Annotated in this window: 49 protein-coding genes, 1 other RNA gene and 1 pseudogene (1 of these 51 running past the window's edge); 15 read left to right on the forward strand and 36 right to left on the reverse strand. The window is 42.1% G+C overall.

Annotation, left to right across the window (positions count from 1 at the left end):
• Nucleotides 1-182: 182 nt before the first annotated feature.
• The 4 genes from D9603_RS12505 to prlC form a co-directional block, all read right to left on the reverse strand.
• Nucleotides 183-2102, reverse strand: coding sequence for a methyl-accepting chemotaxis protein (locus D9603_RS12505; RefSeq protein WP_128731568.1), 1920 nt, complete (start codon nucleotides 2100-2102; stop codon nucleotides 183-185).
• Nucleotides 2103-2261: 159 nt separating this feature from the next.
• The gene (locus tag D9603_RS12510; protein WP_128731598.1) at nucleotides 2262-3017 is read right to left on the reverse strand and encodes a class I SAM-dependent methyltransferase; all 756 of its coding nucleotides are present in this window, start codon (nucleotides 3015-3017) and stop codon (nucleotides 2262-2264) included.
• Nucleotides 3018-3094: 77 nt separating this feature from the next.
• On the reverse strand, nucleotides 3095-4246 hold the full coding sequence (locus D9603_RS12515; protein ID WP_128731569.1) for a response regulator: 1152 nt from the start codon (nucleotides 4244-4246) through the stop codon (nucleotides 3095-3097).
• 124 nt (nucleotides 4247-4370) lie between these two features.
• Complete coding sequence (prlC, locus tag D9603_RS12520; RefSeq protein ID WP_128731570.1) at nucleotides 4371-6410, reverse strand: oligopeptidase A; 2040 nt, start codon at nucleotides 6408-6410, stop codon at nucleotides 4371-4373.
• Nucleotides 6411-6587: 177 nt separating this feature from the next.
• Here prlC and gorA point away from each other — a divergent pair, with 177 nt between their 5' ends.
• Nucleotides 6588-7946 carry a glutathione-disulfide reductase gene (gene gorA, locus D9603_RS12525; protein ID WP_128731571.1) on the forward strand — a complete coding sequence of 453 codons (1359 nt, stop codon included), beginning with the start codon at nucleotides 6588-6590 and terminating at the stop codon, nucleotides 7944-7946.
• 156 nt (nucleotides 7947-8102) lie between these two features.
• On the opposite strand, the gene D9603_RS12530 is transcribed toward gorA, so the two are convergent.
• The gene (locus tag D9603_RS12530; protein WP_128726032.1) at nucleotides 8103-8306 is read right to left on the reverse strand and encodes a helix-turn-helix transcriptional regulator; all 204 of its coding nucleotides are present in this window, start codon (nucleotides 8304-8306) and stop codon (nucleotides 8103-8105) included.
• A 2-nt stretch (nucleotides 8307-8308) separates the two neighbouring features.
• On the reverse strand, nucleotides 8309-8824 hold the full coding sequence (locus D9603_RS12535; RefSeq protein WP_128731572.1) for a hypothetical protein: 516 nt from the start codon (nucleotides 8822-8824) through the stop codon (nucleotides 8309-8311).
• A gap of 136 nt (nucleotides 8825-8960) precedes the next feature.
• Here D9603_RS12535 and D9603_RS12540 point away from each other — a divergent pair, with 136 nt between their 5' ends.
• On the forward strand, nucleotides 8961-11021 hold the full coding sequence (locus D9603_RS12540) for an alpha/beta fold hydrolase (RefSeq protein WP_128731573.1): 2061 nt from the start codon (nucleotides 8961-8963) through the stop codon (nucleotides 11019-11021).
• A 446-nt stretch (nucleotides 11022-11467) separates the two neighbouring features.
• Here the strand turns inward: D9603_RS12540 and D9603_RS12545 are convergent, their stop codons facing one another.
• The gene (locus D9603_RS12545; RefSeq protein ID WP_128731574.1) at nucleotides 11468-13294 is read right to left on the reverse strand and encodes an alpha/beta hydrolase; all 1827 of its coding nucleotides are present in this window, start codon (nucleotides 13292-13294) and stop codon (nucleotides 11468-11470) included.
• Between the two features lie 134 nt (nucleotides 13295-13428).
• Here D9603_RS12545 and D9603_RS12550 point away from each other — a divergent pair, with 134 nt between their 5' ends.
• Nucleotides 13429-15405, forward strand: a complete 1977-nt coding sequence (locus tag D9603_RS12550) for a winged helix-turn-helix domain-containing protein (RefSeq protein WP_128731575.1) — start codon at nucleotides 13429-13431, stop codon at nucleotides 15403-15405.
• A 133-nt stretch (nucleotides 15406-15538) separates the two neighbouring features.
• Here D9603_RS12550 and rpmG read toward each other — a convergent pair whose 3' ends face one another.
• The 3 genes from rpmG to radC form a co-directional block, all read right to left on the reverse strand.
• A complete protein-coding gene (gene rpmG / locus D9603_RS12555) occupies nucleotides 15539-15694 on the reverse strand; it encodes a 50S ribosomal protein L33 (protein ID WP_010364212.1) in 156 nt (51 codons plus the stop codon).
• A 12-nt stretch (nucleotides 15695-15706) separates the two neighbouring features.
• Nucleotides 15707-15943 carry a 50S ribosomal protein L28 gene (rpmB, locus tag D9603_RS12560; protein WP_099643122.1) on the reverse strand — a complete coding sequence of 79 codons (237 nt, stop codon included), beginning with the start codon at nucleotides 15941-15943 and terminating at the stop codon, nucleotides 15707-15709.
• A gap of 433 nt (nucleotides 15944-16376) precedes the next feature.
• On the reverse strand, nucleotides 16377-17051 hold the full coding sequence (gene radC, locus D9603_RS12565; protein WP_125251127.1) for a DNA repair protein RadC: 675 nt from the start codon (nucleotides 17049-17051) through the stop codon (nucleotides 16377-16379).
• Between the two features lie 244 nt (nucleotides 17052-17295).
• On the opposite strand from radC, the gene coaBC reads away from it, so the two are divergent.
• The 4 genes from coaBC to D9603_RS12585 all read left to right on the forward strand — a co-directional run bounded on the left by coaBC (nucleotide 17296) and on the right by D9603_RS12585 (nucleotide 25316).
• The gene (gene coaBC, locus D9603_RS12570; RefSeq protein WP_128731599.1) at nucleotides 17296-18492 is read left to right on the forward strand and encodes a bifunctional phosphopantothenoylcysteine decarboxylase/phosphopantothenate--cysteine ligase CoaBC; all 1197 of its coding nucleotides are present in this window, start codon (nucleotides 17296-17298) and stop codon (nucleotides 18490-18492) included.
• A gap of 155 nt (nucleotides 18493-18647) precedes the next feature.
• Nucleotides 18648-19235 (forward strand): nucleoid occlusion factor SlmA, encoded by a 588-nt coding sequence (gene slmA, locus D9603_RS12575; RefSeq protein ID WP_125251128.1) that lies wholly within the window; start codon nucleotides 18648-18650, stop codon nucleotides 19233-19235.
• Nucleotides 19236-19333: 98 nt separating this feature from the next.
• On the forward strand, nucleotides 19334-22102 hold the full coding sequence (locus tag D9603_RS12580; RefSeq protein WP_128731576.1) for a prolyl oligopeptidase family serine peptidase: 2769 nt from the start codon (nucleotides 19334-19336) through the stop codon (nucleotides 22100-22102).
• Nucleotides 22103-22403: 301 nt separating this feature from the next.
• Entirely contained in the window at nucleotides 22404-25316 is a 2913-nt protein-coding gene (locus tag D9603_RS12585) for a TonB-dependent receptor (protein ID WP_128731577.1), read from the forward strand.
• A gap of 684 nt (nucleotides 25317-26000) precedes the next feature.
• On the opposite strand, the gene D9603_RS12590 is transcribed toward D9603_RS12585, so the two are convergent.
• Both D9603_RS12590 and D9603_RS12595 read right to left on the reverse strand, forming a co-directional pair.
• On the reverse strand, nucleotides 26001-26252 hold the full coding sequence (locus D9603_RS12590; RefSeq protein ID WP_128731578.1) for a hypothetical protein: 252 nt from the start codon (nucleotides 26250-26252) through the stop codon (nucleotides 26001-26003).
• 123 nt (nucleotides 26253-26375) lie between these two features.
• Nucleotides 26376-28565, reverse strand: a complete 2190-nt coding sequence (locus D9603_RS12595) for an EAL domain-containing protein (protein WP_128731579.1) — start codon at nucleotides 28563-28565, stop codon at nucleotides 26376-26378.
• A 220-nt stretch (nucleotides 28566-28785) separates the two neighbouring features.
• On the opposite strand from D9603_RS12595, the gene D9603_RS12600 reads away from it, so the two are divergent.
• Nucleotides 28786-29268: a hypothetical protein gene (locus tag D9603_RS12600; RefSeq protein ID WP_125251133.1), complete on the forward strand. Its 483-nt coding sequence runs from the start codon at nucleotides 28786-28788 to the stop codon at nucleotides 29266-29268.
• A gap of 1 nt (nucleotide 29269) precedes the next feature.
• Complete coding sequence (locus tag D9603_RS12605; protein WP_125251134.1) at nucleotides 29270-30148, forward strand: TIGR03899 family protein; 879 nt, start codon at nucleotides 29270-29272, stop codon at nucleotides 30146-30148.
• A 269-nt stretch (nucleotides 30149-30417) separates the two neighbouring features.
• Here the strand turns inward: D9603_RS12605 and D9603_RS12610 are convergent, their stop codons facing one another.
• From D9603_RS12610 to D9603_RS21650, 19 genes are all read right to left on the reverse strand, one after another.
• Entirely contained in the window at nucleotides 30418-31179 is a 762-nt protein-coding gene (locus D9603_RS12610) for a TIGR04219 family outer membrane beta-barrel protein (RefSeq protein WP_128731580.1), read from the reverse strand.
• 4 nt (nucleotides 31180-31183) lie between these two features.
• Nucleotides 31184-32170 carry a DUF2333 family protein gene (locus D9603_RS12615; protein ID WP_125251136.1) on the reverse strand — a complete coding sequence of 329 codons (987 nt, stop codon included), beginning with the start codon at nucleotides 32168-32170 and terminating at the stop codon, nucleotides 31184-31186.
• A 16-nt stretch (nucleotides 32171-32186) separates the two neighbouring features.
• On the reverse strand, nucleotides 32187-32711 hold the full coding sequence (locus tag D9603_RS12620; protein WP_128731581.1) for a copper chaperone PCu(A)C: 525 nt from the start codon (nucleotides 32709-32711) through the stop codon (nucleotides 32187-32189).
• A 92-nt stretch (nucleotides 32712-32803) separates the two neighbouring features.
• The gene (locus tag D9603_RS12625; RefSeq protein WP_125251138.1) at nucleotides 32804-33145 is read right to left on the reverse strand and encodes a hypothetical protein; all 342 of its coding nucleotides are present in this window, start codon (nucleotides 33143-33145) and stop codon (nucleotides 32804-32806) included.
• Nucleotides 33146-33168: 23 nt separating this feature from the next.
• Entirely contained in the window at nucleotides 33169-33378 is a 210-nt protein-coding gene (locus D9603_RS12630; RefSeq protein WP_128731582.1) for a PspC domain-containing protein, read from the reverse strand.
• A 47-nt stretch (nucleotides 33379-33425) separates the two neighbouring features.
• On the reverse strand, nucleotides 33426-34082 hold the full coding sequence (locus D9603_RS12635) for a PspA/IM30 family protein (RefSeq protein WP_128731583.1): 657 nt from the start codon (nucleotides 34080-34082) through the stop codon (nucleotides 33426-33428).
• A 179-nt stretch (nucleotides 34083-34261) separates the two neighbouring features.
• Nucleotides 34262-35281 (reverse strand): tRNA dihydrouridine(20/20a) synthase DusA, encoded by a 1020-nt coding sequence (dusA, locus tag D9603_RS12640; protein ID WP_128731584.1) that lies wholly within the window; start codon nucleotides 35279-35281, stop codon nucleotides 34262-34264.
• A 189-nt stretch (nucleotides 35282-35470) separates the two neighbouring features.
• Nucleotides 35471-36946 (reverse strand): serine hydrolase domain-containing protein, encoded by a 1476-nt coding sequence (locus tag D9603_RS12645; protein ID WP_128731585.1) that lies wholly within the window; start codon nucleotides 36944-36946, stop codon nucleotides 35471-35473.
• Between the two features lie 227 nt (nucleotides 36947-37173).
• Nucleotides 37174-37544, reverse strand: an RNA gene (gene rnpB / locus D9603_RS12650) — RNase P RNA component class A.
• A gap of 44 nt (nucleotides 37545-37588) precedes the next feature.
• On the reverse strand, nucleotides 37589-38770 hold the full coding sequence (locus D9603_RS12655) for an ABC transporter permease (protein ID WP_128731586.1): 1182 nt from the start codon (nucleotides 38768-38770) through the stop codon (nucleotides 37589-37591).
• A 3-nt stretch (nucleotides 38771-38773) separates the two neighbouring features.
• On the reverse strand, nucleotides 38774-40063 hold the full coding sequence (locus D9603_RS12660; RefSeq protein WP_128731587.1) for an ABC transporter permease: 1290 nt from the start codon (nucleotides 40061-40063) through the stop codon (nucleotides 38774-38776).
• Nucleotides 40054-40758 carry an ABC transporter ATP-binding protein gene (locus D9603_RS12665; protein ID WP_125251145.1) on the reverse strand — a complete coding sequence of 235 codons (705 nt, stop codon included), beginning with the start codon at nucleotides 40756-40758 and terminating at the stop codon, nucleotides 40054-40056. The genes D9603_RS12660 and D9603_RS12665 overlap by 10 nt, the downstream gene beginning before the upstream one ends.
• 17 nt (nucleotides 40759-40775) lie before the next feature.
• Nucleotides 40776-41558 (reverse strand): ABC-2 family transporter protein, encoded by a 783-nt coding sequence (locus tag D9603_RS12670; protein ID WP_128731588.1) that lies wholly within the window; start codon nucleotides 41556-41558, stop codon nucleotides 40776-40778.
• Between the two features lies 1 nt (nucleotide 41559).
• The gene (locus tag D9603_RS12675) at nucleotides 41560-42348 is read right to left on the reverse strand and encodes an ABC-2 family transporter protein (RefSeq protein WP_125251147.1); all 789 of its coding nucleotides are present in this window, start codon (nucleotides 42346-42348) and stop codon (nucleotides 41560-41562) included.
• The gene (locus D9603_RS12680; RefSeq protein ID WP_128731589.1) at nucleotides 42345-43331 is read right to left on the reverse strand and encodes an ATP-binding cassette domain-containing protein; all 987 of its coding nucleotides are present in this window, start codon (nucleotides 43329-43331) and stop codon (nucleotides 42345-42347) included. The genes D9603_RS12675 and D9603_RS12680 overlap by 4 nt, the downstream gene beginning before the upstream one ends.
• Before the next feature lie 10 nt (nucleotides 43332-43341).
• Nucleotides 43342-44733 carry a radical SAM protein gene (locus D9603_RS12685; protein ID WP_128731590.1) on the reverse strand — a complete coding sequence of 464 codons (1392 nt, stop codon included), beginning with the start codon at nucleotides 44731-44733 and terminating at the stop codon, nucleotides 43342-43344.
• Nucleotides 44723-46135 carry a radical SAM protein gene (locus D9603_RS12690; protein ID WP_161972739.1) on the reverse strand — a complete coding sequence of 471 codons (1413 nt, stop codon included), beginning with the start codon at nucleotides 46133-46135 and terminating at the stop codon, nucleotides 44723-44725. Before D9603_RS12690 ends, D9603_RS12685 begins: the two co-directional genes overlap by 11 nt.
• Before the next feature lie 11 nt (nucleotides 46136-46146).
• The gene (locus D9603_RS12695) at nucleotides 46147-47547 is read right to left on the reverse strand and encodes a radical SAM protein (protein ID WP_128731592.1); all 1401 of its coding nucleotides are present in this window, start codon (nucleotides 47545-47547) and stop codon (nucleotides 46147-46149) included.
• Between the two features lie 474 nt (nucleotides 47548-48021).
• A complete protein-coding gene (locus D9603_RS21650; protein ID WP_161972740.1) occupies nucleotides 48022-48171 on the reverse strand; it encodes a hypothetical protein in 150 nt (49 codons plus the stop codon).
• Between the two features lie 422 nt (nucleotides 48172-48593).
• Between D9603_RS21650 and D9603_RS12700 the strand changes: the two genes are divergently transcribed.
• Both D9603_RS12700 and D9603_RS21655 read left to right on the forward strand, forming a co-directional pair.
• Complete coding sequence (locus tag D9603_RS12700; protein WP_161972741.1) at nucleotides 48594-50654, forward strand: winged helix-turn-helix domain-containing protein; 2061 nt, start codon at nucleotides 48594-48596, stop codon at nucleotides 50652-50654.
• Nucleotides 50655-50688: 34 nt separating this feature from the next.
• Nucleotides 50689-50862 (forward strand): hypothetical protein, encoded by a 174-nt coding sequence (locus D9603_RS21655; protein ID WP_161972742.1) that lies wholly within the window; start codon nucleotides 50689-50691, stop codon nucleotides 50860-50862.
• Nucleotides 50863-50983: 121 nt separating this feature from the next.
• Here D9603_RS21655 and rsmI read toward each other — a convergent pair whose 3' ends face one another.
• On the reverse strand, nucleotides 50984-51841 hold the full coding sequence (gene rsmI / locus D9603_RS12705) for a 16S rRNA (cytidine(1402)-2'-O)-methyltransferase (protein ID WP_128731594.1): 858 nt from the start codon (nucleotides 51839-51841) through the stop codon (nucleotides 50984-50986).
• Nucleotides 51842-51901: 60 nt separating this feature from the next.
• Here rsmI and D9603_RS12710 point away from each other — a divergent pair.
• The 4 genes and pseudogenes from D9603_RS12710 to dolP all read left to right on the forward strand — a co-directional run bounded on the left by D9603_RS12710 (nucleotide 51902) and on the right by dolP (nucleotide 55315).
• Nucleotides 51902-53789, forward strand: a pseudogene (locus tag D9603_RS12710) (penicillin-binding protein activator).
• 8 nt (nucleotides 53790-53797) lie between these two features.
• Entirely contained in the window at nucleotides 53798-54163 is a 366-nt protein-coding gene (locus tag D9603_RS12715; RefSeq protein WP_125251155.1) for a YraN family protein, read from the forward strand.
• Between the two features lies 1 nt (nucleotide 54164).
• The gene (locus D9603_RS12720) at nucleotides 54165-54752 is read left to right on the forward strand and encodes an SIS domain-containing protein (protein ID WP_128731595.1); all 588 of its coding nucleotides are present in this window, start codon (nucleotides 54165-54167) and stop codon (nucleotides 54750-54752) included.
• On the forward strand, nucleotides 54752-55315 hold the full coding sequence (dolP, locus tag D9603_RS12725) for a division/outer membrane stress-associated lipid-binding lipoprotein (RefSeq protein ID WP_170178648.1): 564 nt from the start codon (nucleotides 54752-54754) through the stop codon (nucleotides 55313-55315). Before D9603_RS12720 ends, dolP begins: the two co-directional genes overlap by 1 nt.
• Nucleotides 55316-55675: 360 nt before the next feature.
• On the opposite strand, the gene D9603_RS12730 is transcribed toward dolP, so the two are convergent.
• From D9603_RS12730 to D9603_RS12745, 4 genes are all read right to left on the reverse strand, one after another.
• A complete protein-coding gene (locus D9603_RS12730) occupies nucleotides 55676-56101 on the reverse strand; it encodes a ClpXP protease specificity-enhancing factor (RefSeq protein ID WP_125251158.1) in 426 nt (141 codons plus the stop codon).
• On the reverse strand, nucleotides 56101-56727 hold the full coding sequence (gene sspA / locus D9603_RS12735; RefSeq protein ID WP_125251159.1) for a stringent starvation protein SspA: 627 nt from the start codon (nucleotides 56725-56727) through the stop codon (nucleotides 56101-56103). Before sspA ends, D9603_RS12730 begins: the two co-directional genes overlap by 1 nt.
• 96 nt (nucleotides 56728-56823) lie before the next feature.
• Complete coding sequence (locus D9603_RS12740) at nucleotides 56824-57561, reverse strand: cytochrome c1 (protein ID WP_125251160.1); 738 nt, start codon at nucleotides 57559-57561, stop codon at nucleotides 56824-56826.
• Nucleotides 57558-57671: the 3' end of a cytochrome bc complex cytochrome b subunit gene (locus D9603_RS12745; RefSeq protein WP_125251161.1), read on the reverse strand. It continues 1188 nt past the right edge of the window; only the last 114 of its 1302 coding nucleotides appear in the window; its start codon lies beyond the right edge, outside the window — the gene reads right to left on this strand; the stop codon is at nucleotides 57558-57560. The genes D9603_RS12740 and D9603_RS12745 overlap by 4 nt, the downstream gene beginning before the upstream one ends.

Raw genomic sequence — 57671 nt, forward strand, 5'->3', positions numbered from 1 at the left:
TATTAAGTCAATTGGTATAATACCTTTCTAGCAGCCAGTTTTAGCGCTAACTGCGTTGAATTCACTTCCAATAGCCAGTTATTGATACACAGACTTGCCTTGTATCAAGAGATCACTTCTGGCTAGACAAGGTAAAAAATCAAGCTCTGCTTTAACAACAATGAGTTAGCACAATCTACCTGTTACAACCCTAAGGTACTGCGAATTTCCTGCATCTTTTCTTTTAGGCTTTGTTGGATTTGCTGTACTTGCTGATGAGAGCTATTAACTTGGCCTTTCATGTTATCCATAGCCTTACCGAAAGTGTCTAATAAATCAGATTGTTGGTTAGCAAGCTCCATCGCATGTGCAGCCACCTGATTGGCACTTTGTGCACTGTGCGCCACACCTTCTGAATTTCGCTTTAATTCTTGAGCATGGTTAGTTTGTTGCTGTGCCTCATCGGCCAATGCTGAAATTTGGGTAGAAACTTTATTCGAGTTATCGCTAAGGGCGTTGAGTTGCTGATGAATATCCGTTAACGAAGCTTGTGTTTGCTGAGCAAGCTTGCGCACTTCATCCGCAACTACCGCAAATCCACGTCCATGCTCTCCTGCACGAGCAGATTCAATAGCAGCATTAAGCGCTAGCAAGTTGGTTTGTTCTGCAATTGAGCTAATCATATCAATGACTTTACTGACATCAGACACGCCAGTTAGCAACTCATTCAAACTTTCTAAGCCTTGTTCAACGCGCTTTTGTGTAGTCGATGACGCACTCAGCATCGATTCAGCATAAGCCACGCTTTGCGTCATCGCCTCAAATGTATTATTTGCGTTATCAGCAACTTGTGCATTAATGTGATTGGCCTCTGCACCTAATTGCCTCACCGAATCGAGTTGCGCTTGATTTTTCTCCACTTGCTCAAAAGTCCCTCCTGCTTGAGTCGATATTTTTGCCAAGTTGGTATTCATTTCTTCCATAAAAGTATTAATAACGCCAAGCATTGCTGAACGTTCATCAGCCTCTGCTCGCTGTCTATCGATTAATTGGTTGAAGTAGCTCGCTATTTCGCCAATTTCAGTATCTTGATTCTTACTTTTAATATTACTGAGTTCATTACTCTCTATCAGTTGCGCAAAGCCATCTCGTAGTTGCCTTAATGGTGTAAGGACTTGTTTAAATTGAACAAGGTATACAGTACCTGCCAGTATCACGAGTAAACCAATTGCACCACCAAATAGCATAAATACGTTGGCTTTTACCGCAGCCTGATCAGCAATCAGCTGCGCCTCAGCTTGTAAGATATTTTCTGAGATTGATTTAATATCGCCACGTAATGCCAACATACCTGCTTGACGCTCTTTAGATTGCTGTAGTGTGTTGTTAAGATCTCGGCCATAACGTTTTGGCCAACTTACAAGCTCAGCTTTAATTTCAAGTGCTAGGTCTTCGGCTTCGGCCCCCAAAAATAACTCGTCTTCATCTACCTCACTCATCACGCCTAAATTTTCAAGTTTCTCAATTTGCTGTGCAATATCTGTTAGTCGACGTAGACTTGCCATTAAACTCTGCTCTGTTTGCGGCTCATAAGACATCACTAACTGATAGGTATATAGACTGAGATTGGAGACTTCACTAAAGTAATCAGAGGCAAGTTCAAAGTAGGCCGCTTTTAGGTCGCTTTCTTGCGCTTTAATCGCATATTTTACCAGGCTGGATGCCGAGCCTGACATCTGCCTTAAGGCGTTATCTAATAGTGCTAGCTCGTTGCCGGATAGCTTGCCAAGTGCCCGGTATTTTTCAGAGATGTCTTGCTGTAATTGCTGTAACTTTTGCCTTATCTGCGCACTTAGCGCTTCAGGTAGGTTATTGACATCTTGTTGGAGTGTATTGATTTGCGCATCAGCCTTACTTAAATACTGGCTATCACCCGCGCTCAAGTAATCCTCTATCGTCCCTTCAAGCTCAATAATCACGGTGTTTTTAACCTGATTATATGCCGCACCTTGAACATCAAGTTCGGTTAGTACTTTGCTTGCCCACAATAGGCTAGCGCCAAGTAAAATACTCGCAGTCGTCAACAGTATTGCTAGCAACCGAGTAAAAGTAGATACGCGCATATAATCACAACCCCTCTATAAACATGCCCTGCAAGAGTATTAAGGATTTATGACAACTTGATTAAATCTGGAACCATTTTGTGTACAAATACGCAAAACCATACTTTTTACGTATATCCATCCAGACACCCGCTGATTAAAAAACAAACTATTTTATGATTATTTCATTGCTGCGTTAACATAAACATCAAAGCGATTTTTTTTAGTCTTAATCTGCATACTTGGTGTTTTATTATCTAAAAAGCCAGCATAATCAGGCCGTTTAACTACAACTCGCTTGCTTGCTAATTGCAACGCGAATGGTAGTAACGCATCAGCATCAAGATCGTTACCGACCAAGTCTTGAAACACTCGCATTTCTTTTTTTACCTGTGCCGACTTGTCACGGTGTGGAAACATGGGATCAAGATATACTACATCAGGGCGCCAATCAGCCTGCTCCAATAGCGCATGGCTAGAGCCAAACTCTAACTTCATACTCGCTTGCACCCACTCGCCAATTTCGCCATCCTGATAGGCACGTTGCAATCCATCATATAGTAGCGCCGCAACTATGGGGTTTCGTTCATGTAGTACTACCTTACAACCCATTGAAGCCAGTACAAAGGCATCACGCCCAAGCCCTGCGGTTGCGTCTAGTACAGTTGGGACTACACCTTTATTCAACCCTACAGCTTTAGCAATAGCCTGCCCTTTGCCACCACCAAATTTACGCCTATGTGCAACAGCGCCGGTAACAAAATCAACGCGGATAGCACCAAGCTTGGGCTCATCTTTTTTTACCAGCTGTAAGCCTAATTCATCATAATGCAGTTGAAACGTTGACTCATCCATACCAAGAGTTGGAAGGTCAAATAGCTTTGTAAGCGTATCTAGGTAGGGTCTGTTCTCTTCGAATGGGGTATGAATATACAAGCTTAACTCCCAAGGGTTATCAACCCGAGCAGTATACGCTTTTCCCACAATACTGTCTTTGAATATCCCACAAGCGTTCAAAACAATTCAATATCTACCTGCGATGCAACCTCCCCTTCATCCCAGGGTTTCGCAATTTTATTTAGGCTTTCAATAAGCTGTTGGCGCATTTCAGTAACTTCACCCAACTTATACTTGATAATGGTGAGTTCATCGCTTAGGTAGGTAAAGTGTTTATAAAGCTCTTGTAAGCGCTCGTGTTCCTGTGGCTGTAAAACCGAGAGCTGTTCACTTTGAATCAATGATTGAAACTCAGCCACTTTACCACTGTAGTGATTACCCACGCCGCTAAGGTGATCGCTCAACTCGGCAAATACTTGACCAATATGCTCGACTTTCGTGAGCGCATCTTCACTCACCTCCATATCTTTTATTTTGGCATCTGTCGCTTCCAAAATATGAGGAAAGAGATCTTTGTAACGGCCATACACCCCAGCGTCATCGACCGGCATATTTTTGATTAACAGAGAAACTTTTGGATAATTTATAATTGTTCGACGGCCAAAATCGACAAACCGACTGCCATTTTTATGCTTTTCAAACAGTTCTTGTTCTATTGGTTGGATCACTCCTTCGCTGGAGTAAAACGTAGCGCTTTGGCGGTACCAAAAAGCGACTGCAACATCCAGTTCCATGGGAATAAAAAACTCTAAGAAATAGCTGCTTAGGGTGCTCAAATCATGGGCATGATAAGACTGGCCAACATAACGCATAATGCGCCCCATGTCGCCTGAGTCTGTCATGGCAATTTCAGCAGTTGTTTGAGCTCGTTGCACATCCTGCTTTAATTTTGAAGACGTTTTTCTGTAGTCATCAAGGACATTAATACGGGCGAGTAATTCTTCTGCATTAAAAGGCTTGACGATATAGTCCGCAGCCCCTGCATTATAACCACGCATCCGCTCAGATATATCTGCTCTCGAAGATAAAAACATCACTGGAATATCTGCGGTTTCACTTTGCTTTTTGAGCTGTTCACAGACTTCAAACCCTGATATTCCAGGCATTTCAACATCTAACAAAATAATGTCCGGGCGGTATTTATTTGCCAGTCGTAAGCCTTCCTCACCATTTTTAGCATGTAAAATTTTGCAGGTACGTGATAATGCTTCATCCACGATGTGGTGGACCAATTTATCATCGTCAATGGCAAGAACCAGTTTAGTCATGTGGCTTTCCCTATTAATTCATATCTTTATAGAATAGTCAGAGATAGTGAATTTGCTAGCCAAATGTCTTACTTTGATTGCAAAAAAACGCCTTCAAATGAAGGCGCCTAGAATGGAAATATTGTTACGCTGCAATACCACTGTGACGCAGCAGTGCATCGACAGTAGGTGCCCGACCTCGAAAACGAGTAAACAACACCATAGGGGATTCAGAACCCCCTTTTTCCAATATGTGCTGCATAAACTCACGGCCAGTGCTGGGGTTAAAAATACCTTCTTCTTCGAATTTAGAAAACGCATCCGCAGAGAGTACTTCAGCCCACTTATATGAATAGTAACCTGCGCTATAACCACCAGCGAAAATATGGCTAAAGCTATGCTGGAAGCGGTTAAAGTCTGGCGCTTTTACCACTGCCGTTCGCGCACGCACAGCATCAAGAGTAGCTTGGATCTGACATCGCTTGTTTGGCTCGAAGTCTGCGTGAATATGAAAGTCAAACAATGAGAACTCTAATTGACGTAACATCTGCATAGCAGACTGAAAGTGTTTAGCTGCCAATAACTTATCAAGCATCTCTTTTGGTAATGGCTCACCCGTATCATAATGACCTGAAATAAAGTTTAGCGCCTCTTCCTCATAACACCAGTTTTCTAAAAACTGACTAGGTAACTCAACCGCATCCCATGCCACACCATTAATACCTGCTACTGGTGCCGTATCTATCTGGGTTAGCATGTGGTGAATACCATGACCAAACTCATGGAATAAAGTCGTGACTTCATTGTGGGTAAATAGTGCAGGTTTATCACCCACCGCTTTATTAAAGTTACATACCAAATAAGCAACAGGGATCTGTAATTCACCGTTTGCACGTCGCTTACGACCCATGCAGTCATCCATCCACGCTCCACCACGCTTATGCTCTCTGGCATAGAGATCTAGGTAAAACTGACCACGTAGTTGATCTTGGGCATCGTATATTTCAAAAAAACGTACGTCCGGATGATAAACATCAACGCCTTCAACTTCCGTTACGCGAATACCAAACAGTCGGTTAACCGTCTCAAATAGCCCTGAAAGCACTTTTGCTTCAGGGAAGTACGGTCGTAATGCTTCATCAGAAATGGCGTACTTCGCTTGTTTTAACTTTTCGCTATAGTACGCATAATCCCATGGCTGTAATTCACTAATGCCATACTCTTGGTGAACGAAATGGCGTAATTCGGCAACATCTTGCTCTGCCTGAGGTTTTGATTTGACAGCCAAGTCATTCAAAAATTCAAATACTTGAGCTGGACTATCTGCCATTTTTGTCGCCAGTGACTTTTCTGCAAAGTTAGCAAAGCCAAGCAATTGAGCAAGTTCATGTCGAAGCGTTAACGCCTCGTGCATAATCGCTGAGTTATCAAACTCGCCAGCATTTGGCCCTTGATCCGAGGCGCGTGTTACAAACGCACGATAAGCTTCTTCACGAAGCGCTTGGTTATCTGCATATGTCATTATTGGCAAATAAGAAGGAATGTCTAAGGTAAATACCCAACCTTCCAATCCTTTTGCTTCGCCAGTATGTGCTGCAAGCGCAAGTGCGGACTCAGGCAACCCAGTTAACAGCGCCTTGTCTGTCACTTGCTTATACCATGCTTGGGTTGCATCCATGACATTATTTCCAAATTTTGAAGCCAACTCTGACAACCGCGCAACAATTTCACCATAACGTTTTTGTTGTTGTGACCCCAATGCAATACCTGATAACTGGAAATCGCGCAGGGCATTATCTATGGTTGTCTTCTGCGCTGTAGTCAGGCGCTCAAACTCCTCAGACTCTTTTAATGCCGCATAGGCTTTATATAGCCCTTGGTGCTGTCCTGCATAGGTTGAATATTCAGAAATTAAAGGCAAGCATTCATCATAGGCTTTACGTAGCGCTTCTGAATTAACCACCGAGTGCATATGTGAAATTGGCGACCACACGCGATTGAGTTTATCGTCAGCCTCTTCTAAAGGTACAACAAAGTTATCCCAAGTGATGTTTTGCTGCGTTAAGATAACATCAATGGTCTCACGGCAATGCGCAATTGCAGCCTTTAATGCTTCAACAATGTGCTCAGGCTTAATTTTCGAAAAAGGGGGCAATCCTTCTAGCCCGATTAATGGGTTACTCATGGGCACGCTCTTTATCTTCTAATCTAATATTAAGGTTGAAATAAGGGTGTTAGGCCGCATTTACAAGTATCTGAACAGATTTTTGCTTAATATCGGTCTACAGTTGTGCACTTTTTCTATTTACTTAATATAAAGTAGTAGGATTTAAGCAAAATAAATAATTGGCGAGGAATTTTTATGGCTCAACATTTTGACTATATCGCAATAGGCGGTGGTAGCGGCGGAATAGCATCTGCAAACAGAGCAGCGATGCGAGGTGCTAAAGTTGCACTAATAGAGGCAAAACATTTAGGCGGCACTTGCGTAAACGTGGGCTGTGTACCAAAAAAAGCGATGTGGCATGGTGCTCAAGTTGCAGAAGCAATTAAGTTATACGCTCCAGATTATGGTTTTGATGTTGAACTAAAGAATTTTGATTGGGCAAAACTTGTCGAAAGCCGAGAAGCCTACATTGGTCGGATCCACCAAGGTTATAACAACTACCTTGCCAAAAATGGCGTTACCGTGATCAATGGCTTTGCTAAATTCGTCGATAACCGCACTATTGAAGTCAACGGCGAGCAATATACTGCTGACCATATCAATATCACCGTAGGCGGCCGCCCAACCATTCCAAATATTCCAGGTGCTGAGCATGGCATCGATTCTAATGGTTTTTTTGAGCTTAAAGAGCAGCCTCGTCGCGTTGCGGTTGTTGGCGCAGGTTATATTGCAGTAGAGCTTGCTGGTGTATTACATAGCTTAGGCACTGAAACACACTTATTTGTTCGTAAGCACGCTCCACTGCGTAACTTTGATCCCATCTTAGTTGAAACATTAACTGAGGTAATGGAAAAAGAAGGGCCTACACTACATACCCACGCAACACCAAAATCTGTCACCAAAGAAGAAGATGGCTCAGTCACCTTACACCTTGAAAATGGTGAATCATATACCGTAGACACACTGATCTGGGCGATTGGTCGTGAGCCCATGACTGATCTTATCAATCTTGCCGCAACAGATGTAGAAACAACACCTAGTGGCCATATTAAAGTTGATGAGTGGCAAAACACCACAGCTAAAGGTATTTATGCCTTAGGCGACATTATGGATGGTGGAATAGAGCTGACTCCTGTTGCCGTAAAAGCGGGAAGAATGCTCGCTGAGCGCCTATTTAATCCTGAATTGCCAAATGCCAAAATGGACTACGACTTAGTCCCTACCGTCGTCTTTAGCCACCCGCCAATTGGTACCATTGGTCTAACCGAGCTAGAAGCCGAAGAGAAATACGGCAAAGACAATATCAAGGTTTATACCTCTACCTTTGCTGCAATGTACACAGCGGTTACTCAGCATCGCCAGCCATGTCGTATGAAACTTGTTTGTGCGGGTAAAGAAGAGAAAATTGTTGGCCTGCATGGTATCGGTTTTGCGGTAGATGAAATGATCCAAGGCTTCGCCGTTGCCATGAAAATGGGCGCAACCAAAGCAGACTTTGACTCGGTAGTCGCGATACACCCAACCGGCTCCGAGGAGTTTGTGACCATGAGGTAACCGCATAATTTAATCATTAAGGCTAAATAATCAACGCGAGTTAACCAGTAACTCGCGTTTTTTTGTTTAAACTGGGTCTCTTATTTATTTACCCATTTAGATAGATACACTTAGCATGTCGGTATTCAAAACAGCGAATGCAAACACATAAACAGATTAAGGTTTAAACTCTAGAATATCGCCCGGTTGGCAGTCCAAATAATTGCAAATTTGGGCCAGTGTTTCAAACCTAACGCCTTTGACTTTACCGCGCTTTAACAGCGATAAGTTCGCTTCTGTGATGCCGATTTCTTTTGCCAGCTCTTTGGATGAGACCTTTCTCATGGCCATGACCACATCTAAGTTCACAACAATTTCCATCGCTAAATAAACTCCTTGTTTTCATCACTGATCTCTTGCGCTGCGCGCAGCAGATAAGCAACCGTCGCTAAAATACTAAGCGTAACCAACTCACCAAATTGTAATGACAGGACAAGGGTTGTGTGCTCAAAATAAGCATCATGCCAGTATGCAAAGATAACGCTCAGTGCACTGACGAAAAATATCGACAACACTTCAGTAATGATGAAATAGATAAAGCAAGACAAACACTCTCGAGTAAAAAAGTGTCCTTGCTCAAAATACTTTAGCAATCGAGTAATGAAATGGACCCCCGCCAATGCAAGGAACAATATTGGAGTCGTAGCTAGAAACAGAGCAACATTATTAACCTTATCAGACTGCCATAACTCATCAAACAGAGCATTGTCATAGTAACTGACACGATGATTGAATACCAACTCGTAGGCCAGAAATATCAGTACTATCGCTGTAGTAGATAGTACTCCCACGCGGATAAATTTACTTCTTCTTTGAATCATATCCAAAGTGATAGACATGTCAGCTCCTCATTTCTCATGCTCAGGGCGTACTATACCACACAGAAAAAAAACATCAAAAAACAACAATGAATTATTGTTTTACAATAATTAAAAATCATGTAATGATAATTTTAGAAAAAATGGAGTAGCCAATATGAAATACAATTTAATAAAAGTAAAAACGACAATTATCAGCTCACTTGTCCTTGCAGGGCTATCCCTAAGTGGTTGTCAAGTTGGTTCATTTACACAAAAAACCATACATACCGTTGCTCAAACGCAAACTCAGTTAATCGCGTTAAAAGATCTATTTAGTGAGCAAACAATGGAAAGTGTATCGCTATCACCTGATGGTGAATGGATTGCATTTCTTCAACCGCACAATGGTGCGAATAATATTCATCTAGTACGCAAAGGGGGGGATCTCTCTGATGCTAAACCAATCACCAACCTAACAGATTCTGTAGATAATTTCGTATGGTCTCACCATACGAATGAGATCATATTTAGCAAAGATCACGAGGGCAATGAAAACAAACAAATCTTCACGCTTCAGTTCAATCCTAATAATCTTAAAAATAGTATAATAATTACAAACCTAACGAACAAAGAAGATGTAAATTACATTCTTGCAAAACAGCTCCACGATAATTCAAACAAGCTGGCTGTATTTGCAAACCTGCTACAAAGTGATACATACAGCCTGTACCAGCTAGACACAAAAACCCACACTATGACGCTGATCGATCCCAATGAGCTGAAGTTTAGCAAGGCGATATTAAATCGCGCTGGAGAAATTATGGTGGGTGTCGTTTTAAACAATGATAGTTCTATGACTTTATACAAAAAAGAAGAGCAATCATGGCAACAGGTTTTGCGCACACAACCTGGTGAACAAGTTGAAGTTATTGGCTATAACGAACCAAAGCATACCGCAGTACTGTCAGGCAGCATCCAAGGGCGAGATAAGCAAGAACTTATTGAGCTTGATCTCGGTACAAATATATTACACACGCAACATCGTGATCCGCTCAATAACTCAGATTTATACCATGTTATTTTACAAGATGATGGGCAACCTCTTATCGCGGCATATTATGATTCGAGACTAAGAAACTACCCGCTCACTGAAAGTGCAGCATCTATACTATCTCGTATTACTTCACATTTCGGAGCAGACGCAGACATACACGTTGAACAAATAGAAGGTAAAACTGGACATTGGCATATCACCGCAAAGTATGCCAATAAGCCAGACGAACAATTTGTATTTAACCCAAATACTGATCAGCTTATTGGCCTGCTAAATCCAGAACCTTCGTTTGACCCTGAGCAGCTAGGTACAAGACAGTCAATAAACTATACCGCAACAGATGGCACAAAAATCCAAGCATATTTAACATTGCCTAAATATGCTAACACCACACTTCCCACAATTGTATTGCCACATGGTGGCCCTTGGGTTAGAGATAAATGGGAATTTAGCAGTGGTTACTTTGTTCCTATTGCACATTACTTTGCCAACAGAGGTTATGCCGTTCTACAGCCTAATTTCAGGGGCTCAACAGGGTTTGGTAAACATTTTACTAGCGCGGGTAACAAACAGTGGGGCATAGGTTCAATGCAGCAAGATATTACTGATGGCGTGCATTATCTTATTGCTCAAGGCATCACAGATAAAAATCGTGTTGGTATTATGGGAGGGTCGTATGGTGGCTTTGCTGCATTAGCGGGAGCGACGTTTACACCAGATTTATATAAAGCCGTTATTTCATATGTAGGGCCTTCTGATCTTAATGTATTTATGGCGTCATTCCCTGAGGCATATAGACCATATTTAGGCAACTTCTACGCTGCGATTGGTGATCCGGCAATTGAGGCTGATAGAAAGGACATGGCTGCACGCTCTCCCATCAACTTTATCGACAACATTAAAGCGCCAATTATGTTAATTCAAGGAGCAAATGATCCAAGAGTGCCACAGGAACAGTCTGAATTAATTGCTAAAGCATTATTCAACGCTCAATTACCTGTTGAATACATCTTAGCGAAAAATGAAGGGCATGGTTTTATTCAACACAACAATAAACTGGCTTCTATCATCGCCATGGAACGCTTTTTCGCAAAACATTTAGGTGGAACAAAGTCTGATAGCGATGATCCTGATTTAGTCAACCATCTAGCCACATTGACGGTAGATGTTAGCACCCTCTAAATACCATGAACTCGGGATAATAACTTGTTTTCTTGCAGCTGTTATCCCTCACTACTGCCTTAAATTTTTTTGTAATAGACCAGCTATTGACGCACAAGTTGCCTGGTATTAAAAAACAACTTTTGGCTAGTGTGATATTACACCTGTTGAGCTTATTAGGTAATTTGGTTGATTAACTCACTTATGACCCCGAGTTCAAGTTACATAAGATTAGTGTCTCTTGAAGTAATGCACGGATAACTATATAAAAGCTTACAATCTAGACTGGGGGCTATAATGAACCAGTCCTTTTTATATTATAAGCAATCAAAAATGACACTATTTAATCGTCAGCACTATTTCGTACGCACTCAACTAAAAAAGCCCAAATAAGGATATTTGGGCTTGGGGGGAAGTGACGATGAACGTCAACTAGTAAGGATTAGCGCTGGGCGCTATGTCAGATGTTATCGGTTAGACAGCTCGATCAGTGCTTGCGTAATAAGCTCAGGGTGAGTGAGCGGGATCAGGTGCTCTGTAGAGGTTATTGGCAAATACTGTCCTCCGCTTATTTCCGCGACTTCTTGAGACCACTTTCGACCTTCGGCTTCCCACTTAATCAAACCCGCTCTGGCTTCTTCTGTTTCTGCTTTTTCAATATCTAACTGTTCAAACTCACTATCGATCACGGTAATTGGAATACTGCTATCTGGTTGCCAGTTTCTCACTAACTCCAGATCGTCATGATAGTTCATCATTTCATTTACTCGGATAAGTTGAGCCTCAATACTATAACGTGTTTGCATGATTTGATTGAAGTAATCCCAATCCATATGCTGGGCAAACTCACTTTCTTCCAGCAAAGACTCTACATGCGCCTGCTCCTCAGCTATTTTGCCATTCATTTTTTCCTGCCACTTTCCTGCACTCACGTGGTCTATCAAATGCTGACCCCACTCGCGATAAATATCAACAGGGTAACCCTGATACTGTGCAATTGAGTGCGGTAATAAAATGTCCGGATCCATCCACAACATACTGGCAATCTTTTGTTTGAAGTCTTCCGACTGTTGCATAGCAATAAGCGGTACAGAGTTGCTATTAGCAAAACTCACCAAATGCACATTGCTCAAATCAAGCTTCTCAAATAGCACTGGAAGATCTGTTGCAAACTTTTGCATTGACGGTGCGCTGGTGTTACTACTAAGCCCTTGCCCAAGCCTATCAATCACATACACATTAAACTGTGTTGATAAATAAGGTTGTAGCAGTGCAAACCATGCGCTATCACTATGAAAATGTAAATTGGCTCCTGACAGCATCACCACGGTTGGCTTGTCTGTTTGCGGTGTTACATTCCGCACATGGTAGTAGTCTTCATTAATAGCAATAAGGTCAGAACCTTGCGGAAGCGGATGCTTACTAGCCTTTTCAAAAAACTCCATGATTGATTGAGTTGTGTTTATTGGAGAAAGGTTCCAGCTGTGACCAGCTCCATCAACACTGATAAGCTCTGTTTGAATAGCACGGTTTGGATAATAAGTTAACGTGACGCCTTGCTCTACTTTTTTATCTGTAGAAAGTGCTGACTCATAGTTCAAGTTACCTATGATCTTGATCGCTTGTGGTGATGAGAGTAGACCAAAATTAGCATGACTTCTGCCGGTGTATGGCAACACTGTATCCGCCTTGCCATGCATAATACGATAATGTGTAGGTGTATCAAAACTACAGCTATCACCTAGCTGATATGACATGGGTGCTCCAACAGTCACGATTGCATTAAAGACCTCAGAGCGATTACATAATAAGTTTTGTACAAAGAGCCCGCCTTGAGAAAAACCAGTAGCATAAATTTCGCCATCAATTAGTTGATATTTGGCTTTAAGTTCAGCAATCATGTCATCTACAAAACCAAGGTCATCCACACCTAAGCGATCTGCTTTATTACAACGGCAGCCTTCATTCCACTCTTCATTTTTTGATTTTGGATAAACCACTAAGTAGTCATCACTTTGTTCATGCAGCTTGGTCATCGCAGCCATACCTTGACTGTTCCCTCCAGAGCCGTGAAAAGCAAATAGTAACTTATACGCTTTATTGGTGTTTTCTACTGGCTTCATATAGTAGAAACGCTCATTTACTTCATGTTGTTCAAAACCACCAACCATCTTTGAATCATTACCATTACTCACTGGCGCTTCATCATTAATGTGATTGCTACCGCCACATCCAACAAGTAATGCAGCTAGCGTAAGGCTTAACACCCGCGGTAAAAAAAGGTTACTTGTCATGTTGGTCATTCCTATTTTATCGTTTTCCTGTACTCTAACTACCACGGGATAAAGCGCGACGATTTAATATGAAATCGTCATGACGAATTCATTACCATAAAATATAAATAATAAAATCAAAGGGATAAAAAGAGATGCGCTATGAGTTTGCAGCAATTCAGTTTGATACTGTTAATCGTACGCTGACAAATAGCACGAGTACTATCAGGCTTGAGCCTAAACCTTATTCATTACTACTCACCTTAATTGAAGGCGGTGGTGATGTTGTCTCCCGCGATACATTAATAGAAAAAGTATGGCTGGGGCGTATTGTTACAGAAAGCGCCGTAAATAAAGCGGTCTCTACATTACGTCAACATATCAATAAGTTAGATGGACAAAATGAATATATTGAAACCATTCCAACACTTGGATATCGGCTCGTACCTGCGGTTACGCAGTTACACAAAGATGTAACTCCTACGGTTTCGAGCCACAAAAATATTACGTTAATAGCGGCTACATTCATATTTAGTATTTGTATAGCGCTATTCGTAGCTTACTTTTTTCAAGCACAACCAAACGTCTCGCCTCTCGTTCCACACAAGTTGACTAGTCAAAATGGTATTGAATTACAATTAAGTGGCGCACCATTGTCAAAGAGCTTTAGCTATCTGCATCCAATTTCTCCACCATACTCGGAGCTTTGGCTCAACCGCAATGGCACAAACATTCAGTTATTGAGTGGTAATTTGAGAGCGCAAACACTGAGCCAAGATGCAAAATACATTGCCTATATTGATGATGAACAAAACTGTTCAGTTAAACAACTAGATATAACAGCACAAAAAACACAGACACTATTCCCCTGCCAAGTAATAGAAAATATAAAACTCAGTTGGGGTAGAAACCATCAAGAGCTTATCTATCGTAAGCGCACTAACATACACAGTGGCTATGGACTTTACCGCTTTGACCTCAACACTCTTAGGCATACCCAGCTTACACTCCCTCCAGCAACAGGAAACCTGAAAGGCGACCACCTTTTTAGTTTGTCTCAAGCAAAGGACAAACTTAGTGTTGCAACGTACCTTGGTGAAGATAAACACCGATTAACGATTTATCGCTATCCAGAGATGACTATTGAGCAAACTATTGCGCTCCCTCACCATTTGTCATCGATAACATGGTCAGCTGATGGCAAATTAGTGTACTTTACTGATGCAAATAGTATCTACAGTGCTAATGTTGGTAATAAAGCGGTGACATTGGTACACAAACTCACAGCCCCTATAGAGAGTATTACTCTGTTAAATAGCAATAATACTCTGCTGTTTAATCAATATAAGCTCACGAGTGTAGTTAAACTCTTTGATATATCAGAAAACACCATAACGCCTGTCGTTAATAACCAAGCACTTAACCGCCTGCCCCGTGCAAACCACTCACAACAAGTATGGTACATCTCTGATCATGGTGCTGATTCAGCTTTATGGTCTGTCGATACGAGCACACAAACAAATGTCGCTACGCCACTGCCACATGCTTTTAATTTTCAACGCTTTACACTTAATCATGATGCTTCAAAAGTTCTGTTTGAGTATCGAGATGCAATTTATCAATTTGATACCAAATCACAGCATGTAACTGAAGTTATCAGTGACGAATTAAAAGCTTATGTTGCTAACTATGGCAAACATGATGATGAGATAATCTACAGCAGTGAACGCTCAGGTAGTTGGCAATTATGGTCAGTCAACTTAAATACAGACAAACACCAACAGCTCACCACAAAGGGAGGATACAGTGGTTATGCACATGGTGATGCTATTTATTTCACCAAGTTTAGCCAACCAGGTATTTGGCAGCTACAGGAAGGCCTAGAGTCTCTTATTGTTCCTGATGTGGCGATTAGAAATTGGTTAAACTGGCGGCCAAGAGGCAACGCATTATACTATGAAAAAGATAACCATATTTGGCAGTTTGATCTCAACACACATCAAGAAAAACAATACCTAGCGCTGCCATCAAGCTTTATTGGTCAATTTGATGTGTTAGCAAATGGGGATATTGTTTTTGCACAGCTAAACCAGCCCAGCGGCGAGCTTTGGCGGCTATCACTAAACAACTAAACAACTAAACAACTAAACAACTAAACAACTAAACAACTAAACAACTAAACAACTAAACAACTAAACAAAGGATTGTTTGGCTGAAAACAAAAAACCCAGCCGTGGCTGGGTTTTTATTGATTCTTGAAACGAATTACTTGATTTTCGCTTCTTTGAAGATCACGTGTTTACGAACCTTAGGGTCGAACTTTTTGATCTCCATTTTTTCAGGCATGTTACGCTTGTTCTTGTCGGTAGTGTAGAAATAACCAGTACCAGCTGTAGAAACTAAACGGATCTTATCACGCATGATTTAAGCTCCTTAAATTTTTTCGCCGCGAGCACGGATATCTGCTAGTACCGCGTCGATGCCTTTTTTATCGATAATACGCATACCTTTAGTAGTAGTGCGTAGAGAAACGAAACGCTTTTCGCTTTCAACCCAAAAACGGTGTGTTTGTAGGTTAGGTAGGAAGCGACGCTTAGTAGCGTTGCGCGCGTGCGAACGGTGGTTACCAACCACTGGGCGCTTACCTGTAACTTGACAGACTTTAGACATGTCTATGTATCTCCAATAACTTCGCTCGAGCTTAATTTTCCCTTAAAGGCCTTTTAACTGCGTGCCCTAGGTAAAATCAAAGGGCGCTCTTTATACAGTATCTACAGGCAGAGATCAAGGATCTGATCCTACTGAAATCAGCTCATGGGTAAATTTGATAGCGGCCAATTATAATGATCCGAAGCCCTTGAGGAAAGTAAAAACTGCATTTAAATTGAACTAATTTATAAAATTTATACAAATATGCTGATTTAACGAGCAAAATTCTTATTTTCCTCATTTCTAGCTATTTATTTTTGTTGTTTGATTTTCACTCTTAGCCATCCACTTTGTACTTATTTCTACAACATCTGCGTTAAAGTTGAGGAGCAAAGTCCAAACAACACTAAAACCCCTGAAATTTTATGCCCGCAACAACAAAGTCATATCATGCCTAAACAAGCCCTCGTTCAGCAAAAGAAATACAATGATTGCCTGCAACAATTAAGTGATCCAGCACATTGATATCAACTAGCCCCAGACCTTTTTGCAGCTTGTTGGTAATAAGTTTGTCGGCCTCGCTTGGTTCAGCCACTCCTGATGGGTGGTTGTGGGCAAAAATAACCGATGCGGCATGATGCTTAAGCGCAGCTTTAACAACCTCCCTTGGATACACCGATGCGCTATTTATTGTGCCATGAAATAATACTTCATCTTTTATTAAACGATTCTGATTATCTAGATAAAGCACCATAAAGACTTCATGCCCAAGTCCTCGCAGCTGAGCAGTTAAGTATTCGCGCACCGCGCTGGGATTGTGAAACACCGTATCTCGTTGACATTCTTCTCTCAAATAGCGACGACTCAACTCTAACACGGCTTGTAACTGGGTATATTTTGCAACACCTAACCCTTTTAACGCAGAAAACTCTTCCAACGATGCGTTAAATAGACATTGTAGTGTTTGCTGTTGTTCTAATAAGGACTCAGCCAACTCAATAGCGTTCAATCCTTGAATACCGGTGCGCAAGAAGATAGCCAACAGCTCAGCATCACTGAGCGCTTGTGCGCCATATTTAATCAGTTTTTCTCTCGGTCTAGCCGACTTTGGTAAAGCGGATATTTGCATGATATGTCCCTTATCTAGTAGATTTCCTAGCAATTTACTCAATTAACCTAAACTGCGGCTAATTAATTACAACCTCCCTTGTAGCCTCTTTGAACTTGTTTGTATTCGATTACTTCTCCTCCAATTGAACAAGTATAAAGCTAATTTGTGTAAACTAAGCTTAGCTGCCGTGCTCGATTATTCAAAAGCAAATACAGACTGTGTTATCTTAACGCTATGAACCCCATCAATGTATAAAACTCACATGCAAAGAAATAAACGTCTCTTACTTGGGATCAGTGGCGGTATCGCTGCTTATAAATGCGCAGCACTTGTGCGACGCTTAAAAGAGCAGCACGTGGATGTCAAAGTAGTGATGACTGAATCAGCAAAACATTTTATCACTCCATTGACCATGCAAGCGGTATCTGGAGAAATAGTGTCTGACTCTTTGCTTGATCCACAAGCTGAAGCATCGATGGGTCACATTGAATTTGCGAAGTGGGCAGATCTTGTTTTAGTCGCACCAGCAACTGCTAACATGATAGCGAAAATGGCTGGCGGAATAGCGGATGACTTACTAACGACCTTGTTACTAGCCACCCCTGCGCCAGTTGCTATTGCACCTGCTATGAACCAACAAATGTATGCTCACCTCTCCACGCAAGCAAACCTAAGCACGCTCGCATCACGCAATGTAAACGTGTGGGGGCCTGGGAAAGGCGAGCAAGCGTGTGGAGATGTTGGTGCTGGTCGTATGCTTGAACCACACGAATTAGTCCAGCTTTGCCTTAATGCACTTACTCCTTTACCACAAGTTTTAGCAGGAAAAACAGTAACGATAACTGCCGGTCCAACACGTGAAGCACTAGACCCTGTACGCTTCATCACCAATCATAGCTCTGGAAAAATGGGCTTTAGCCTTGCCGAGGCTGCACATGCACTGGGTGCCAAAGTCAACCTAATAGCAGGGCCAGTTTCACTACCCACTCCAGGTGGTTGTAAACGCATTAACGTTGAAAGTGCAGCGCAAATGCACCAATCTGCACTGGAGTATGCTCCACAATCTGACATTTTTATCGGCTGTGCCGCGGTGGCAGACTACCGCGCCGCATCCGTTGCAAGTCAGAAAATCAAAAAGCAAGGTGATGAGATCACGCTTACCCTCACCAAAAATCCAGACATTATTGCCAGCGTTGCAGCCTTACCCACATCGCGCCCTTATACCGTCGGCTTTGCCGCGGAAACACAAAATGTTGCACAATATGCACAAGGCAAATTAATCAATAAGGGGTTAGATATGATTTGTGCCAATGATGTATCGAATAGTAATGTTGGCTTCAATTCTGATAACAATGCGCTGACCCTTTATTGGAAAAAAGAACGAATAGAGCTTCCCCAATCTAGCAAAAAAGAGTTAGCACTCACTGTCATGCAAGCCATTGCTGAAAAGATAAAATAACCTTCATGTAAAAAACTGGAAAGAAACTGAATAAAACATTAACATGATACCTCGATAGCGTGTAAACGAGTCGGGGTTTACATGGCTGTGCATTACTCTCTGTGCTTAATAAACCCGACAAAAAACATAACAATTAGAAAAATAAGGGAAATTTCATGCCAGCGACAAAACGCAGTAATCGCAAAGAGCAAATACTTCAATCTCTCGCACAGATGCTGGAAACCAGTCCGGGGCAACGTATCACCACCGCTAAGCTGGCCACCGAGGTCGGTGTATCTGAAGCTGCACTATATCGCCACTTTCCGAGTAAAGCGCGAATGTTTGAGGGCTTAATTGAATTTATCGAAGATACTTTACTATCGCGTATCAATTTAATTTTAGAAAATGAAAAAGAAACGCGTAGCCGCATTTACAATATTCTGACGTTACTACTTACTTTCGCCGAAAAAAACCCGGGGATCACGCGGATCCTAACAGGTGACGCTTTGCAAGGTGAACAAGAGCGTTTGCGTGAGCGCGTGCAAAGCTTATTTGAAAAGTTAGAAACACAATTCAAACAAGTATTAAGAGAGCGCAAGCTTCGTGAAGGCAAGGCGTTTACAAGTGAGGAAAGTGTCCTTGCGAACTTCTTTTTGGCATTTGTTGAAGGCAAAATGAACCAATTTGTGCGCAGTGACTTTAAAGCAAAGCCAACAGCACAGTTTGATAAACAATGGGTTGAACTAGAGAAAATTTGGCTGTGATTTAGTCGCTTAATAGCCACCTCACACCGCAGAGCATTTTAGTTTCACAGATAAAAGTGATAAAAATACAATAAATAATTAACTAAAATGCTCATCTTATGACTTTAAAACTATCCTTGCTAAGCGCAGCACTCATCAGTGCTAGCAGTTTTGCAGCAAAGCCCAGTCTTGAATTTAAAGACGTTTTTGATTTTCGTTACCCTCATGGCACCGTCATGTCCGAGCAAGGAAATTACCTTGGCTTGAGCGCTAAGCCCTACCGTGGCGATAGCGAAGGGCAAGTGTACGCATTACAAAATCATACCTTAATCGCTACCGTGCCACGCGGCATAAACCCTGTCATTAATAAAAATGCACAATGGGTTGGCTTTACTCAGGTTCCCACTTTACTCGCTAAAGAAACTGCCAGTAAAAAAGAAAAAAAAGCGCTAAAAAATAACTTAGTGTTAGTCAATACACACACTAAAGCGCAGCACACCTTTGCTGATGTAAAGGATTACCAATTATCAGATGATGGGTTATGGCTGGTATATCGGGAAGATAAAAAGAGTGCTAAGCAAGTAGAGTCAGCAGCCAAAGACGAAAAAGCCTCAAGCGATCTGAAAATCACAGCAGATAAGAAAGACCAAGCACTTACCTTAGTTGTCACCGACCTCACAACCAACAAGAGTACTCGTTACGACAACATAGCAGCTTATGATTTAGCACCAGACAGCCGCGGTATCCTTGTCAGCCAACATAGCGAAGATGGCGGAAAAAACCGCGTCGCATTTGTTGATTTACAAAACCTTCAACTTACCAGCTTGATAGATGAGCCCGGTGTAACCTTAGGTGATATTGCTTGGCAGCCAAATGCCGAGCGAGTTGCATTTTATTTAGGTAACTATGTTAACGATGATAAGCGCCGCCGCGACTACCAGCTAAAACTATGGTCTCCTGTAGACAATAAGCTGACTGACATCACTAACCCCAGCGGCTGGTTTTCAGGTAAGACTGCAAAATTAGAATGGTCAGAAGATAGTACTCGTCTCTTTTTTGAAAACCGCCCGGTTTTGGAGGCAAAAGTACCAGCAGCTAAATACGAAGATGAGCGCTCACTTTATGATTACGACACAATCCGTGAGCAAAAAGGTTTAAAAGTTTGGCATAACGCTGATCTTGAGATAAAGCCCAGAGAAATAAAAACATGGAATGAAAGGCGCCGCGATCAACACTACCAAGCGGTGTTTCATATTAATGGCCAGCGCATAGTCCAACTTGAAAACCAACAGGTGCCAAGCATTACATTACGTAGCAATGCAAACTTTGTATTAGGTAGTAATGATGAGCCTTATCTAAAACAAATCATGTATAAAGGCTTTTATCAAGATTATTACGCTGTAAACGTCAATTCTGGACATGCCCAGCTCATCGTAAAAGAAAGTGCCAATCGTCCAAGCCTTTCACCAACGGGTAAACATGCTGCATATTTTGACGGCGAGCAACTGTGGTTAACAGCACTCTCCACTCAAAAGCGCACAGCCATTAGCCAAGCGGTAAAAGAGGCGATATTTGTTGATGACAAGCACGATTACCCCGGACCAAACTCTGGCTATGGTTTTGCTGGTTGGCAGCTTGATGGCTCCATACTTTACGCTTACAGTAAATATGACATTTGGGCATTTGATACCAGCACATTTAATGCGACACGCTTAACTGATGGTTACAAAACAAAAACCCAATACCGCATTGAATATAAGCCTAAAGACAGCCTTGGCTTTAAGGCTGATGACACCATGGTTTTGCGGGCACATAACCTCGAAAATAAGCAAACACATATCGCCACACTTGCACTAAAAGACGGCCAGTTGCAGCATGTGTTAACAGGTGAATCAAAACATCGTGTAGTCAAGAAATCTAAAGACGCTGACACTTACTTAGTAACTAGGCAGTCCTATCATGAATTTCCTGATTACTGGGTCACAAATGGCCAGTTCGCTCAGCCTACCAAGATCACTAACTTGAATCCACAACAGCAAACTTTTGCTTGGGGTCAAAAGCCTGAGCTTGTGCAATACAAGGGCTATAACGGCGAAGCACTACAAGGTGTACTAATCAAACCTGCCAACTATAAAGCTGGTGATAAAGTGCCTGTGGTCATTTATTTCTATCGTTATATGAGTCAGCGTATGTATGACTTCCCAAAAATGGAGCTAAATCACAGGCCAAACTTCCCGATGTTCACTTCAAATGGCTATGCGATATTCTTACCGGATATTCGTTTTGAGGTGGGTCATCCAGGTCCGTCATCTACACAAACCATGATCAATGCAGCTCAAGCGCTGATAGATATGGGTGTTGCGGATCCTGAAAAAATTGGCTTGCAAGGTCACTCTTGGGCGGGCTACCAAAGTGCATTTATGATCACCCAGACGGATATGTTTAAAGCGGTTGTCTCTGGTGCACCGGTTTCAAACATGACCTCTGCATACAGTGGTATTCGCTTGAAGTCAGGCCTTGCGAGACAATTTCAGTATGAATCAGGGCAAAGCCGTATTGGTAAAACACTGACGGAAGCACCCGATTTATATATCGAAAACTCTCCGGTGTTTTTTGCAGATAAAGTAAATACGCCTATTCTCATCATGTTTGGCGATAAAGATGGCGCAGTACCTTGGCAAGAAGGTATTCAATACTATTTAGCATTAAGAAGACATGATAAAGACGCTATTTTCTTACAATACGAAGGTGAGCCGCACCACCTAAAACAGTTCCCTAACCAAGTCGATTTTTCAATTCGTATGAAAGAATATTTTGACTACCACCTAAAGGGGATGCCACCAGCCAAGTGGATAACCTCAGGTGAGGCATTTATCACTGAAGAGTAATCGGCACTTCTGGTATTAACCATCAAGGACACCATTTCGGTGTCCTTTTTTTTGGCAACACCGACCTACCTCTTTATACAGTTTTTGTTTAAAAATGCTTTATTTCAACTTGCCTTCATCTGATTTCATATACAAAAGCCCATATCATCATTACATTTGACGGTTTTATAAACGAATCATTGAACTTTACATAGATGCAATGTAAGTTCTATGTTGCAGGTACATTTTCCTACTCTGCTAAAAAATAAATAAATAAATAAAGAAATAAAGAAATAAAGAAATAAAGAAATAAGGAAATAAGATGAAACTTTCTAACTTATCAGCAACAATCAGGCTGTCTTTGCTTGCTTGTTCAACGCTGACTGCTGGCATATCAGGTACTGCGCACGCTGAAGAAGCAGACGTCGACGCTACTGATAGTGTAGAACGCATAGAGGTTACTGGTACTCGTATCAAGCGAGCAGCTATGACTGGTGCTAGCCCTGTCACAAGTGTTACAGCCGAAGACATTAAAGTTGCAGGTATTACGAGAGTAGAAGATCTACTCAACGATATGCCCGCAATCTTTGCTGACCAAACTTCAGGGCAAGCAAATGGAGCTACAGGTACCGCCACAGTGAATCTACGTAACTTAGGCACAGAGCGTACATTGGTACTAGTTAATGGACGTCGTTTGCCTTCTGGCTCTCCTGTCGCAGGAGGTATCGGTGCTGATCTTAACCAGATCCCAGCAGCATTGGTAGAACGTGTTGATGTTCTTACTGGTGGTTCGTCAGCAACATACGGTTCTGATGCTGTTGCTGGTGTTGTAAACTTTATCATGAGAGATGACTTTGAAGGCTTCCAAGTTGAATATCAAGGTAGTGTTTATCAACATGATAACGACCACAAAGACATGCAACGAGCGCTGAATGAAAGAGGCTTCCCAGTACCTGATGGTAGTCAATGGGACGGTGATACTCATGATATCTCTTTAACTTTTGGTGCTAACTCTGCAGATGGTCGTGCAAACATCACAGGTTATGCAACTTGGCGTGATATCGAAGAAGTAACGCAAGACAATCGTGATTACAGTGCTTGTGCTATGAACATAAACGCCACAGGTACTCGCATTTGCGGGGGGTCAGGAACAATTCCAGAAGGCCGTATTACCGATTTTGACACTTACGACTACAAAGTATCTGGCACTGACTTCGTTCCTACTGATGGCACGGTTTATAACTTTGGCCCTCTTAACTACTTCCAACGTCCAGACAAACGTAAAACATTTGGCTTGCTAGGTCATTATGACTTTAATGACAGCCATACCTTTTATGCTGAATTTAACTACATGGATAACCGCACTGTAGCACAAATTGCTCCTTCAGGTTCATTCCTGAATGAAGTTGATATTAGCTGTGATAACCCGCTACTTTCAGCTTCACAAAGAAACACACTTTGTGGGCCTGATGGTGTCGCAACAAATGGTATTGTTGAGGGTGCCTTTATCGGTAAACGAAATGTTGAAGGTGGACCTCGTCAAGACGATATTCGCCATACCTCAACTCGTTTTGTACTAGGTATTCGCGGTGAAATCGATGACAATTGGATTTATGATGCATATATGAATTTCGGTAACGTGTCATATAGTCAAACTTACCAAAACGACATGTCGACTACCCGAATCATTCGTTCATTGCAAGCTACAACTGATGACGATGGTAATGTGGTATGTAAGTCAGTTGTAGATGGTAGCGATCCAACTTGTATTCCATGGAACATATTTGATCCATCGAAAATCACGCAAGAACAAATAGATTACCTAACGATACCTTTATTTGCTCGCGGTGACACCAGAACAAAACAAATTAGCGGCTATGTTACCGGTGATCTTACAGATTATGGTGTTGTAGTACCAGGTACTTCTACTGGTGTGGGCGTAGTATTTGGTCTTGAGCACAGAAAAGAATCGCTAGATTTTAATCCAGATCAAGGCTTCGAATCAGGTGATGGTGCGGGTCAAGGTGGTCCTGTTCTTGGCGTAAGTGGTGAGTTTGACGTCAATGAATTCTTTACGGAGCTCAACGTGCCATTAGTTGAAGACTCTGAATTTGCTGATTATATTACACTAGAGTTAGCTTATCGCTACTCTGATTATTCAACGGACAAAACGACTAATACCTATAAAGGTGCGTTTGATATTCGTGTTAATGATCAACTTGGTTTGAGAACAAGCTTTCAGCGTGCTGTACGTGCAGGCAACGTGCGTGATCTATTCAGATCTGCTGGCTTAGGTTTGTTTAACTGGGAAGATCCATGTGGTGGTGACAACCCAACTTTAACGGTTGAGCAATGTGCAAGAACAGGTCTTGACCCATCTAAATATGGTTCAAACGCACTTATCAGCCCTGCAGGTCAATACAACAGTATCACTGGTGGTAACCCAGATCTAGAACCAGAAAAGTCAGACACTGTTTCATTCGGTATTCTACTATCCCCTGACGCTATTGAAGGCTTAGACATTGCTATTGACTACTTCGACATTACTGTTGAAAATGCAATTCAAGAAATCCCTGAAGCAACAATCTTCAACCAGTGTGCGATTAATGGTAACGATCAGTTCTGTGCACTTATCAACCGTGGTCCGACTGGCTCTTTATGGTTAAGCCAGGACTCGATCACAGCGATTGATACCAACATTGGTAGTGTAGAAACAAGCGGTATTGATTTCGATGCTTCTTATCGTTATAGCCTACCTGATGACATGGGTCTTTTACGCTTTAAGCTAATCGGTACATGGCTAGATAAATTTGCAACACAAAACTTACCGGGTGGTGATATTGACGACTGTGCTGGTCGCTGGGATAGAGCGGTATGTGAGTACCCTGTTCCTGACTTTAAAACAAACTTCTCAACAACTTGGGTCACTCCTTGGGACGCAAACATAACAGCAACCTATCGTTATGTAAGTGAAGTGAAGGAGTTTGCACGAAATGACGAGGGTCAAGTAATCGATGGACCAGTACCATTGACTGCACGTGACTACCTTGATATTGCAGTGACTTGGAATGCATCTGATAACCTGCAATTCCGAGGTGGTGTGAATAATGTCTTTGATAATACTGCTCCACTAGTACCAAATGGTCCTTCAGGTCCAGCAAATGGTAACATTTACCCTGGTTTCTATGATTCTTTGGGCCGCTATATCTTCGCAGGTTTCACATTTAGACTATAGTCTAGAATTCGAAAGATTTAGCATAACTCCCCCCATAAGTTAATAACTTGTGGGGGCTTTTGACTTTAAGATCACTCTCATCACTTTTTAATTATACTCCCTCGTGAACAAATATTTGTTAAATCTCCACCTTTCATCTTGCCCTTTTCTGCTAGCTACGCTTCTGCCTGCTACTATCGCCAAAGTTTTGGGTTGTTCTAAGATAATTTTTATCGTAGCTAGCATCGGGTTTAATCCTTCATATTAACTAACCGGAACCCGAAACAAAAGTTAGTTAGTCAACTAAAATATCCATGTTCAAAAGTGTAATGTCGATCTATCCAAATGTTATTTCTAAATAAAAGGAAAACTTGTATGTCAATAGCTGCTCTGTTGCAAACGAATTTAACGCTGTAGTAAGGAGTAACAGCTGTTAAAACACAAGATACTGAACACACAGCAATACCCTGTATCATTAACGTTCAGGTATGGTAAGCACAATTAAATAAAGGAAGTAAGTTGGAGTAAAGTGATGACGACTCCTGGAGCAATATCTCTTGCATAAATTTGCCTACCCAAACTAAGTAAAGCAAACGCGTAATTAAAATTGGAGAGACAGGGAAATGGTTCCCCTATCAGAGAAGCTTTCTGTACAGTGAGCAACGGCTCACTCAACTAAAACAATTGCTCACCTAAAAACAAAAATTATTGTTTGCCAACAGTATTTTGCTGTCGGTTAAGCATGTCTTTTGCAGCACGTTGTTCAGATTCAACCTGATCTTTTGTACGGCATCTTCGCTTTGTAAATTTACTACCAGTGATGATATCTTGCTTACAGTATAGATCTTCTTGATTCTTAGCTATCTTGCCCTCATTATTATTTTTTGCTGACTCGGTTGTCGAGCTACAACCCGACAGAAGTCCCAATAGAACCACACAAATTCCTGCGATTTTCATAGCAAATCCTTTATTATTAATTATATAAAGTACCTAAGTACACTTCAGAACGAAGTGTTCAAACTTTAGTCTAATCAACATTACAAAGAAAAGCAATTGCACCGATTTTAACAACATAATTGACTAATTTGACTTTAAGAACTCCAGTAATTTCTTTTCTGGCATCGGTTTCGCAAGCAAGAACCCTTGTACTTCATCACATCCAAGCTTTTGTAGCACCGCCATTTGATCCTCAGTTTCAACTCCCTCTGCAATCGTCTTCAGCCCTAACATTTGGCTCAGTGAGATCACAAGATCAGCAATCGCACCGCTGTCATCATGCGGTATGTCTTTCACAAAAGCGCGGTCTATTTTTAATCTAGCAAGCGGCAGTCTTTGTAAATAACTTAAAGAAGAAAAGCCTGTACCAAAGTCATCAATGGCGACTTCAACACCAAACTCCTGCAACTCTTGTAGTGTATTAATCACCGCGTTAACTTCGTCCATAACGACACTTTCTGTGACTTCTAGCTCAATATGCTTGGGATCGACATTGAAAGCACGGATGGTATCTTTAACTTGTTGTGCATAATGAGGAACTTTAAACTGGGGTACTGATACGTTCACCGCAACACTTAAATTACCATACCCTTGCTGCTGTAAAGTCGCTTGAAGTTGACAAGCTTGCTCTAGCACCCACTGACCTATCTCGACGATTAAGCCTGCATTCTCTGCCAAAGGCACAAAAATCCCTGGTGAAATGTAGTTACCATTTCCAGAAGGCCACCGTAGTAACGCTTCACAGCCAATCACTTTTCGATCTGCAATAGAAAATTGTGGTTGATACCACACTTCTAGCTTATTCATCTCAAAGTCTTGGCGAAGCTGCCTGATCAAGCCGAGCTTCCACGCCATTTTTTCTTCAAGGTCAGGCGTATACCAATCAAGTGGAATACTAGATTGTTTAGCTTGGTTCAAGGCAATATATGCCAGCTTTAGGGTTTCTATACCTTGCGCCTGAAAGTCCTCTTGGCGGCATACGCCGATATGAAAGTGCATTGTCAACACATGTTCACCAACTTGATACGGCACGCATAAGTTGTCTATAAATGATGCTTCGTCAAATTGTGCCTCTGCTAATAACAAACCAAAGACGTCAGCACCTATCCTTGATATCAGCTGGGCTTCAGGAAATTCCATAGCAATACGCTCTGCAACCCCTTGCAGTAACAAATTACCAACCTCCTGTCCCAAACCATTATTAATGTCTGAAAATTGGGCAATATCGATGAGGATAAATACAAGCGACTGCTGTTGGTTAAAGTAGCCCTCAATCTTCTCAATGAAATTAGTGCGGTTTGGAAGTTTAGTGAGATTGTCCTTGTACGCTACCTCACGTAATTCGTGAAATAATTTAATATTGTCCAAGCCGACACCAACATTGGTTAAAAATATTTCCGCAAACTTCAGTTGTGCCGCGGATGGCTCAGCCTCCAGCTCTAAGAATATCGCAGCTTTTTTGTTTTTACTCTCCAGTAAAAATGTAACATCATGCTCGGTAGATTGATGTGTTTCTGTATCAATACAGTTTTGCACCTGCATGATAACGCGGCCATTATCGAGCTGCTCAATACCATGACCAAAAAATGCCCGATATTCCTCACTACCACCAAACACCCGCAAGTGCACTTCATCCTCAGGGGAACCTATCACCACCCCTTCACCAGGCGCCCTTAGTATATTAGCCAATTGTGCGACCACTGCGGCGGCAAAGGAACTCATATCGGTGTGACCAAGTATGGCTCGAGAAGCAGTTAATATGTGCTCAAGCGCATGGCTTTGGGCTTCAAGTTCACAGATCTGTTGATAAGATCGAATTGCGGTAAGTAGGGAGGTAACAAGCTTGCTACGTGTAAGCTCCGTCTTCATTTTATAGTCATTAATATCAAACTCTCTAATGACTTTTTCTTCAGGCGCATAACCTGGCTGACCAGTACGCATGATAATTCGCACTGCCATATTTTTAATTTCTTCACGAACCCTACGCACCACATTAAGACCAGCGTCATCGGTTTCCATCACAACATCAAGCAGCATAATGCTAATGTCATTTTGCTGTTTTAGTATTTCGATTGCCTCAGCGCCTGAATAGGCATGCAAAAACCTGAGTCTTTTACCCCAAAATTCTAGGTTTGACAGAGCAAGTTTAGTAACAGAATGAATTTCTGGATCATCATCAACAACTAATACATCCCAAAAAGCACTTGTTATTTCTTCTTCTTGAGTAACTTCATCGTGCTCTGCAAACAAATAATCATCTTGCTCAGGTGCCATGCTTTACCCTTTAAATCCGTACTACTCTTTAATTATAGGCACTGATCCAACGCAGTGTTTACCATCAAATAAAATATGGTACATTTTTACTATTACAGTTCAGTTTGATTAAAAAACGTGAAATATTATAGTCGAGCATAGAACAAAATAGATGATTTAGCATACTTTTTACTAAAGAGGATTTTGTATCAAACGACTATCGACTCCCATGAGAACGCTGATGCTTCTAGCACTGCTGATTATCATTTCAGGATTAGCGATGCCGCACGACTATAAAGTAGTGAAGCAAAGCAGAGCTGAAGTAACGAACACTGCGCTAACTCCCCTTGTGTTAACTCACTGGCCAACACTATTTAATTGGCAATCAACACAGAGTGTTTATTTTCGAATACTCCCAAAGAAGCAACACGTAGGTAGTTCAGCGGTTTTAGTCCATCCATGGGGCGAAGCTGAGTTAACCGTGACCAAAAGTACGGCTCAACATCTTGGGTTATCTTTATATATTGATGATGAACACTTTGCCAACATAACCCTTAACTTATTGACTGCACAAGCCGATACACAATTAATGGTCTCCATCGAAGGCAGAGTGAATACTCCATTTTTAGGAAGCTTTATTGCCCTATTTATGCAGCAATATTTGCAGCAAATCACAGACTCTGCCGTTAACCATATGAACACACATTATAAATTAAGAGCATGATATGGCAGTCAAAAATGCACAGGTAAAGTCAGCACTGGCACTTTCTATTGAAGAGCAGCTTGGCTACCCAATGGTCAAAAGGATCACTCCTCTCGTGACACAGAATGACCATTACCAGTCTGATAAGAACAAAGATAATCAATATACCGTCAGCACCCCGCACAGCACGCTGAAGCGCGCGCTAAAGCGTCAGCAATTGATAAAAATCCAACAGCAGCAAAATTTAGAAACTATTATGGGCATGTCACTCACAATCTGCCCTGAGGTAACTTCAAGAGGTCGACCAGATCCAGATTGGCTAGCGCACTTTAATACGATGGCTGAAGACATTGCCAATCACTCAATGCAAAAGTTATGGGCAAAGATTTTAGTCGGCGAAAGTATCAACCCTGGTACATTTTCAATTAAAAGTTTGCAAACATTGAAAATGATGACACAACGCGAAGCAACGGCACTGCAAAAGTGTGCACCGCTTTGCGGTTACTTGGAAAAAGAAGATAGCTATTTGATACTTCACGGTTACTATAAAAAGCCATCTATTTTTGATTTGTTGAGAAAAGGCAGTACTGAATCTGTAAACCTTAGCCAGGCGGGGTTAAGCTTTCCGAACGTACTGACACTCATGGATATCAATATCCTGTATCGACAAGAGATAGAGTCTGCTTCTTTGCAAAAAGGGCAATCTATGCAGCTGGTTTATCAGCGTAAAAAGCTCACACTGACAGCCAAGTCTAATGACCTCGTATTAAGTTACTACAAACTAACGCAGACAGGAGATGAGCTGAAAAAGCTACTACAAAATCCAATCAACAAAAACTATAAGCAACTACTAGAAAAAGCACTAGAGAATGAGTTTTTACTAGAGTGGGAAAGTAGATAACTAACCAGAGGTTTGGATAAAGAATGTTCCAACTCATTGTTGCTAAAACACAACTTAGTTTTCCCCTTGTCTAGCCAGAGCTTTAGGGAAAAATCCGCTCCCGTGTCCTGCTCTCGCTAAGGTACCTACATTCTGTAGGCAAGGCGAGTTTACTCCCAATAGTTGGCAATTGGGAGTGAATTCAACGCAGTTAGCGCTAAAACTGGCTGCTAGAAAGGCATTAATGCTCTAAAGCTCAGGTTATTTATCATTTTATAGCTGTTTTTAAGTTAGAAATGTAACTGGATCCCAGCAAAAGGTCCCGATACATCTAAATCAGTATAAATATCATCAATATCATCTAACTCAAGTACCATTGAGCGATAACCTACTTTAACGGCAACATCAACAGCCATATTATCGATGAACTCGTAAGCAAGACCTACTTGATAATCTTGAATTTTACTATCGTCAATCGCCAACATACTGCCCTCAGCAAAAATGCTTAGCCCAGTTAATGGTAATCCAACTTCACCACGTAAGTAACCTAAAGGTACAAAGCCCGAAAACTCAACTTCTTCCGTTCTAGTTTGGCCATTCGCAGTACCTGTAACCATAATTGAGCCGTCAAATTGTTTGAAGTTCAAACCAAAGTCAAACGTCAACAAGTCACTGTCTAGTACTTCGTAGTACAGCGTATAATCAATATGGTTTAGATCGGCACTCGTCGTTGCATTGGTACCCACCGTGTACACTTGGCCGCCAAAGTCAAAAGACTCGGTCAGCGTCGTTTGACCCGCTAATTCGAGTTCGGTGTAGCGCAACTTGATATTTGGCACTAAAGGTACTGGGTGCTCCAATGCCGCATAAAAGCTAGTAAACGTCTCGTCGTCAAAATTAAAGGTTTGCATATTGCCTTTTTCAGCAAAGCTTCCTTCGGTTTCGGTATCCCACCCTTCTGCACCGACATAAAGTCCAAGTACCGTATCTGCATGCGCAGCCGGCGCTAGGCAAGCGAGAGATAATGCCGCTGCTAAAAAGTGTTTTTTCATGATGTTATCCTTGCGCTAAAAGTTCACTAAGTTCGATAAGAGCCGCATTGGCTCGCGAAATATAATTTGCCATAACCAACGAATGGTTCGCCACTAAGCCAAACCCACTACCGTTTAAAACCATAGGGCTCCACACTGTTTCCTGTGTTGCTTCTAGTTCTCTAATGATCTGTTGGAGGCTCACCAACGCATTTTTCTTTTCGAGTACCGGCCTAAAATCATGTTCAACTGCTTTTAGGTAATGCAGTAACGCCCAGGTAGCGCCTCTTGCTTCGTAAAATACATCGTCAATTTTCCACCAAGAGGTTTTCACCACATTATGACTAGGAGCCGATGTTGCCTGATCAGCAGCCGAGTCGCCAGCTAAATCTGTGTTCAGCCTATCTTGACCAACACTGGCGCTGAGTCTTTGGCTTAAACTACCCATACGTTTTTCAGCTTCTTTTAGCCAAGCTCTCAGGTTGTCAGCGCGCGCATAAAATTGACTATCACGATTACTGTTATCAGAAATTTGCGTCAAATACTGGCGCAACAAATCGTTGCCTTTTTGGTATTCACCTTCAGCACTTGGCCACATCCACGCCGTTGAGCTGATATTAAACTGTGGTTGAGCTAATTTTAAACTTGGGTGTTCTGTCGATTGAGATTGTGAACGACTGAAGTCTTTGCGCATCGAAAGCGTAAGATCTCGTGTCATTTCAAGCGCGCCATACTCCCAAGCAGGCATATTATCCATTATTACACTTGGTGGCATCATATCATTAGATAAATAGCCTCCAGGCTTATTCAGCAAGGTATCCGTCACTTTTATCAAGGTATGTGTTGTCACATATCCAGTAACTAATGTATTACCATTTTTCTGCGCATCTGCCTTTGCAGCTGCGACAACGTCAAACTGATCCGGCTCGACACTCCAGTAAACAGCAATAACATACCCAAGCAGTATGACAGCGATAATACCAGAGATGATTTTTCCCGTATGATTTCCCATTTAATACCCCACAGAGTTAATGATGAGTGTGATGTGGTGTGTCTGACTTTGCTTTACCACCAAACATATCTGCAAGTGCCACGATATCTGCCATCGTGTAGACTCGATCACCATCAGCAAAATATAGCGTAAGCTTGTGCTTATCACCGACTTTTAGTGTCTTAAGTGGCTCAAAAACCATTAAGTGATACCCGCCAGGTTGAAATACCACTGACTTTCCTGCTGGGATCGTCAACTCATCGACACGCTGCATAGTCATCATGTCTTCTTTGTGAATATGTTCATGAATTTCAACGCGTTTCACCCCCTCAAGCGACGCCTTCACTAGTATTTTGTCGTGTTGGGTTAGGTTGTCGATAACAAGATAACCCGCTGTTGAGGGCGCTGCCGGTAAAAACGCACGTACCGTCGCGCTGTGTACCATAAGCTGCTCAGAACTATGATGATGGTGAGCTTGCTCATCGTTTTGATGAGAAAAAGCATTAAAGCCGATAAAAGTTGATAAAGCAAAAAATAAGGTTTTGATTACACTTGATTTCATATTGGCTTTCCTTGGAATTATAATGCAAATAACTATATCACAGATCCCAATTTAGCGTGTTTTTATCTCCTACATCAATATGAGTCAAAGGCTCAAGCTTGCGCCTGAGCAGACTTATCAACCACTAGCCACACTATCGCAATAATACAGATGAGTGGAAATAGGACAATCAGCGAATTAAATAGCAGTGTCATTACTAGCCCAATGAACACAATAAGGAGTAGACCTAAAATACCTGCACTAAGGAGTGCAACTATTACCACCAAGGCCACGATTGCCAAAAGCAACGCCAATATCTCAAAACCGACCCAACCTAGGTCAACACCCATTTCCAATTGCAAGTCGCTGATGTCCAGCCACATTAGTGGTAGCGACACCCACGAAAGCGCCAATAAACATACCAACGCAAAAAATATACCGGCAACAACTTTCATAGTGCCTACCTCGCCACCTTGTCTTAGTTATCGTATTTGGCTTTTGGCATCGCAAACCACGCCACACCGTAGACCAACATTACAAACATTGGGAACTTAAAAAACAGTAGTACTGTAAGTAAACGCGTTAGCCAAATTGGCATATCAAAGCGTTGTGCTAATTGCGCACAAACGCCGCCGATTTTCTTTGAACTATTCATTTGAGACAGTGTTGATTGATATCTATTTTTCATCTTAATCCCCTTTTGCTTTAGTTGTTCAGCCGTCATTTAAAGCGAGCTTAGCTCGCTATTTTTTGCTTCAATTGTGCCAGCTCATCGTCAATTTGCTGTTGCTTTTGCTCATCTTCAAAGCGTTGCCACACATCAGGCTGCCCCAAATCGTAAGACTCTACTTCAGCCTCTATCCGCACCACTTTACGCTCCAACTCATCAAATTTGCGTGTCGCTGAGCGCATTTCATCACTACTTAGTGTTTGCTTAATATGTAGCCTTGCTTGCCCTGCCTCCAGGCGGCGTAGCATTCCTTTCTCTTTTGCTTTCAACTGTTGGATTTTGCTTTGCAACTTATCAGCATCTGCACTGAGTTTTTCTAGTGCCGGGGCTAGGTCATCAACCTTTTGCTGTGCTTCTTGCGCTTTTTCTATTTCTCGCTGCTTTTGCTCAAGGGCAGAGCGAGCGAGATCTTCACGACCTTTTTCAAGTGCATGTTCAGCTTTGCTTTGCCACGTTGCAGAAGCGTTATTTGCTTGCTCAATTTGGCGCTGTGCAATTTTTTGCTGACAAATAAACTCCGCAGCGGTTGCACGACAGTCAGCTAGCGCCTCTTCTAAATCACGAATTAACTGAGATGTCAGTTTTTGTGGATCTTCAGCTCTGTCTAGTAACGCGTTAAATTCTGCTTTGATAAGATCTTCAATTCTGTTGATGATGGTCATTGTTCGGCTCCTTTTATAATATAGTTAAACTATTCCAAGAGCCGTGCCAAAAATAAAAACAAAATTAAATCATGAGGTTATATATTTTTTAGAAGGTAGCCAGATTAATTGAAAAGCATTAAATAGTGAAAAAGACGATAAAATCGTCTTTTTCACACTGAAGGTGGGAGTAATATATTTTACACTTCAGGCACAAAAGACAGTGCCTTTTCCATCACCTCGATACCTGCCTCTTTTTTGTGGCCATTTTCTGATAAGTGACGGCGAAAGCCTCGCGCACCAGGTTGGTTTTGAAAAATACCCAACATATGACGCGCGATATGCCAAAAGTTTGCGCCATTCGACATCTCACTTTCAAAGTAGTCATACATGCTTCTTACCACCTGATGGCGAGTTTGCGTAAACGCAGCTTCGCCATACAGTAGCTCATCAACTTGCGACAGCATAAACGGGTTACTGTAGGCTTCGCGGCCAACCATTACACCGTCAAGATGAGCCAAATGGTGCTGACACTCCTCAAGGGTTTTAACACCACCATTAATACTTATGTGCAGATCAGGGTAGTCTTTCTTTAATTGATAAACACGGGGGTAATCAAGCGGTGGGATCTCGCGATTTTCTTTCGGGCTTAACCCTTGCAACCACGCTTTTCGAGCATGGATAATAAAATCATCACAGCCGACGGCCTTTGAAGCTTCAATCAACGCCGTGAGAAACTCATAAGAGTCTTGTTCATCAATACCGATGCGTGTCTTTACTGTAACCGGAATACTCACTTGCGCCTTCATTGCGGCCACACAGTCGGCAACGAGCTGAGGTTCAGCCATTAAACACGCCCCAAAGCGACCATTTTGCACACGATCTGACGGGCAACCTACATTCAGGTTTACTTCACTGTAGCCATATTCTTCTGCGCGTTTAGCGCATTCTGCTAATGCTTTAGGATCAGAGCCACCCAATTGTAGCGCTACCGGCAATTCATGCGCACCAAATGCCAAATAATCCCCTTTACCAAAAATAATCGCACCTGTGGTGATCATCTCAGTATAAAGTACCGCATGTTTTGTCAGTTTACGGTGAAAGGTTCTGCAATGTCGATCCGTCCAATCCAGCATGGGTGCAACGCTAAAGCGGCGAAAGGCATCAACGCAGTGGTTCGGTGTTTGTGGCGCTAAGGGCGGAGTTGGTTGTTGGCTCATGGTATGGCTTTCTCAATCAGATTTGCTATCAACGAGCAGTACTAATTATCTATAGCAGTACATAGCTCAAATAGGTGATTGCGTATTATACCGCAGCTTCTAATACTTCTTAAGTATAAATACACAAAAAAGCCGCAAGCCCTTGAACTTGCGGCTCTTAAGCTGCCGGGCTTGTGGCCTTTTGATGACTTATAGATAACGCTCTACTTCCGCCATTTTATTTTTTGCAAACTGGCTATTTGGGCTGATGGTAAGTAGTTGCTGGTAGTGCGCAAATGCTTGCGCATATTGCTTATTTAACTCATACGCTTGTGCGATACTGCTGTGGTAATAAGGCTGCTCGTTATTTTGCGTCAGCACAAATTTAAAGATTTCAATGCCATTATTAACTTGGCCATTTTCAACAAGATTGTTGCCCCACTCCACCAAAATCTCTAAATCATACATTACGCCAGTATCTTGCTGCGCTGTTGCAAACGTCGCGGCAAAGTTGCTAAAGCCTAGCTCATCTGTGAGCTGCGATAAGTATGCCATCGGCTGATAGGCCTTTTGCTTACTTGGCTCATTAAATTCTGGAATATAATACGCGGCAATATCATCGACAAAAGTAATGGGTAACCCGCCCAGTAGATTAGTAAGCACGATTACTGACACCTTGTCTTCAGGATAGGTGATCACTGTCACCGCGTCGCCACCGCTAGCACTGATAGCTGGGTGATATTTACGCTGCGTTACCTGCCAGCCCATTGCATAGCCGTTTTCTTTGTTGTTAAAGGCTTCAGTGCGACCATTATTCAGCTTAACTGGTGTCCATAGCATATCCAGCTCTTTAACTAGCTTACCTTGTTGTAACGATACAAGATAATTAGCCAATTCTGTTGCCGTTGAGCTCATTCCTGCTGCGGTTCTTAGTATGTAAGGGAATTCACCGTAAAAGTTTTTATAATTCCCCTCGCCCAAATGAATATATTGACGAGCTTGATGAGGCACCATGCGTTCAAGATAATCAAATCCAGCTTGCGCCGTTTGCGGCATATTAGCGCGTACTAACTGCATCTTGGTAATAAAAGCAGGAAACCCTTCTGGTACATATTTATCAATGATTTTACCCAAAATCACATAGCCAGTTTGGTTATAACTAAAACGCGAATTAGGTGTAAATTGAAAAGGCTGCTTTTGTACAGCTTGCCATGAGGCCTCTGCATCGTTTGGTACAATGGTTTCTAAGCCAGCACTTAATTCGAGGATAGGCGGTAACCCAGTTGTATGACCCATTAACTGATTAATTTTGAGTGGCTGCCAAGCCTCTGGTAACTCCGGTAAGTGCTTACCAATTTCATCATCAATATTTAAATAGCCTTGCTCAGCGAGCTGCACAATTGCAACACCGGTAAACGCCTTTGTCATCGAGTTAATCGGAAATAATGTCTGCTCCGTCACTGGTACTTGATGCTGTAAATCTGCAAAACCATAACTTCCTTGCTTAACAACTTTTTCGTCTTTAATAACGGCCAACTGTAAGCCCGGGATGTGTCTTTCTTTCATGAGGGTTTTGATCAGCTTATCGACCGACTCAGCTTTGACCAAAGATGAAAATAATGCTGACCATAACAGCGTGCCAAGCCATAGTACAGTTGATAATAATACTTTGTTGTTCTTATACATGTTCGTTCCATTGCTCATTTCGTTTGAGAGATAGTGCTATCTTTCCAAGTACTATACCAACATTAAAATTCATTTATAATCAAAAGGTTAAATTAAATCCAGAGCTATTTGTAGTAAAAGAATTAATAAAAAGTGGTGAGATGGACAAACAAGTGGTGTATTTAACAAGAAGTAGTAAAGTGGAAGTCTCAAGCGTAAACATCTCATGTTGGGATGTTTACGCTTGAGGTGTGAGTCAGCCTATAAGCCGGGTTCTGTTCTCTCCCGAGGGAGATCGATAATCATTCGTCTAGGCCTAGGATCGCTCCTAGGCTCAAGCAACCTACCCGGTTCCGATGCGGGCCACACCATAAGGAACCCTATTTGGTCTTGCTCCGGGTGGAGTTTACCTTGCAACCAACTGTTACCAGTGGCCCGGTGCGCTCTTACCGCACCCTTTCACCCTTACCGGTCCAGAAGGACTTAGGCGGTCTTCTCTCTGCTGCACTTGTCGTAGGCTCACGCCCCCCAGCCGTTAGCTGGCACCCTGCCCATTGGAGCCCGGACTTTCCTCCCCCTGATCATTTTCGTCACAGGCAGCGATTATCCGGCTGACTCAGGCGGTGGATTATACGCAGTATTGTGCCAAATAGATATAGCCCATTATTGATAAATTGTTTCTGCAATAGTTTGCTTTTGGCATTTCATTAGGTGCAGTTGAACAATGACTAACACCAGTATTTGCAGACCGGCTCCGAATCCAAGTATATACTCGACTTGAAGTGGCTCTATTGAAAATTGACTTTGCAACCAAGGACTCAGCAATAACGATAACAATCCTCCCAAAAGCACCCCAAGCATGCAAACAAGGGTAAACTCTCCGGCAACGGCGATGCTTTGTTTGCGGTGACTGATCCCAAGCGCACGTAATATTCCCATAGTTTTTTGTCTCGCCACAAAGTTAAACTTTACGACCCCCCAGACAGTTGCAAAAACCACCAACATAAATGCCCCCATCACAGCAGATAGCATAGCGCTCAATGCAAAATCTTTTCTCAATCCAGCAGCGCGATAGCTTGGTAATGCGCCGCTTTTTGCTATTACTCGCTTTAGCGCTTGCTGTTGCAGCGCGTTCTCCAGCATACTTTGTGCTATCGCAGTGTTTGTATCTGGCGCAAATTTCACTAACATCGATGTCCACTTGCCCAGCTTCACTTGGGGTAGCACGACCACAAACTGGCCTCGTGTAGATTTAAAGTTTGCGCCCACCAGCGGATCAATCACTCCTACTATGGTATAGCTACTATCACCTGCGGTGATAACTTTGCCAACAACAGAATATTCACCAAATAACTTGAGTGCGAGCGCCTTGTTGATTAAGGCCACACTGGCATCTTCATCACTACTGACCACATCATTCGAAATAAAGTTTCTACCTGCAATGATGTCCACCGCTAGGGTTGGGACAAACTGTTCATCGGCATAAAACACACTACTGGTTAATTCATCATTGCTATTGGGCTGCTGTAACTTCAGCTCAGGACCGCCGCCTCCAAATGGCACGGGGGTCGCAAAACTGACAGTCTCCACTTCAGCCATCGCTAGTAGTATTGCCTCATCCTTTTTCGCTTGCATATCATAGTCAACATCCTGCTCAAGGTACTTGAGCCATACCGAGAATGTTGTTTCACCAAAATAAGGCGTATGCTTTATCTCTCCTTGTGATTTGTTCAGTACCGCTGCGGCATTCACCATCACCAACAAGGCTAAGGCAATAATAACGGCCATCAACAAATAAGGGAGTTTTCGATACGCTAAAAATTGAAGTGTTGTTTTTATTATCATTTCTTACCTCTGCACCGTTAACCCATCAGCATTACAGTACTTACCTATTGGCAATGCACTGGCCAAGAATACACCAATAAAGCATGTTGCCACTGCCAACATCACCGGCACTACATTCATATTGGCGACCTGTGCATAACTGCTGCCATACAGAAGCTCCATGTAAGACAGCCCTATTGCTATAAATATCACGCCTAGCAAACATCCAAGTGCAGTTAAAACACTTAACTCCGCTAACAACAGTTTTATGAGATATTGCTTTGATGCACCTATGGCTCGGTATACGTTCAAGGCATGTTGTCTTGAGGCATAACTTGCAAAGAGCAACCCAGCAACACAGAGCAAGCAAATTAATAAAAATACAATCGCCAAAAAGAGTAGAAATTGACTATCACTATTAACTACTTCGTTTTCACGCAACCATTGAGATGGGGTCAGTAGTCTAAATTTATCTTGACCGCGTAACATTCGGCCAGATTGGTGTAGTGCGTTTGCATACCCAGCCACACGCTGCTCATAGGCTTGCATTTGTGCGCCATTGTCAAAACTAACCCACAGCTGTAGCCAGATCATGGTGGTATTAAACACGTCCTGAAAACCACTCAGCGGCTCATTGCGCCACCCTAATAAGCGCCCGTGTGGCAAGACACTGTTTTTAACTGCGGTAGAAAATGGAATGAACACGCCCTCAATATCTGAGTATGGCGCTACATGTAAATCGTATATCTTAGGTGTCATGCTAAATTCAAACAGCACACCGACAACCGTATATGGACGATTATCTAGCATTAGCGTTTTACCAACGCTATTTATACCGTTAAATAATTGCGCGTTTGCTTGTTGAGACAAAACTACCACCTCAGTTTCATCATGCTCATCTTGCATAGACCAAGCATTTCCATATCGAAATGGTATCGCAAATATGGAAAAAAAGTCGGGGGTGGTAGCTCTGGCTGTGAATTCATAGATATAAGGCGAATCAGGTACTTGTGACACCAGCTTTGAGTCGTAAGTTAAAGCACTTTTCCCCATTTCGTTCAGTGCTGCGAGCTGCTTTGCATCTTGATAGCTCAGAAGCGGCGGAGAAAAGTCAAACTCTTTGTCTGGACTCCAATCATCTAACAACACATATCTTGTGGTGTGCTCAGCATATGACATTGGATTGCTAGACATGACGTGATACACAGAATAGGTAGTGCCAAATGCCCCAAGACCGGTGGCGATAAGTAATATAACTAATGCACTAATCAAACTCTGTGACTTAAGATTATTAACTAACGAGCCTAACCGCATGAAGCTAACTCCTGCTGCTGAGACTCTATGATATTACCGTCCGACAACATAATTTGCCTCGTTGCCAACTGTGATAAATGCTCATCATGCGTCACCATCAAAATGGTAGTGCCTTCTGCATTAATTTCTTTCAACAGTTTCATAATTTCCATTGCCATTTGCGAGTTCAAATTCCCTGTTGGTTCATCGGCGAGGATAACTTTAGGCTCTGAAATCAATGCACGCGCAATCGCAACCCGTTGTTGCTGACCTCCAGAGAGCAAGAAATGCTTATGATCCATTCGCCCTTTTAGTCCCATCCTTTCCAGCTGATATACCGCTTTTTCTTTTGCTATGGCAGAGGAGACACCCGCTATTTCTAGCGGCAACATCACGTTATCTAGCACCGTCATCTCAGGTAATAAATTAAAATTTTGAAAAATAAACCCAATATATTGATTTCTCAGCTGCGAAAGCTGTTGGTCTTTCATTGTTGCAACGTCTGCTCCCGCTACTTGTAAGCGCCCAGACTGAAACTTCTCCAACAACCCGATTGTATTTAGTAACGTTGTTTTTCCTGCACCGGATGGCCCAACGATAGAAACAAACTCTCCTTCCTCAACTGCAAATGACAGCGAGTTAAAAACCTGCGTCTTAATATTACCGACTTGATAATACTTTCCGAGTTCACTGGCTTTGATAATGGCTTTTGACATCTTACTTCCTCTTATTATTAACCACCCAAAGACTGATATTTAGGTCTTCCTACCGTCCATAGCAGTTTACTGAATAAAATAAATACCAAGAGCCATAGTAGTTGTAACTCAATTGCACTGAGCCCTGTGACACTTTGGCTTGGTAAAACTTGTGAAATTGGTGCGTGAAAGAGTGCAGCAAATGGAGAATAAAGGGCTATTTCTCCTAGCCATTGAGGCAAAATACTCAAAGGTAATAACTGACCTGAGAGCAGCATCATAAAGCTAAATAAAATATCTCTTAGCCCAAATACCTTTTCCAGCCACAATGACAGTAGACCAATCACCTTTTGAATTTCAATTAATAGTAATAAGGACAACCATACTGAAAACGTGAACATCACCCAACTAAAGACGCTACTTTGCTGAGGGGCGAGCCACACTGCAATGACCAGTACAGGCAAGGCGAACAGCGCATCAATCCCAGGTCTGGACAGGTTTTTTATTGAGATTAGCGTTAAATAATTGAAAGGCCGACAAAGGAATTTATCCAGTCCTCCTTCATTAATATCACTCCATACTTGATAGTTCACAGAATACGCTGACGATAAAAATGAATTAATAAAATGCACTAAAAAATAATACATGACGATATGTTGCAAGCTGTAACCCGCAACTGAGTCAGTAAAGTGAAATATCCCTTGCCATAGCATGTAAATAATCAACAGCTGCAATGGATGCGATAACACCCAAGCGTACAAGTTTGTTCGAAAGTGGGTTGCTTCTTTTAACTCTAACCGGAGTAATTGTAATACGCTCATCTTACCCTCCTAACGAGTCGTAACGGCGCAAAGCGCAGCGCCAAAGCCAGACAAAGCCACATAGCCAAAAGAGTAAAATAACTCCCTGAATAATCAGCATCGAGGCTGGCTCGTCATACATTCCAACAAGAAACATGACCGGTATAGATGACACTAAACCAATGGGCAAAACATAAATAAGAAAGTGCTGTAATAATTTAGGAAATAAAGTGATGGGATAGCGCTGAAAATCGCCAAAACTATTGATTAAATAAAATAACCTGTCCACATTACCAAACCAAAATGCACTCAGTGCAATACAACCCTCCATCAGTACCAGCGTTAAACTGCCCACCAAAATAGAGATTGAAAAGTACACAAAAGATAGCGTAGTAAACTGGTAGTCATACACTTGGTCCATAAAGAAGAACAAAATGCTACAAGTTAATAGTGAATGGCCCGCAGCCCAAATCTTGGTATCTTCGGCTAGTAACGCTAACAAAGGGGAAACTGGACGACAAAGGTATTTATCAAGCTCACCGTTGATCACCTTGCTACTCATGGTAGTGAATCCGAAAAATAGCATTCTGATTGAAGAAAATATTAAGCCAACCAAAATAAGTAGTGCCAAGCTCCCTTTGTCCCACTCACCCAGTGGTGAGTCCAGTTGTCGTAGTAACGCATCCCAAAATAAAATAAAGATCCCCTGATAGATAAGGATGTGTATGATGCTAATAATAAAATCACTACGAAATACCGATAAATCTTTGAGTGACAACTGCAAGAAGCGAATAAAAACCATGCTATTCATAACGTATTTCTCGCTGAAGTCATAAAGTGATGAATGGCATGATCTAAGCTCGGTGGAGAGAGGTTGACGTCTTTCACGTTAGGGTGAAAAGCCAGCCGTGACAGCGCTTCTTTCGCAAGTTCAGTTGAGGTCTTTATACGATAGTGATTATCTTCTATCAATTCGTATTCGAACTCAGACAACAACTGGCTATCAAGCGCTGAGCAGGTTTTAATTTCTAATACCTTAACGTGCTCCAATGACAAGATATCCGAGGTTTTACCATCAAATAGCACTGCGCCTTGCTCCATTATCACACTGCGCTGACAATAGTGATGAACATCTGCCATATTATGAGATGTCAGCACGATACTCGTGCCTTCATCTCGATTAAGCTGCAACAAGAAGTTCATCAAATTAAGCCGCGAAACAGGATCCATGGCAATGGTTGGCTCATCCAGAAAAATAAGCTGTGGCTGATGTAACAACGAAGCGACAACTTCAGCTTTCATGCGCTGACCCAAAGAAAGTTTTTTCGGTGGCGACGACAACAAATCTCTGAGCCCAAGCAACTCGCTGAGTTGCTCAATGCGACGTTCACTATCTTGGCGGCTGAGTTTGTAGATAGAGGCATAAAGCCGAAACGACTCAATGATAGCCACATTCCACCACAGTAAGCTCTTTTGCCCAAACACGGCACCAATTTTCTTGGTGTACGCTTTGCGCTCTTTAGATGGGTGATGCCCAAGTACCGTAAGCGAACCAGCATCAGGCTGCAAAATCCCTGTGAGTAATTTCAACAATGTTGACTTGCCTGAACCATTCGCCCCCAACAGCCCCACAAACTCACCTTGCTGAACGGATAGGGAGACGTTATCAATAACATTGATATTCTCTTTTGGTGGTGCAACAAATTGTTTTATCGCCGCAATCACCCCTGTTTGGGTCGACGCCAAAGGTCTTGAAAACGTCTTACACACGGCATTTGCTTTTATCACTTCCATATTTTACACCTCAAAACATTTCCACTGGAGGTTCAGGTAACTTTGCACATAAATAGTCAGGCGCATAAAGTCGGCCATTAATCAATTGAGCGCGGTAATAGCAACGTTGACGCACATTGCATTGCTGAAAATGATCACAGTCAAAACATGGCGTCCCCTCATACTCTTCTCGTGGCGGATCTAGCAAGTATTCCAATGCTTCACCATTCCAGATATCGCGAATAGAAGATTCTTTCACGTTGCCAATTCGAGCCTGTTGATAAGGCATAGTGCGATCGCATGTCGCACACTCTCCATCAGAGCCGATGACCAGTGCCGTCTTACCACCCGCGCAAGAGCCAAAGCCAGGGATCGATACAGACACTTCTCTTTCACTCTTCACGGAGATGTTGCCTATTTCAATATCAGGGTATTGTGCTGATATTTCGTTAACAGCATTAACTAGCCACTCTCGTTGCTGCTGATTAATTAGCAGATCATCATCATGTTTATGTTCAGAACGTAAATAGCTCGACATGCCAACATCTGTAATACCCTTTTCTTCAATGAGGTATCTCAGCAAGTCTGGGATCCCATCAATATTCATGGCCGTCACAACAATATTAGCGCGAACATTCAGATCATATTTCTGACATAGCTCAATAGTTTGGTTAATTTTTGGCAGCCAGTTTTTTACTTTCACAATGGCATCAGCAATTTTTGGTATTTTGCTGTCTATACTGACCTGAAGCGTATCTAACCCCGCCTTTGCTAGGCGCTCGATTAAGCTCTCCCGTAGTGGCATTTTGGTTGACACATCTACGAATACATCATGCTCAAGCAGGTACTCAATGATCTCTATCATGTCTTTACGTAAGAAAGGATCGCCCCCATGCAAATTGACATACTTCACCCCAAGTGCAACACACTCAGACAAAAACTTAAATGCCTGCTCTGTTGTGAGTTCATTTGGCGCAATTTCATTGGCTTTTAATGTCGGGATAACACAATAAACACAATCAGCAGGACAACGATTTGTTGTCATCCACACCACAGTATTGGGCACCTCTAGTTTATTTTGCCAGGGTGTTGGCTCGGCTTGATATATAAAGTCCTCGGCATCATAACGTGCATTAAGCTCAGTAAAAGCATGGTCTTGCACGTCGATAAAGTCAGCCGTTTGAACAAGCAAATCACTGATGAGCTGCTGCGCTTCACTTTGCTCAAAGTCAAAAATCTCCATCAATCCATCTCGGATATCCGTGGTACTGTTTTCACCAGTACTCAGTGCAAGCACCAACGCGTGCACCACAGATAAAGAGGCAAACTTCTCTCCCTTGTCGACAGTAAATAAGATGACGCGGTTGGACTCTTTGACTAGTCGTGATTTATCTTTTAGCTTTAAGAATTGATTAACAAACACTTTTCACCCCCACCATATATTTGCATGCCCCTTCCTGCGGGCCATATAATGTTCCCGTTGACATGTAAGCACCGTAGTAGCAACGTCCGCGAATATTACAGGTGTCAAAACTGTCACAGGTATAGCAGGGAGTGCCTTTATACTTATCTCTTGGTGGGTCTAACGATTCTAATAAGGCCGTGCTATTCCATGCTTCAAAAACACTTTGATTCAACACGCTGCCAACTATCATGTCTCCACCAGGCAGCTTCTTATCGCACTTGGAAATGTCCCCATTAGGATAAAACAATAATTGTGTGCGGCCGTTATGACAGACAAAGCCGTCAATATCATAATCGATGTCTTTTTCTATCTGTTCAGAGCGATAATACACTTTCAACTTTGGCTGGGTGGCTAAAAAAGTATCAACCGCATCGCGGACTTCGTGCATTTGTGCCACTGAGGCGTGTAAACCATCATCATGACGCTGGAGGTTATCAGAGTAGGTATCAATCGTGATGGAGTGAGCGCCAAGTCGCTCTAAAGTTTCTAACGTTTCAGTATAGGCATGAGCATTAAGCGAAGTTAACAGTGACTTCGCGTGCACACGTATTCCCTCTGTAACCATATTTTCAACGGTTTGGCCGATTTTCTTGGCAAACCCACCAATTCCTGTGAGTGATTTCGCGGCCTCTTTTTCTAGGCTATCAATGCTGAAAAACGCATCTTTCAACCCAGCAGCTGCAAGCTTTTTAGCGTTCTCTACACTCACAAATTGTTTACTGATGAAGTCAGGAGTTAAACCGTGTTGTAACGCATATACCATGACTTCATAAATATCTTCACGTAGTAACGGCTCACCGCCTGTCAGTAGTACTTCTTTGCCACCAAGCTGCGCGGTTTCTCTAATCAATCTTTTTATGACATCAATATCAACAGAGGAATCTTCCGTTTTACTACTTAGCGGTGCACCTTGATAACAATACACGCATTTACGGTTACAAAAGTCTGTAACAAGCCACTGTAATGTCATTGGAAATGGCGAGCGATTACCTTTAAATACGGTTGTTCGAGTGGTCAGTGGTGTATGCTGACTTAGCGCTCGTACTTGTGTTCGGACGGCCTCTTCATCAATAGTAACACCTGAAGGCTCATGCTGCTGTGAAGTAAAGTGACGTTCAAAAACGACATCAACATCATCTGTAATTTCTTGTGCATGTTCTGGCGCAATATCAAAATGATGCTGTAAATCTTCCACTATTTTTTCAACTGTCCACTGCTTATCTAACAAAGACAAGATATAGACAACCAAAGGGTGTAACTCAATACTCGGCGTTTCTTGCTGTCCCGCGATGGGAAAGTAGTCAAGCGAGTAGCTATCTGCGTGTTGGTGAATGACACCAAGTTTTCCAAATCTTCTCATCGCCATCACTCCTACGCATTAATTACGTGTACATCGATCTCATTACTTTTATGAAATTCACCGATGGGACAATAAAGATCAGGCGCATGAATAGTGCCGAACTTCCCTTTAGCTGTAACGGTGCAACGACCACGGACGTAGTTGCAGTTTCGAAACAGATCGCATTTATAACACGATGTGCCTTTGAAAAATTTACGACTTGGAATGACTATCTCTTTCATTTTTTCAGAGATCCAAATATCCAGCAAACCACTTTCGTTTAAATCACCAAAGGTATTATGAGGTCCAGGTGGTATATGTTCACACTTAACACACAGTCCATTTGGCTGAACGGTGATCCCTTTTAAGCCTTCCATGCACCCTTTGGTTTCGGTCGCTTCTCGTAAATCGAAGTTAAATCCGAATTTTGCCTGCGTATACCTCTCTTTTAGGCTTTTTACTGTGACTTTTAGTTGTGCTTCTTGTTCGTCACTCAGCATAAAACTAGGCTCATGGCGACCACAGGTTTTCCCATATACATCAATCACAAACTCTCTGACTCCCATGGCATAGGTCTGAGAAATCAGCTGCTCAAGATTGTCTACATTAATCGCCGTCATGACTGGCCTTAGTACGACTTTAATACCATTTTCACAGCAAGCGTTGATGGTCACTAGCATGTCATCTAAAGCACCTTTAACACCAACTAGCTTCTCGACCTCCGCTTCGACTACTGAATCTAGACTGACATGAAGCTCTTCTAGGCCGGCTTTTACTAACCGTGCCATCATGTCACCTTCTACTCGCATTTTTGTGATGACTATTGGAATAATATTTTGATCTATCGTATGCCCTATGACTTCTGGCAAGTCTTGGCGCAGTAAGGGCTCTCCTCCGGTGAAGATCAAGCGATTGACACCTATCATTGCGGCTTCGTCAATTATTTGAGTAACGCGCTCGAAAGGAAAAGCAATATCACGAGCAAACCCATCAGCTACAAACTTGGCATCTTTATAGCAGTACTTACACTTACGGTTACAATCTTCCGTGACAACCCATACGATAGCTCCCGGTGCATCCTCGCGACGGTTAACGATGAGTGTATCGTCTCCTTCGAACAAAAAAGCCTCTGGGTTATGAGAAAGCAATGATGTGTCGGATAAAGGCGTGTCGGTAAAAAATAACGAAAATCGATTAAGAAGTGTTTCGACAATATCAACCGCTGCTTGCGGTTCGATACTCATTACCTCTGCTATCACTTGTGCAACTTTGCTTTTGTCGTTCTGTCCATCAAATAACACCATAATGAACGCTTGAATTGGATGTATTCTAATTTCGGCTTTTGACCCATTTGGTAACTCACGACAAAGAACAACTAATCCCTCTTCTTCGCGTGGCACAAATTGAATATCCTTTTTGAGCAATGGAACCATTGCAAACCCCTTATTATTGTTTTACACGGCGCGGTATTTTCCCTAACAATCACCAAGTGACGGCTGATAATCATTAAGATAACGGTGAACAACAGCACCAATCTATTGATAAAACTGATGCTGTATTGGGAGCGGATTGATGACATCAGTCGCCTAAGCACTCTCCCTGAAATAACTCAGTGTGGTCTTAACCCACTTTGCTACTTCATTTCTTGCGAGTTACCACCGCCACTGAAACTACAGCAGCTTGAGCAACCTTGTGTACGCATAATGCTTAAAGCATCTTTGCTTACTTGAACTTGTTTTAGTTTTGATAATTTCTTTAGTTTTTGAATACTCATTATTCTTCTCCGAATAGTATTTATCTCAATGCTAAGTACAGTCCCTATCCACCATTGAATTAACATGCCGACCAACATAGTGTGTGACGGCTTGTCGACACAAAGAGAGTAGCGGCGACTGGCTTAAGGATGCTTACTGAATATTTTTCGCTTCTTGTGAGTTACCACCTTCACTAAAGCTACAGCAGCTTGAACAGCCTTGAGTACGCATGATCTGCAGTACTTCTTTAGAAGCATTGATTTTTTGTTTTTGTGCAATTTCTTTAAGTTTGTTGATAGACATTTTTGTATTCCTTTAAATCTCACCCATCTTGTTTAAAACAATGCACGCTGGGTGATAAAACATGCACTGCTATTTGGAAAATCGATTTAGCTGTTAGGCGCCTCGGGCGAAGGCTCTGATGATTTACACTGACCAGACTCGGGACATTCACTACAGCCATTTTTAAACCACTTAATCTCATTCATTTTTTGCTGTTGAAGTATTTTGGGTTGAGATAGCGCTATTGATTTTAGTTTCTCGAATCGCTTCACATTCACACTCCAATAACAAGCGTTAATCTTTGTGACAATTTATGTTTCACAAACAAACTTATATCCCTTAGAATCATTAATGGAATAACTAAATCCTAATTTTTCAAAAACCGAAACGTATGATATTGTTTTATATGGTTTTATTTTTTAACTCTTACAAGAATGACAATTATGAAAAGAATAATCTTGTTAAAGGACGAGCATAAATTATGTATAGAGGAAGAATTAATAGAGCTAGAGCCGAAGGTTTTTGAAGTTTTAGAGTACTTATATAACAATCAAGATCGATACATTAGTATCAATGAGCTACATGATGAAGTATGGGCCGGGGTGCTTGTCAGTGACGCTGCTGTAAGGCGTTGCATTAGTAAACTTCGTCAAGCATTTAAGGACGACCCTAAACAACCACACTTTATCCAGCATGTATCAAAAAGAGGATATAAGCTGGTGTGTAATGCCAACACCTGTAAAACAACACAGTGCCCTTCACAAGGACATGGCAATCACCAATGTTCACAGTGGCAAGCAAAAAAGTCGTCTCATCTGTCCCCCTATTTACTGTTGCTTGCATTACCCCTATTGGCGTTATTTATTCCACTTTCGCAACAAACCTCTATTTCAGCTCAACCACTAGTCCAAACAACCGTAGGCGCAGATCAGCTGTCATTTGCTGAGTCAACTTCGGGGCTTTCTGCCTATGCAGCAAAACTTAATGGAGAACAGGATTATTCCATCATACTGAGCAATCAAGGCACAGGTACAGAAAGTGTCGTCATGGAGAACGTTAATTGGCCTGATGCAATGGCATTCTCTCACTCTGGTGAGCGTTTATTTATCTCTGATGTTGTGAAAGGCAACTCGACTATCATCGAGTATAATATTCAAACTGGTCAAACGCGGCATATTATTGACCCTCAATTTCTTATTGCTGATATTTTCCTTGGACCAACTGAAGACACCTTATACTTTCTCGGCGCTTCACACGCACAAAGTGCGTTTCATCTTTATCAGTACAGCCATAAAACAGGCACGATTGAGGCGGTAATTAAAAATGCGGAATCCTATATTAACTTTTTCGCAGGCGCAGTTTCGACACAGCAAGATAAAATCGCGCTGCTTGTTTTCGATAGCTTAGCTGAGCACTCTTATATAGAAATATATGACCTTCGCAGTTTACAACGTATCGGGTTAGTGCCACATTCAAGTAAACTGATAGACCTTGACTGGCGAGACAACAACACCCTCTTAATCGCAACAGAGCAAGGCGTCATAGAGCACAACTTAGAGCAACAAATGCAAACCCATCTTGCCGATGATTTTGTGTACATGTTGAGTTATCAGCCTCAGAGCCAGCAGCTTCATATGCTGTCAGAGCTAAAAAAAGGGGCGTTCTTTTTGGAGCTAACATTACCTCTTAATAGTACTCCAAAACGTAAGCTGTATCACTTTGATAGCGACATTCAATCACTTATCAACATAAGTGATGACGGTAGCTTTATTGCCAAAATTCAACATCAAGACAATACACAAATAGTCAAGTTTCAAAGCTCAATGCCAAATAAGAAAGGTGTTTTATTGCAAAGCACAGATAAATTAACCGACCTGAGCCACGCTCGTAAAGCTCAAGCATTTGCAGTCAAACAAGATAAAACCATTATAAAAGTTGACTACACTCACTCCTCCCCGATAACTGAGTCTATCCGCCATACTGCGACCCTTCACAGCGTAGTGATCGCCAGTGATGGGAAAGCCGTTTATTTTACCGCTAAGTCAGACTCCCAATGGCTGGTATATCGCTGGGAGCATAACGAGTTGACGCATCTCTTCAGTGGTTTTAAGTTTGTGCGAGAATTTGAGGGAAACTTATTGCTGGCGAATATAGAAGGTGAGCTATTTATCAAACCAAAAGATGCAAGTATTCTTCCTCTACATACTAGAGCAGTATTAGAGTCCAATTCAGAAATACAGCTATATGAAGATCTGGTCATCTGGACTGAACATGATTTATCACGTGTTAGCTATCATCAACTCGATATATCAAAAACCGAACCAGAGCACAAAAAGTTTGAGCTACCGTACGACTCAAGCGCTACTAATTTTTACATAAGTAACAGAAACAATGCGTTAATCATCAAAAAAGACGCTCAGACCCAAAGTAGCCAACTGATGGCTCAGGTAAAAGTTACAAAAAAGTTCACTCTTAATTATTTATTGGAAGCGTTAGAAATGTAGAGATGTGGTGGTAGCAAAAAACAAGGAAAAACAAATGAAAAAGCTAACTGCCATTTACATCATATCTCTGTTCTTTACCTCAATGACCCAAGCTAGCTCTCTTGGTATGAAACAAAGCGAGCAAGTACTACCAACACATAAACACAACAGCACTCTACAATCTGGTATGTGCCTTGTGACGCCATGGAAATGCAGTAACGACAAGTGATCTGAGTTTGGAATAACAAGGTGTAGTTACGTTGTTGTTATTCCGTCTCTATAAAGTAGATAACTTAAGCTTTGAACAATAAAGTTTCTCTCAATCCAATATTGTTCAAAGCAACCGGTTATTACGCTCGAGTTTCCAGCCAAGCTTTATATAACGCATTCTTTTTCAGTCCTAGGTATTCAGCCGCAACCCCACATGCTTTTTTAAGTGGCATTTCGGACTCAAGTAACGCAATCAACTTACTTGCCTCTGGAGTCAGAGTTTGCTCATCGCGCTCCTCACCAGGTAGCATCAATACCAGCTCACCTTTTTGCTTTTCTGGTGTGTCATGCAAAAAAGTGATGAGCTCTGTTACCGTACCACTAAAAAAAGTTTCGTACGTTTTTGTTAATTCTTTTGCAAATACTACCTTTTGTGTTTCGCCAAGGGCTGCTTTCATATCTTCGAGGCTGGCCATAATCCTATGGGTGCTTTCGTACATGATGCTAGTGATCCCTGACGTCACAACCTCTTTAAAAAACTGCTGACGCGCTTGGCTCTTTGCTGGAGTAAAGCCGACGAATTGAAATTTATCGGTTGCGAGCCCAGAGCAACTCACCGCAGCAATAGCAGCACATGCCCCAGGAACAGGGGTGACATTTGCCCCCGCGTCACGACATAAATTAACCACCGCATAGCCAGGATCGCTGATAAGTGGTGTGCCTGCATCTGAAACCAGCGCAATATCCTTGCCTTCATTAAGCCAATCCAAAATTTGCTGCGCTTTTTGCTTTTCATTATGATCATGTAGGGCAAAAGTTTTTGCTTTAATACTAAAGTGGCTTAATAATTTACCCGTGTGACGAGTATCTTCAGCAGCGATTAAATCAACTTGACTTAATACTTTCAGTGCACGTTCACTGATGTCCTCTAAATTACCTATTGGTGTTGCAACAATATAGAGGGTGCCGATTTTATTTTCGTTGTGAAGATTAGCCATTGAGCTCTCCAATGTCAGTCAGTAAGATGTCCACTTAGTCGTGAAATAGAAGGTTTGCCAGTGCAGTTTAAAAAGATAGCGCTTTTAGTTGCAATATTGTCGGGGTTATCCGCCTGCAGTACAAGCACAAATGTCACCAAATTGCCTCAACAAAGCGAAACAGCAACCACCATCAATCAGACAGATGATAGTGCTGCCTCACTCTTTGCCAAAGCAAAAAGTAAATCTGGCATCACAAAAATTCAGCTACTTTACGTAGCCAGAGACGCTGCGATTGAAGAAAAAAACTGGCTCATGCTAGAGCAGATAAGCTTGGCAATGGGAAGCAAGGCCAGTGTCGATCACGTACAAAATAAATTATATGTAGCCTATGCTCGTAAAGAGCTGAAGCAATATGAAAGCGCCTTGGCTATATTGCATACATTAGAAGGAAGGTTAAATACACCTGAACACCAAGCATGGTATGAATATCTACTCGGTAGCATTTATGCTTCACAACAACTTCCTAAAAAAGCGCTCGTTGAATTTTTCAAAGCGGCAGACATTGCTCAACAACACAACCTTAATGTCGCAGGGCTAGACGATGAGATTTGGCGAGCCCTGCAACAGCTCTCTAGTTATGCACTAGAGCGCTTTGATTCTGGAAGCGTATTGCAACGTGGCTGGGTCACATTGGCTAAATATCAGCAAATTTATCTCGGCTCTAGCATTGAATTAGACCAGGCTATGAATAACTGGCGCCGTCGCTTTGCTAACCACCCAGCCGCAGCCTTGCTACCAAAAGATCTACAGGGTGCGGTTGCACTAGAGCCTTACGATGTAAGAAAGCTTGCGGTACTCATTCCACAATCAGGAGCAAGCGAGCGCCTTGGTACCGCGCTTAAAAATGGTTTTTTAGCAGCAACGGATAGTAGCACCATTGAAGAAGTTTTTTTTTATTGATGAAATGTCGTCAGAGCAAGATATTCTGGCACAACTTGCCAAAGCGAATGCGGACTTCGTTATAGGTCCTTTGCTGAAATCTAACGTCGAAAAACTAGTTGATAATCCTGATTTCTCTCTCTACCCGACACTCTTTTTGAACGCTCGAGAGAGAATTACCCCACGCACTAATGAGCAGTACTTTTTTGCGCTAAACCCTGAGCATGAAGTCGAGCAGGCGATGAAGCACTTTTTAGCTAAGGCATACAAAAAGCCAATGCTACTGGCACCAGCTAGTGCATCGGGCAAGCGTTTAATTGAGCATTTTGTTGAGGGCTGGAAGCACTATTCTGAAACTGCACCTGAGATTGGCTATTACACGAACAGCGAAGACATGGCTGATGTGATCACCGACCTACTTGAAGTCGATGCCTCAAAAGCCCGTACCAACGTAATCAAAAACCTCTTTCGCAAGGAAGTAAAAAGTGAAACTCGCTCACGACGCGATATAGATGTGGTTTATATCTTAGGCGATGCGATGGAAACGCGCCTACTTAAGCCTTATTTAGATGTGAATGTAAGTACTTTTGCCAATAAAATTCCTCTGTACGCAAGTTCACGTAGTTACAGTAAACAAATTGATGTAACTGATAAAGGGGATTTAGAAGGGCTTTATTTTACTGAACAGCCTTGGATGCTACCAGGAGCGATAGATAGAAATGCCATTAGGGAGACATACCAAGCGCTTTGGCCTGAGCAAGCTGACTTGGAGCAACGCCTATTTGCCATGGCATATGATGCGACTAACCTTATATCAGAGCTGCGCCAACTTGCTTGGTTATCGGGTAAAAGCTTTGAGGGCCTGACCGGGCAGCTCAGCATCCGTGATAATGCCGACATTGTACGCAGCCTCAGCTGGGCACAATATCGCAACAAGCAGATCCGTTTAGTTAGCTTGGATGAGCAACCCCCACTGCCATTGTTTATGCAAAAAGAGGAAGCACAGAGCACCTCACTAATAAGATAGGATTTTGTATGTTTAAGGGACTATTTAATAACACACGGAATAAAGGTGAACACTTTGAGTTAATTGCGGAACAATACTTGGTAAAGCAGGGACTAACACCTGTAACGAGAAACTTTCATTGCAAGTATGGTGAAATTGACCTCATTATGAGAGAAGCGCAAGTGTTGGTGTTCGTCGAAGTTAAATACCGTGACAGTAAAAATTTTGGTGGTGCAATTAATGCACTTTCCAAAACTAAGCTTCAAAGATTAAAGCGTAGTATTTATAATTACTTGGCACAACACAATTTGCATAACACACAGCTGAGAGTCGACTTTGTTGCAATTCAAGGGGTAGCTCCTTCTGAAATAAACTGGATTAAGAATATTTTTTAGCATGCAAGAATCTATTAAGTCTATATTTACAGAATCAATTCAAGCGCAGATTGCCGCTGGGGAAGTGCTACCTAAGGCCCTGGAGATGGCAGCAATGACAATGGCGCAAAGCCTTATTAATGGCAATAAGATAATCTGCTGCGGCGCGCCAAGCAATCATATGCTAGCGCATCATTTGGCAACAATACTTAGTAACTTTTATGAAACAGAGCGCCCTTGCCTACCAGCACTCGCACTGACCAATGAACAGTATAACTTAGCAACACCCGAAAATGGCAAAGCGCGAGAGCGCTTTGCCAAACAAGTACGTGCTTTTGCACAACCAGGTGACTTACTTGTCGCATATGCCATTAATGGACAAGAAAAGGCAGTAATTGGCGCGGTTGAAGCCGCATTAACTCGAGATATGAAAGTGATAGCATTAGTCGGGGATGACGGCGGAGAATTAACAGGCCTACTTGGCCCTCAGGATGTAGAAATCCGGATCCCCAGTAAGCGACCTAGCCGGATCATTGAGTCACAACTATTTAATACTCACTGTCTCAGTGAATTAATTGATGCCATTTTATTCCCTCAGGATGAAGTCTGATGATGAGAATAGCTTCCTTACTTGCCGCGGTATTACTCTTGCAGGGCTGTGCTGCTGCTGTGGTAGCAGGTACTGCTGGCGCAGTATCCGCTGCCAATGACAGACGCACGATTGGTGCGCAAATTGACGACAATAATATCGAGATTAAAGGTACATTGGCGATTAAAGAGGTTAAACGTCTTGCCGATCATGCCAATATCACACTCGTTAGTGTCAATGGTGTTGTACTGATGATTGGTCAAGTAGCCAATCAAGAAATGAAAACTGAAGCCGAACGTGCATTACACAATATCGCGGGGGTCAAGCAAGTCCATAACCAGCTTAGAATAAGCACCAATATAGGCATCACCACAAAAACCCATGACACTTGGCTAACTTCTAAGGTAAAAACCAAACTATTGGCGGCTGATGAGGTCAATGGTGCAAATATTAAGGTGGTTACTGAAAACTCAGAAGTATTTTTGATGGGTTTAGTATCAAAGCAAGAAGCCAACTCAGCTGTTGAGATAGCTCGTCACATTAATGGCGTCAAACGGGTAGTTAAGGCCTTTGAATATATTTAACCTGAGCTTCGGATAATTAATGCCTTTCTAGCAGTCAATTTTAGCGTTAACTGCGTTGAATTCACTTCCAATAGCTCGCTATTGGTATGTAAATTTGCCTTGCCTACAGGATGTAGGTACCTTAGCGAGAGCAGGACGCGGAAGCGGTGTTATCCCCAAAACTGTCTGGCTAGAGAAGCGGATAGTTTAATGTGGTCTTAAAAGCAATGAGTTAGCTCATTCCTTATCTAAATCTCAGGTTATTTAACCTGAGATTTAGATATTAGTCTTAATACTTGCTCTACTTGAAAGAGTGACCAATAACCACATGGTAAAGAGCATAAAATGCTGACATAAAAAAACCTGCATTCGCAGGTTTTTTTATTTTATTACTCTAAGATGCGAGCCTTTCTTCTTTTCTGGCTCAGGTTTAGCGTCAAGCTCTGGTGAGACTTCAGTCTCTTCTACCAACTCTAACGCTTCATCTTCAAAGACTTCTTCTTCAGGCGTGAATACGGTGCCTTCACCATTTTCCCGTGCATAGATAGCCAATACAGCACCATTAGGTACATACACCTGCATAGGCTGTCCGCTAAAGCGCGCATTAAAGCTGATTGCATGGTTATCCATGGAAAAGTTCGTTACCGCCGACGGATTCACATTCAACACAATTTGCCCCTCTTGAACAAATTGTGCAGGAACCTGTACCGAGGGATAGTCTGCATTGACCACTAAATGTGGCGTACATTCGTTATCTACTATCCACTCGTAAAAAGCGCGGAGCAAGTAAGGACGATTAGACGTCATTACGATCTTATCTCACGCTCAGCATCCGTTAGTGATGCTTGGAATGAATCACGCTCGAATAAACGTAACATGTACTCTTTAAGCTCTTTGCTTCCAGCGCCATTTAGTTCAATACCAAGTTGTGGTAAACGCCATAACAGTGGTGCTAAGTAGCAATCTACAAGACTAAATTCTTCACTCATAAAGTAAGGCGCTTCAGTGAAGATAGCCGCAACAGCGAGTAAAGCTTCAGTTAACTCTTTGCGAGCTTGAGCAGCATCGTCACCACCGTCACTAATCTTTTCAGCTAGTGAGTACCAATCAGTTTCAATACGATGCATCATTAGACGACTACGACCACGCATTACCGGATATACAGGCATCAGCGGAGGATGCGGGAAGCGCTCATCTAGATATTCCATAATGATATTTGCTTGATACAAACCAAGCTCACGATCGATTAGCGTAGGAACAGTACCATACGGATTAATCTCATGTAACGCTTCCGGTAAGTTGTCCTTTTCAGCCTGATGAATATCAACACTTACACCTTTCTCAGCAAGTACAATACGTACTTGGTGACTGTACATACAGTTTGACCCAGAAAAAAGTGTCATTACAGGGCGCTTATTGGCAGCAACGGCCATGCCTACCTCCATTAAAAAACTAAAAGTAATTAAATCACTTTAAACAGCAAAAGGGGCGAACGCCCCTATTGCAAAAACTACCTTTGAATATTCAAATTAATGAACATCTCTCCAGTATTCTTTCTTCAAGAAGAATGCCAAAATGAAGAAGATAACCAAGAAGCCAATTACTTTGATACCTAGCGCTTCTGACTGTAGGCGAGATGGCTCACCAACATACGCTAAGAAATTTGTAATATCTCGAGCTGCTTGATCGTATTCATCAACACTCATCTCACCAGTACCGTCAGTCTCTACGCCAACCACTTTAGTTACTGTCTGACCATTTTCTTCCACTTCTTCAGTGATAGGTGTTGGTAAACCCTGTAACTCTTGTAATACGTGAGGCATCCCCACCAGTGGGAAAACAACATTGTTTACACCAAATGGGCGAGAATCATCTTTGTAGAATGACTTCAAGTAAGTATAGATATAGTCCGGTGACTTAACGCGAGAGATAAGCGTTAAGTCTGGAGGAGGAGCACCAAACCACTTAGCGGCGTCATCCTGATCCATTGCGTTCAATATGTGGCTACCCACTTTTGAACCATCAAAGATAAGGGTTTCTTTACCAATTTCGGTTGGAATACCAATATCTCTGAAAGTACGCTCATAACGCTGATACTGCATTTGGTGACAGCCTAAGCAGTAGTTCATAAATAGCTTAGCGCCACGCTGCAAAGATGCGTTATCAGTTAAATCATTATTTGCTTCCATCAGCGGTACTGACGGGCCAGCTGCCATCGATAGTGTTGGCAACAATGCGAATAAACCGATTACTAGCTTTTTCATCATTTCGTCAACCTCGTTGGTAGTGGCTTCGTTGTTTCATTCTTCGAGTACACGAATAGTAAAACGAAGAACATGAAATACGTCACAGTACAGATCTGCGACAAAATTGTCGA

The sequence above is a fragment of the Pseudoalteromonas sp. PS5 genome, from assembly GCF_004103255.1.
Taxonomy (GTDB): domain Bacteria; phylum Pseudomonadota; class Gammaproteobacteria; order Enterobacterales; family Alteromonadaceae; genus Pseudoalteromonas; species Pseudoalteromonas peptidolytica.

Bases quoted from the DNA above. Each gene is read 5' to 3' on its own strand.
- gorA (WP_128731571.1), top strand. From the start codon at position 6,588: ATGGCTCAACATTTTGACTATATCGCAATAGGCGGTGGTAGCGGCGGA.
- D9603_RS12540 (WP_128731573.1), top strand. From the start codon at position 8,961: ATGAAATACAATTTAATAAAAGTAAAAACGACAATTATCAGCTCACTT.
- D9603_RS12675 (WP_125251147.1), bottom strand. From the start codon at position 42,348: ATGAATAGCATGGTTTTTATTCGCTTCTTGCAGTTGTCACTCAAAGAT.
- D9603_RS12610 (WP_128731580.1), bottom strand. From the start codon at position 31,179: ATGAAAAAACACTTTTTAGCAGCGGCATTATCTCTCGCTTGCCTAGCG.
- D9603_RS12660 (WP_128731587.1), bottom strand. From the start codon at position 40,063: ATGCGGTTAGGCTCGTTAGTTAATAATCTTAAGTCACAGAGTTTGATT.
- rsmI (WP_128731594.1), bottom strand. From the start codon at position 51,841: ATGGCTAATCTTCACAACGAAAATAAAATCGGCACCCTCTATATTGTT.
- D9603_RS12620 (WP_128731581.1), bottom strand. From the start codon at position 32,711: ATGAAATCAAGTGTAATCAAAACCTTATTTTTTGCTTTATCAACTTTT.
- D9603_RS12690 (WP_161972739.1), bottom strand. From the start codon at position 46,135: ATGAGAAGATTTGGAAAACTTGGTGTCATTCACCAACACGCAGATAGC.
- D9603_RS12585 (WP_128731577.1), top strand. From the start codon at position 22,404: ATGAAACTTTCTAACTTATCAGCAACAATCAGGCTGTCTTTGCTTGCT.
- D9603_RS12635 (WP_128731583.1), bottom strand. From the start codon at position 34,082: ATGACCATCATCAACAGAATTGAAGATCTTATCAAAGCAGAATTTAAC.
- D9603_RS12700 (WP_161972741.1), top strand. From the start codon at position 48,594: ATGAAAAGAATAATCTTGTTAAAGGACGAGCATAAATTATGTATAGAG.
- D9603_RS12530 (WP_128726032.1), bottom strand. From the start codon at position 8,306: ATGGAAATTGTTGTGAACTTAGATGTGGTCATGGCCATGAGAAAGGTC.
- D9603_RS12645 (WP_128731585.1), bottom strand. From the start codon at position 36,946: ATGTATAAGAACAACAAAGTATTATTATCAACTGTACTATGGCTTGGC.
- D9603_RS12600 (WP_125251133.1), top strand. From the start codon at position 28,786: ATGCTTCTAGCACTGCTGATTATCATTTCAGGATTAGCGATGCCGCAC.
- D9603_RS12630 (WP_128731582.1), bottom strand. From the start codon at position 33,378: ATGAAAAATAGATATCAATCAACACTGTCTCAAATGAATAGTTCAAAG.
- coaBC (WP_128731599.1), top strand. From the start codon at position 17,296: ATGCAAAGAAATAAACGTCTCTTACTTGGGATCAGTGGCGGTATCGCT.
- radC (WP_125251127.1), bottom strand. From the start codon at position 17,051: ATGCAAATATCCGCTTTACCAAAGTCGGCTAGACCGAGAGAAAAACTG.
- D9603_RS12695 (WP_128731592.1), bottom strand. From the start codon at position 47,547: ATGGTTCCATTGCTCAAAAAGGATATTCAATTTGTGCCACGCGAAGAA.
- prlC (WP_128731570.1), bottom strand. From the start codon at position 6,410: ATGAGTAACCCATTAATCGGGCTAGAAGGATTGCCCCCTTTTTCGAAA.
- D9603_RS12595 (WP_128731579.1), bottom strand. From the start codon at position 28,565: ATGGCACCTGAGCAAGATGATTATTTGTTTGCAGAGCACGATGAAGTT.
- D9603_RS12720 (WP_128731595.1), top strand. From the start codon at position 54,165: ATGCAAGAATCTATTAAGTCTATATTTACAGAATCAATTCAAGCGCAG.
- rpmB (WP_099643122.1), bottom strand. From the start codon at position 15,943: ATGTCTAAAGTCTGTCAAGTTACAGGTAAGCGCCCAGTGGTTGGTAAC.
- D9603_RS12505 (WP_128731568.1), bottom strand. From the start codon at position 2,102: ATGCGCGTATCTACTTTTACTCGGTTGCTAGCAATACTGTTGACGACT.
- D9603_RS21655 (WP_161972742.1), top strand. From the start codon at position 50,689: ATGAAAAAGCTAACTGCCATTTACATCATATCTCTGTTCTTTACCTCA.
- D9603_RS12615 (WP_125251136.1), bottom strand. From the start codon at position 32,170: ATGGGAAATCATACGGGAAAAATCATCTCTGGTATTATCGCTGTCATA.
- sspA (WP_125251159.1), bottom strand. From the start codon at position 56,727: ATGGCCGTTGCTGCCAATAAGCGCCCTGTAATGACACTTTTTTCTGGG.
- D9603_RS12545 (WP_128731574.1), bottom strand. From the start codon at position 13,294: ATGACAAGTAACCTTTTTTTACCGCGGGTGTTAAGCCTTACGCTAGCT.
- D9603_RS12665 (WP_125251145.1), bottom strand. From the start codon at position 40,758: ATGTCAAAAGCCATTATCAAAGCCAGTGAACTCGGAAAGTATTATCAA.
- D9603_RS12730 (WP_125251158.1), bottom strand. From the start codon at position 56,101: ATGACGTCTAATCGTCCTTACTTGCTCCGCGCTTTTTACGAGTGGATA.
- D9603_RS12740 (WP_125251160.1), bottom strand. From the start codon at position 57,561: ATGATGAAAAAGCTAGTAATCGGTTTATTCGCATTGTTGCCAACACTA.
- D9603_RS12715 (WP_125251155.1), top strand. From the start codon at position 53,798: ATGTTTAAGGGACTATTTAATAACACACGGAATAAAGGTGAACACTTT.
- D9603_RS12550 (WP_128731575.1), top strand. From the start codon at position 13,429: ATGCGCTATGAGTTTGCAGCAATTCAGTTTGATACTGTTAATCGTACG.
- D9603_RS12515 (WP_128731569.1), bottom strand. From the start codon at position 4,246: ATGACTAAACTGGTTCTTGCCATTGACGATGATAAATTGGTCCACCAC.
- D9603_RS21650 (WP_161972740.1), bottom strand. From the start codon at position 48,171: ATGTCTATCAACAAACTTAAAGAAATTGCACAAAAACAAAAAATCAAT.
- D9603_RS12535 (WP_128731572.1), bottom strand. From the start codon at position 8,824: ATGTCTATCACTTTGGATATGATTCAAAGAAGAAGTAAATTTATCCGC.
- dolP (WP_170178648.1), top strand. From the start codon at position 54,752: ATGATGAGAATAGCTTCCTTACTTGCCGCGGTATTACTCTTGCAGGGC.
- slmA (WP_125251128.1), top strand. From the start codon at position 18,648: ATGCCAGCGACAAAACGCAGTAATCGCAAAGAGCAAATACTTCAATCT.
- D9603_RS12580 (WP_128731576.1), top strand. From the start codon at position 19,334: ATGACTTTAAAACTATCCTTGCTAAGCGCAGCACTCATCAGTGCTAGC.
- rpmG (WP_010364212.1), bottom strand. From the start codon at position 15,694: ATGCGTGATAAGATCCGTTTAGTTTCTACAGCTGGTACTGGTTATTTC.
- D9603_RS12680 (WP_128731589.1), bottom strand. From the start codon at position 43,331: ATGGAAGTGATAAAAGCAAATGCCGTGTGTAAGACGTTTTCAAGACCT.
- D9603_RS12670 (WP_128731588.1), bottom strand. From the start codon at position 41,558: ATGAGCGTATTACAATTACTCCGGTTAGAGTTAAAAGAAGCAACCCAC.
- D9603_RS12625 (WP_125251138.1), bottom strand. From the start codon at position 33,145: ATGAAAGTTGTTGCCGGTATATTTTTTGCGTTGGTATGTTTATTGGCG.
- D9603_RS12655 (WP_128731586.1), bottom strand. From the start codon at position 38,770: ATGATAATAAAAACAACACTTCAATTTTTAGCGTATCGAAAACTCCCT.
- dusA (WP_128731584.1), bottom strand. From the start codon at position 35,281: ATGAGCCAACAACCAACTCCGCCCTTAGCGCCACAAACACCGAACCAC.
- D9603_RS12590 (WP_128731578.1), bottom strand. From the start codon at position 26,252: ATGAAAATCGCAGGAATTTGTGTGGTTCTATTGGGACTTCTGTCGGGT.
- D9603_RS12605 (WP_125251134.1), top strand. From the start codon at position 29,270: ATGGCAGTCAAAAATGCACAGGTAAAGTCAGCACTGGCACTTTCTATT.